At 41.6% G+C, this 57,671-nt stretch carries 58 protein-coding genes (1 of these 58 cut by a window edge); 30 read left to right on the forward strand and 28 right to left on the reverse strand.

All coding sequences use genetic code 11. The features are described 5' to 3' along the window. From ACFE90_RS01195 to ACFE90_RS01220, 6 genes are all read left to right on the forward strand, one after another. The coding region (locus tag ACFE90_RS01195) for a phosphopantetheine-binding protein (RefSeq protein WP_375496989.1) at window positions 1–1,394 on the forward strand (1,394 nt) is incomplete at its 5' end. A 164-nt stretch (window positions 1,395–1,558) separates the two neighbouring features. Then, window positions 1,559–3,286, forward strand: a complete 1,728-nt coding sequence (locus ACFE90_RS01200) for an SDR family NAD(P)-dependent oxidoreductase (protein WP_375496991.1) — start codon at window positions 1,559–1,561, stop codon at window positions 3,284–3,286. Window positions 3,287–3,421: 135 nt separating this feature from the next. Further along, window positions 3,422–8,185 carry a PfaB family protein gene (locus ACFE90_RS01205; protein ID WP_375496993.1) on the forward strand — a complete coding sequence of 1,588 codons (4,764 nt, stop codon included), beginning with the start codon at window positions 3,422–3,424 and terminating at the stop codon, window positions 8,183–8,185. Window positions 8,186–8,561: 376 nt separating this feature from the next. After that, window positions 8,562–10,238: a PfaD family polyunsaturated fatty acid/polyketide biosynthesis protein gene (locus ACFE90_RS01210; protein ID WP_375496995.1), complete on the forward strand. Its 1,677-nt coding sequence runs from the start codon at window positions 8,562–8,564 to the stop codon at window positions 10,236–10,238. Between the two features lie 2 nt (window positions 10,239–10,240). After that, entirely contained in the window at window positions 10,241–11,755 is a 1,515-nt protein-coding gene (locus ACFE90_RS01215) for a thioester reductase domain-containing protein (RefSeq protein ID WP_375496997.1), read from the forward strand. A 559-nt stretch (window positions 11,756–12,314) separates the two neighbouring features. Next, on the forward strand, window positions 12,315–13,118 hold the full coding sequence (locus ACFE90_RS01220) for an SDR family NAD(P)-dependent oxidoreductase (RefSeq protein ID WP_375496999.1): 804 nt from the start codon (window positions 12,315–12,317) through the stop codon (window positions 13,116–13,118). A gap of 69 nt (window positions 13,119–13,187) precedes the next feature. Here the strand turns inward: ACFE90_RS01220 and hetI are convergent, their stop codons facing one another. Then, window positions 13,188–13,907 (reverse strand): 4'-phosphopantetheinyl transferase HetI, encoded by a 720-nt coding sequence (hetI, locus tag ACFE90_RS01225; RefSeq protein WP_375497001.1) that lies wholly within the window; start codon window positions 13,905–13,907, stop codon window positions 13,188–13,190. 1,057 nt (window positions 13,908–14,964) lie between these two features. On the opposite strand from hetI, the gene ACFE90_RS01230 reads away from it, so the two are divergent. Continuing rightward, window positions 14,965–15,132, forward strand: coding sequence for a hypothetical protein (locus ACFE90_RS01230; RefSeq protein ID WP_375497003.1), 168 nt, complete (start codon window positions 14,965–14,967; stop codon window positions 15,130–15,132). Between the two features lie 94 nt (window positions 15,133–15,226). Here the strand turns inward: ACFE90_RS01230 and ACFE90_RS01235 are convergent, their stop codons facing one another. Then, window positions 15,227–16,291: a YheT family hydrolase gene (locus ACFE90_RS01235; protein WP_375497005.1), complete on the reverse strand. Its 1,065-nt coding sequence runs from the start codon at window positions 16,289–16,291 to the stop codon at window positions 15,227–15,229. Between the two features lie 156 nt (window positions 16,292–16,447). On the opposite strand from ACFE90_RS01235, the gene ACFE90_RS01240 reads away from it, so the two are divergent. After that, window positions 16,448–17,191: a response regulator transcription factor gene (locus ACFE90_RS01240; RefSeq protein WP_118170349.1), complete on the forward strand. Its 744-nt coding sequence runs from the start codon at window positions 16,448–16,450 to the stop codon at window positions 17,189–17,191. 342 nt (window positions 17,192–17,533) lie between these two features. On the opposite strand, the gene ACFE90_RS01245 is transcribed toward ACFE90_RS01240, so the two are convergent. Further along, complete coding sequence (locus ACFE90_RS01245; RefSeq protein ID WP_375497007.1) at window positions 17,534–18,325, reverse strand: S-adenosyl-l-methionine hydroxide adenosyltransferase family protein; 792 nt, start codon at window positions 18,323–18,325, stop codon at window positions 17,534–17,536. A 275-nt stretch (window positions 18,326–18,600) separates the two neighbouring features. Between ACFE90_RS01245 and ACFE90_RS01250 the strand changes: the two genes are divergently transcribed. The 5 genes from ACFE90_RS01250 (at window position 18,601) to ACFE90_RS01270 (ending at window position 23,611) form a co-directional block, all read left to right on the forward strand. After that, on the forward strand, window positions 18,601–19,506 hold the full coding sequence (locus ACFE90_RS01250) for a hypothetical protein (protein WP_375497009.1): 906 nt from the start codon (window positions 18,601–18,603) through the stop codon (window positions 19,504–19,506). 14 nt (window positions 19,507–19,520) lie between these two features. Next, on the forward strand, window positions 19,521–21,467 hold the full coding sequence (locus tag ACFE90_RS01255) for a hypothetical protein (RefSeq protein ID WP_375497011.1): 1,947 nt from the start codon (window positions 19,521–19,523) through the stop codon (window positions 21,465–21,467). A gap of 172 nt (window positions 21,468–21,639) precedes the next feature. Then, the gene (locus ACFE90_RS01260) at window positions 21,640–22,095 is read left to right on the forward strand and encodes a GNAT family N-acetyltransferase (protein WP_375497013.1); all 456 of its coding nucleotides are present in this window, start codon (window positions 21,640–21,642) and stop codon (window positions 22,093–22,095) included. A 237-nt stretch (window positions 22,096–22,332) separates the two neighbouring features. Next, window positions 22,333–23,157, forward strand: coding sequence for a zinc-dependent peptidase (locus tag ACFE90_RS01265; RefSeq protein WP_375497015.1), 825 nt, complete (start codon window positions 22,333–22,335; stop codon window positions 23,155–23,157). 250 nt (window positions 23,158–23,407) lie between these two features. Continuing rightward, window positions 23,408–23,611 (forward strand): hypothetical protein, encoded by a 204-nt coding sequence (locus ACFE90_RS01270; RefSeq protein ID WP_375497017.1) that lies wholly within the window; start codon window positions 23,408–23,410, stop codon window positions 23,609–23,611. Window positions 23,612–24,063: 452 nt separating this feature from the next. Here ACFE90_RS01270 and ACFE90_RS01275 read toward each other — a convergent pair whose 3' ends face one another. Next, window positions 24,064–24,519, reverse strand: a complete 456-nt coding sequence (locus tag ACFE90_RS01275; RefSeq protein ID WP_375497019.1) for an EVE domain-containing protein — start codon at window positions 24,517–24,519, stop codon at window positions 24,064–24,066. A 263-nt stretch (window positions 24,520–24,782) separates the two neighbouring features. Next, window positions 24,783–25,427 (reverse strand): class I SAM-dependent methyltransferase, encoded by a 645-nt coding sequence (locus ACFE90_RS01280; protein ID WP_375497021.1) that lies wholly within the window; start codon window positions 25,425–25,427, stop codon window positions 24,783–24,785. 137 nt (window positions 25,428–25,564) lie between these two features. Between ACFE90_RS01280 and ACFE90_RS01285 the strand changes: the two genes are divergently transcribed. The 7 genes from ACFE90_RS01285 to ACFE90_RS01315 all read left to right on the forward strand — a co-directional run bounded on the left by ACFE90_RS01285 (window position 25,565) and on the right by ACFE90_RS01315 (window position 33,884). Further along, the gene (locus tag ACFE90_RS01285; protein WP_375497023.1) at window positions 25,565–27,223 is read left to right on the forward strand and encodes an ArnT family glycosyltransferase; all 1,659 of its coding nucleotides are present in this window, start codon (window positions 25,565–25,567) and stop codon (window positions 27,221–27,223) included. 580 nt (window positions 27,224–27,803) lie between these two features. Then, the gene (locus tag ACFE90_RS01290) at window positions 27,804–28,271 is read left to right on the forward strand and encodes a MarR family winged helix-turn-helix transcriptional regulator (RefSeq protein WP_375497025.1); all 468 of its coding nucleotides are present in this window, start codon (window positions 27,804–27,806) and stop codon (window positions 28,269–28,271) included. A gap of 162 nt (window positions 28,272–28,433) precedes the next feature. After that, the gene (locus ACFE90_RS01295) at window positions 28,434–29,888 is read left to right on the forward strand and encodes an HlyD family secretion protein (RefSeq protein WP_375497027.1); all 1,455 of its coding nucleotides are present in this window, start codon (window positions 28,434–28,436) and stop codon (window positions 29,886–29,888) included. A 284-nt stretch (window positions 29,889–30,172) separates the two neighbouring features. Beyond that, entirely contained in the window at window positions 30,173–31,423 is a 1,251-nt protein-coding gene (locus ACFE90_RS01300; protein ID WP_375497029.1) for an MFS transporter, read from the forward strand. 101 nt (window positions 31,424–31,524) lie between these two features. Beyond that, window positions 31,525–33,105 (forward strand): DHA2 family efflux MFS transporter permease subunit, encoded by a 1,581-nt coding sequence (locus ACFE90_RS01305; protein ID WP_375497031.1) that lies wholly within the window; start codon window positions 31,525–31,527, stop codon window positions 33,103–33,105. Between the two features lie 399 nt (window positions 33,106–33,504). Further along, window positions 33,505–33,669, forward strand: a complete 165-nt coding sequence (locus ACFE90_RS01310) for a hypothetical protein (protein WP_375497033.1) — start codon at window positions 33,505–33,507, stop codon at window positions 33,667–33,669. 8 nt (window positions 33,670–33,677) lie between these two features. Next, the gene (locus ACFE90_RS01315; RefSeq protein WP_375497035.1) at window positions 33,678–33,884 is read left to right on the forward strand and encodes a hypothetical protein; all 207 of its coding nucleotides are present in this window, start codon (window positions 33,678–33,680) and stop codon (window positions 33,882–33,884) included. Between the two features lie 65 nt (window positions 33,885–33,949). Here ACFE90_RS01315 and ACFE90_RS01320 read toward each other — a convergent pair whose 3' ends face one another. The 19 genes from ACFE90_RS01320 to ACFE90_RS01410 form a co-directional block, all read right to left on the reverse strand. Beyond that, window positions 33,950–34,318, reverse strand: coding sequence for a hypothetical protein (locus ACFE90_RS01320; protein ID WP_375497037.1), 369 nt, complete (start codon window positions 34,316–34,318; stop codon window positions 33,950–33,952). 26 nt (window positions 34,319–34,344) lie between these two features. Further along, window positions 34,345–34,608, reverse strand: coding sequence for a hypothetical protein (locus ACFE90_RS01325; protein ID WP_375497039.1), 264 nt, complete (start codon window positions 34,606–34,608; stop codon window positions 34,345–34,347). After that, window positions 34,608–35,477: a hypothetical protein gene (locus ACFE90_RS01330; protein WP_375497041.1), complete on the reverse strand. Its 870-nt coding sequence runs from the start codon at window positions 35,475–35,477 to the stop codon at window positions 34,608–34,610. The genes ACFE90_RS01325 and ACFE90_RS01330 overlap by 1 nt, the downstream gene beginning before the upstream one ends. Continuing rightward, window positions 35,477–35,788, reverse strand: a complete 312-nt coding sequence (locus ACFE90_RS01335; RefSeq protein WP_375497043.1) for a hypothetical protein — start codon at window positions 35,786–35,788, stop codon at window positions 35,477–35,479. Before ACFE90_RS01335 ends, ACFE90_RS01330 begins: the two co-directional genes overlap by 1 nt. After that, the gene (locus ACFE90_RS01340; RefSeq protein WP_375497045.1) at window positions 35,788–36,105 is read right to left on the reverse strand and encodes a hypothetical protein; all 318 of its coding nucleotides are present in this window, start codon (window positions 36,103–36,105) and stop codon (window positions 35,788–35,790) included. The genes ACFE90_RS01335 and ACFE90_RS01340 overlap by 1 nt, the downstream gene beginning before the upstream one ends. A 25-nt stretch (window positions 36,106–36,130) precedes the next feature. Next, window positions 36,131–36,517, reverse strand: a complete 387-nt coding sequence (locus tag ACFE90_RS01345) for a hypothetical protein (protein ID WP_375497047.1) — start codon at window positions 36,515–36,517, stop codon at window positions 36,131–36,133. Beyond that, entirely contained in the window at window positions 36,517–36,894 is a 378-nt protein-coding gene (locus ACFE90_RS01350) for a hypothetical protein (RefSeq protein WP_375497049.1), read from the reverse strand. Before ACFE90_RS01350 ends, ACFE90_RS01345 begins: the two co-directional genes overlap by 1 nt. A gap of 51 nt (window positions 36,895–36,945) precedes the next feature. Beyond that, the gene (locus ACFE90_RS01355; RefSeq protein WP_375497051.1) at window positions 36,946–37,299 is read right to left on the reverse strand and encodes a hypothetical protein; all 354 of its coding nucleotides are present in this window, start codon (window positions 37,297–37,299) and stop codon (window positions 36,946–36,948) included. A 101-nt stretch (window positions 37,300–37,400) separates the two neighbouring features. Next, complete coding sequence (locus ACFE90_RS01360; protein ID WP_375497053.1) at window positions 37,401–38,195, reverse strand: hypothetical protein; 795 nt, start codon at window positions 38,193–38,195, stop codon at window positions 37,401–37,403. Next, window positions 38,195–41,044, reverse strand: coding sequence for a hypothetical protein (locus ACFE90_RS01365; RefSeq protein WP_375497055.1), 2,850 nt, complete (start codon window positions 41,042–41,044; stop codon window positions 38,195–38,197). The genes ACFE90_RS01360 and ACFE90_RS01365 overlap by 1 nt, the downstream gene beginning before the upstream one ends. Window positions 41,045–41,066: 22 nt before the next feature. Continuing rightward, window positions 41,067–41,372, reverse strand: coding sequence for a glucose-6-phosphate dehydrogenase (locus ACFE90_RS01370; RefSeq protein WP_375497057.1), 306 nt, complete (start codon window positions 41,370–41,372; stop codon window positions 41,067–41,069). Window positions 41,373–41,708: 336 nt separating this feature from the next. Continuing rightward, complete coding sequence (locus ACFE90_RS01375) at window positions 41,709–41,897, reverse strand: hypothetical protein (protein ID WP_375497059.1); 189 nt, start codon at window positions 41,895–41,897, stop codon at window positions 41,709–41,711. A gap of 173 nt (window positions 41,898–42,070) precedes the next feature. Continuing rightward, entirely contained in the window at window positions 42,071–44,707 is a 2,637-nt protein-coding gene (locus ACFE90_RS01380) for a VapE domain-containing protein (protein ID WP_375497061.1), read from the reverse strand. A 128-nt stretch (window positions 44,708–44,835) separates the two neighbouring features. Further along, the gene (locus ACFE90_RS01385) at window positions 44,836–45,174 is read right to left on the reverse strand and encodes a hypothetical protein (protein WP_375497063.1); all 339 of its coding nucleotides are present in this window, start codon (window positions 45,172–45,174) and stop codon (window positions 44,836–44,838) included. Further along, a complete protein-coding gene (locus tag ACFE90_RS01390) occupies window positions 45,171–45,452 on the reverse strand; it encodes a hypothetical protein (protein WP_375497065.1) in 282 nt (93 codons plus the stop codon). Before ACFE90_RS01390 ends, ACFE90_RS01385 begins: the two co-directional genes overlap by 4 nt. Beyond that, window positions 45,449–45,667, reverse strand: a complete 219-nt coding sequence (locus ACFE90_RS01395) for a hypothetical protein (protein ID WP_375497067.1) — start codon at window positions 45,665–45,667, stop codon at window positions 45,449–45,451. The genes ACFE90_RS01390 and ACFE90_RS01395 overlap by 4 nt, the downstream gene beginning before the upstream one ends. Continuing rightward, window positions 45,668–46,096, reverse strand: a complete 429-nt coding sequence (locus ACFE90_RS01400; RefSeq protein WP_375497069.1) for a hypothetical protein — start codon at window positions 46,094–46,096, stop codon at window positions 45,668–45,670. Window position 46,097: 1 nt separating this feature from the next. Further along, a complete protein-coding gene (locus tag ACFE90_RS01405; protein ID WP_375497071.1) occupies window positions 46,098–46,331 on the reverse strand; it encodes a hypothetical protein in 234 nt (77 codons plus the stop codon). 85 nt (window positions 46,332–46,416) lie between these two features. Continuing rightward, on the reverse strand, window positions 46,417–46,896 hold the full coding sequence (locus tag ACFE90_RS01410; RefSeq protein ID WP_375497073.1) for a hypothetical protein: 480 nt from the start codon (window positions 46,894–46,896) through the stop codon (window positions 46,417–46,419). Between the two features lie 314 nt (window positions 46,897–47,210). On the opposite strand from ACFE90_RS01410, the gene ACFE90_RS01415 reads away from it, so the two are divergent. The 9 genes from ACFE90_RS01415 to ACFE90_RS01455 all read left to right on the forward strand — a co-directional run bounded on the left by ACFE90_RS01415 (window position 47,211) and on the right by ACFE90_RS01455 (window position 52,942). Further along, window positions 47,211–47,465 (forward strand): helix-turn-helix domain-containing protein, encoded by a 255-nt coding sequence (locus ACFE90_RS01415; RefSeq protein WP_375497075.1) that lies wholly within the window; start codon window positions 47,211–47,213, stop codon window positions 47,463–47,465. Between the two features lie 443 nt (window positions 47,466–47,908). Further along, complete coding sequence (locus ACFE90_RS01420) at window positions 47,909–48,253, forward strand: hypothetical protein (protein WP_375497077.1); 345 nt, start codon at window positions 47,909–47,911, stop codon at window positions 48,251–48,253. A gap of 105 nt (window positions 48,254–48,358) precedes the next feature. Further along, complete coding sequence (locus ACFE90_RS01425) at window positions 48,359–48,727, forward strand: hypothetical protein (protein WP_375497079.1); 369 nt, start codon at window positions 48,359–48,361, stop codon at window positions 48,725–48,727. Window positions 48,728–48,737: 10 nt separating this feature from the next. After that, the gene (locus ACFE90_RS01430; protein WP_375497081.1) at window positions 48,738–48,911 is read left to right on the forward strand and encodes a hypothetical protein; all 174 of its coding nucleotides are present in this window, start codon (window positions 48,738–48,740) and stop codon (window positions 48,909–48,911) included. A gap of 397 nt (window positions 48,912–49,308) precedes the next feature. Then, complete coding sequence (locus ACFE90_RS01435) at window positions 49,309–49,671, forward strand: hypothetical protein (RefSeq protein WP_375497083.1); 363 nt, start codon at window positions 49,309–49,311, stop codon at window positions 49,669–49,671. Continuing rightward, window positions 49,668–49,892: a hypothetical protein gene (locus tag ACFE90_RS01440; RefSeq protein WP_375497085.1), complete on the forward strand. Its 225-nt coding sequence runs from the start codon at window positions 49,668–49,670 to the stop codon at window positions 49,890–49,892. Before ACFE90_RS01435 ends, ACFE90_RS01440 begins: the two co-directional genes overlap by 4 nt. 1 nt (window position 49,893) lies before the next feature. Beyond that, complete coding sequence (locus ACFE90_RS01445; RefSeq protein WP_375497087.1) at window positions 49,894–51,141, forward strand: hypothetical protein; 1,248 nt, start codon at window positions 49,894–49,896, stop codon at window positions 51,139–51,141. A gap of 254 nt (window positions 51,142–51,395) precedes the next feature. Next, window positions 51,396–51,749, forward strand: a complete 354-nt coding sequence (locus tag ACFE90_RS01450) for a hypothetical protein (RefSeq protein WP_375497089.1) — start codon at window positions 51,396–51,398, stop codon at window positions 51,747–51,749. Beyond that, window positions 51,746–52,942: a tyrosine-type recombinase/integrase gene (locus tag ACFE90_RS01455; RefSeq protein WP_375497091.1), complete on the forward strand. Its 1,197-nt coding sequence runs from the start codon at window positions 51,746–51,748 to the stop codon at window positions 52,940–52,942. The genes ACFE90_RS01450 and ACFE90_RS01455 overlap by 4 nt, the downstream gene beginning before the upstream one ends. A gap of 77 nt (window positions 52,943–53,019) precedes the next feature. On the opposite strand, the gene mnmE is transcribed toward ACFE90_RS01455, so the two are convergent. Then, a complete protein-coding gene (gene mnmE, locus ACFE90_RS01460) occupies window positions 53,020–54,414 on the reverse strand; it encodes a tRNA uridine-5-carboxymethylaminomethyl(34) synthesis GTPase MnmE (protein WP_375497093.1) in 1,395 nt (464 codons plus the stop codon). A 206-nt stretch (window positions 54,415–54,620) separates the two neighbouring features. On the opposite strand from mnmE, the gene ACFE90_RS01465 reads away from it, so the two are divergent. Beyond that, complete coding sequence (locus ACFE90_RS01465; RefSeq protein ID WP_375497095.1) at window positions 54,621–54,821, forward strand: hypothetical protein; 201 nt, start codon at window positions 54,621–54,623, stop codon at window positions 54,819–54,821. Between the two features lie 38 nt (window positions 54,822–54,859). Here ACFE90_RS01465 and ACFE90_RS01470 read toward each other — a convergent pair whose 3' ends face one another. The 3 genes in view from ACFE90_RS01470 to ACFE90_RS01480 are tightly spaced (at most 58 nt apart) and all read right to left on the reverse strand, a layout consistent with a single transcriptional unit that may run on beyond the window. After that, complete coding sequence (locus ACFE90_RS01470) at window positions 54,860–55,558, reverse strand: Uma2 family endonuclease (protein WP_375497097.1); 699 nt, start codon at window positions 55,556–55,558, stop codon at window positions 54,860–54,862. Between the two features lie 58 nt (window positions 55,559–55,616). Continuing rightward, complete coding sequence (locus tag ACFE90_RS01475) at window positions 55,617–56,183, reverse strand: GNAT family N-acetyltransferase (RefSeq protein WP_375497099.1); 567 nt, start codon at window positions 56,181–56,183, stop codon at window positions 55,617–55,619. Window positions 56,184–56,210: 27 nt separating this feature from the next. After that, on the reverse strand, window positions 56,211–57,671 hold the 3' portion of the coding sequence (locus ACFE90_RS01480) for a mucoidy inhibitor MuiA family protein (protein WP_375497101.1). The gene runs 168 nt beyond the window's last position; 1,461 of the gene's 1,629 nt are visible here — the last part of the coding sequence; its start codon lies beyond the right edge, outside the window; its stop codon occupies window positions 56,211–56,213.

The following is a 57,671-nucleotide window of genomic DNA, read 5'->3' on the forward strand; positions in this document are numbered from 1 at the left end:
TCTTAGCCATCACCAGCGACAAGACCGGCTACCCAGTCGAAATGCTGGAAATGGACATGGACATGGAGGCGGATTTAGGAATTGACTCCATCAAACGGGTGGAAATCTTGGGGGCACTACAAGAAATGTACCCCAACTTACCCAAGCCCAATTTAGAAGAACTATCAGAAAAACGCACCATCGGTCAAGTTGTAGAGTATCTGCAATCCCACGCTTCTAAAAGTATTACTGTAGAAATTGCAGTTCACGAAGTACAACAAACAACCGAGATTTCAGTAGAGGCTGCACCAGTAGTTGAGGTGGTAACTTCACCTGAACCAAGCGTAGTTATCGCATTCACTCCAGAACCAGAACCAGAACCCGCTACGAGTGATGAATTTGCAAACTTAGGTGAAACCCTATTAGCTATCACCAGCGATAAGACCGGCTATCCAGTAGAGATGCTGGAACTGGAAATGGACATGGAGGCGGATTTAGGAATTGACTCCATCAAACGGGTAGAAATTTTAGGGGCGATGCAAGAAATGTACCCCAACTTACCCAAACCGAATATCGAAGAACTCGGAGACCTCCGCACCATCGGTCAAATAGTCGATTACCTACAGCAGTTGGCTGGAGGTGAAAAAAAAAAGTCTGAACCTGAGTTTGTCCAACAGCAGCCACCGGAATTAGAGCATAATATCCAGCGCCATCCCGTCAAACTCAGAACCCTAGCACAACCCGATTATTTGGATTTCACGTTACCAGAGGGACACATCGGTTTAATCACCGATGATGGTTCCCTCACCACTTATAAATTAACTGAATCCCTAATCGAGAAAGGCTGGAAAGTAGTAGTTATCAGCTTCCCCCAATCGCTTATCGCCCAACAAGCGCCTTTACCCACAGGAGTAACCCGCGTTACCTTAGCAAACTTGAGTGAAGAACATCTCCAACAACAATTGCAAGCGATCGCATCTCACTGTGGAGCGATTGGGGCCTTCATCCATCTACATCCGATGTTTGTAGGAAATCACACGGGGAGCATTTCTTATAACGAACAAGAAAAGGCGATCGTTAAGCACGTATTTTTGATGGCGAAACACCTCAAACCCTCTCTAAACGAAGCCGCAAAGCATGGACGTAGTTGTTTCTGCACAGTAGCTCATCTCGATGGTGCTTTCGGCTTAGAGTACAAAGTCAACTTCGGTGCGATCGGCGCTGGTTTATTCGGATTAACCAAGACTCTGAGATGGGAATGGCCAAAAGTATTTACTCGTGCGATCGACCTAAGTCCGAGACTTGATGCTAAACAATCAGTACAAAACATTATCGCCGAACTTCACGACCCCAACCTTTATATCAGTGAAGTTGGCTACGGCTCACAAGGACGAGTCACTATTATCGCCGATTAACGCCGTGTGCAACTTTCTCTCGAACCTAACCCCCAACCCCTTCCCTACTAGCGTTGGGGAGTAAGAATCAAAGCCTCTCTCCCTGTGGGGGAGAGGTTTGGAAAGGGGTTTCAATAATCAGTTGCACATCAAAACCAAAATTATGCAGGTATTCACGAGGATTTATGACACAAACAGCCCAGCTTAGTCCATCATCTGTCTTTGTTGTGAGCGGCGGTGCAAAAGGGATTACGGCTGAGTGTACTATCAGATTAGCCCAACAGCAACCCTGCAAATTCATCCTCCTCGGTCGCTCTGAACTATTAGAAACCGAGCCAGATTATGCTCAAAATTCTGATGAATCCGCATTGAAAAAATGCATCATGGAAAATCTTCTTTCTCAAGGAGAGAAGCCCACACCCATAAATGTGCAAAAAATATATAACAAAATTACCTCCAGCCGCGAAATTAAAAAGACTCTTGCAGCAATTGAAAAAACAGGAGCTAAAGCACAATATATCAGCGTCGATGTTACAGATACGCAAGCTTTACAAGAAAAACTTGCCACTGCTGTGCAAAATATCGGGCCAATTACAGGAATCATCCACGGCGCTGGAAACTTAGCTGATAAGTTAATTGAAAAGAAAACAGAAGAGGATTTTGAAAAAGTTTACACCGCTAAAGTTAAAGGTTTAGAAAACCTGTTGGCTTGCATCAACCCTAATCAACTTCAACATTTAGTTTTGTTTTCTTCTGTAACAGGATTTCACGGGAATACCGGACAATCTGATTATGCGATCGCCAATGAAATTCTCAACAAATCAGCCCATATCTTCAAGCAACAATATCCCTCATGTCATGTAGTGGCAATCAATTGGGGCGCTTGGGATAGTGGGATGGTGACACCGGAATTAAAGAAAGTTTTTCAAGAGCGTGGAATTGAAATAATTCCGATTGCAGCTGGGGCACAAATGCTCGTTAAAGAAATGGGTAACGCTAATCATGCAACTACACAAGTTGTGATTGGTAGTACGTTGATTCCAGTTGCGACAGAACTAGATTCTCAACTGCGAACCCATCGTATTCGTCGCCAAATCACACTAGCAGATAATCCTTTTTTGCTAGATCATACTATCGCTGGTTCTCCAGTTTTACCAGCAACTTGTGCAATGACATGGATGATCAATACCTGTGAACAACTTTATCCTGGTTACAGATTATTCAATCACAAAGATTTTAAAATTTTGAAAGGGATTACTTTTAATGAATCTTTAGCAAAGGAACATATTTTAGACATAGAAGAAATTTCCAAAGTTAGCTTTGAAAACATTGAAGTTAAAGCGAAAATCTGGAGTAAAAACCTAGAAGGAAAAATTCACTACCATTTTAGCGCTCAACTCAATCTCCAGCGAGAAATCCCCATTGCACCCATTTATGAATCAATTAATCTTGAACAAGATAACATCATCACCGCTACAGGAAAAGCTTTTTATCAAAATGGAGGAACTACATTATTTCATGGCCCTGCTTTTCAGGAAGTCAAAAAAGTTTTAAATATCAGCCCTGAAAAAATCACTACAGAATGTCTTTGGGAAGAAATCAGCCATCAGCAACAAGGACAATTTCCAGTGCAATGGGTCAATCCTTATACGATTGACTTGAGTATGCACGGGTTATGGATTTGGACACAGCACTTTTATCAAGAAGCTTGTTTACCTGGTAAGGTGGAAATATATGAACAGTTTGCACCTACACCACATAACAAACCTTTTTACGTTTCTTGTGAAGTGAAAGCGAAAACAGCAACTAGTGCGATCGCTGACTTTATCATACATGACCGTCAAGGACAGATATATTCGCGTATGCTCGGTGCCCACGCAATTATTTGGTCAATGAAATTACTCCGAAGCTAGTAATCTTCAACTTCTTTTCTCTGCGCCTCTCTTACCTCGTGCGTGAGATTTGACTATTTTCAAGTTTGGGGAACAGCGTAAATCCTGCGTTTTAAATATCTCTTGCCTAATACTCAAACCTTGAGGATATAACTAGTGGAAAAAATAGCCATTATCGGATTATCATGTCTATTCCCTGATGCTAAAAACCCAGAAGAATTTTGGCAAAATCTTGTTACTCAAAAAGATTCGACATCCTCTGCAACTGTCGAGGAAATCGGAGTAGACCCAACAATCTTTTATAATCCAGCTAAAGGTACACCAGACAAAACCTATTCCCTCAAAGGCGGATACATCCGTAACTTTCAGTTTGACCCTAGTGAATACAATCTGCCATCAGAATTTGTTGCTAGTTTAGATAATACCTTCAAATGGTCATTGTATGCTGCTAAACAAGCAATTGTGCAAAGTGGTTATTGGGGTAATCAAACTGTTCTCTCCAAATGTGGCATCATTTTAGGTAATTTGTCGTTACCAACAAAATTATCTAATCAATTATTCTCTTCCATTTACCAAAAAGTTCTTAACCCTGCTGTCAGAGAACTTTTGCAGGATGAAGACTTTGATTTAGCTGCTCTACCAAGTGCAACTAAAGCGTCTTTGTACAATGTAATGATATCTAGCTTCCCAGCATCTATTGTTGCTCAAGCCCTCTCTCTATCCCAGATCAATTTATGTCTGGATGCTGCTTGTTCATCATCATTTTATGCTATTAAACTGGCATCTCATTACCTATGGTCACACAAAGCTGATGTCATGTTAGCTGGAGCCATCAGTTGTGCAGATTCACTATTCGTGCGGATGTTATTTTCTGGTGTTCAAGGATATGCAGAAAACGGTATCAGCCGCCCCTTAGATAAGTCCTCTAGAGGGCTAATCCCTGCCGATGGTGTTGGGATGATGATGCTGAAAAGATATTCTGATGCCATCAGAGATGGTGATAATATTCTTGCCACGATTTGCGGTAATGGACTTTCAAATGATGGCAAAGGTAAGCATCTACTCAGTCCTAATCCTAAAGGACAAATCCTAGCCTTTGAACGAGCTTACAATGAGGCAAAAATTAGTCCAAAAACCATCGATTATTTAGAATGCCACGCCACTGGCACATTACTAGGAGATACAACGGAATTTAACTCTATAGAAACATTCTTTGGTCAAAATCAAGCTGCGCCTCTGGTGGGTTCTACTAAAGCAAATACAGGTCACTTGCTAACTGCTGCTGGCATGGTTGGCTTAACTAAAGTGATTTTGAGTATGTCGCATGGTGTAATTCCAGCAACTATAAATGTTTCGGAACCTTTAGCGTCAGAAAATAGTACAATTTCCGCCGACAAATTTGTTAGAACAGCTACGGCATGGCCCAATAATAACGCATCAATTAAACGGGCGGCTATTAGCGCTTTTGGTTTTGGCGGCACCAACTCTCATTTAATTTTAGAACAAGGAAATACAACAACACAACCAGTTGAATCAACTGCACCTGTTCCACCTGCCAAAATTGCCATTGTCGGCATGGATGCCTTTTTCGGTAACTGCAATGGCTTAGATGCTTTTGAACGCAGCATTTATGATGGCACGCAGCATTTTACTTCTCTACCGCCTCAAAGATGGCATGGTATAGAAAACCAAGAAAATATCCTGAAAGAGTACGGTTTAGCAGATGGGAAAGCACCAGTAGGAGCATACATCAAAGATTTTGAAATCGATACTTTATCGTGCAAAATCCCACCGAATGAAATAGAAAAATTAAACCCACAACAATTATTACTCCTGAAGGTTAGCGATCGCGCCGTGAAAGATGCGAAACTACAGGAGGGTGGCAATGTGGCTGTGATTGTTGCCGCCGAGACAGAATTCTCTGTGCATCAGCTACAGCAAAGATGGAATCTATCTTGGCAAGTTAAGGATGGCTTACTCAACCAAGGAATTTCTTTGCCTGCCCAACAGCTTTCCCAACTAGAAACCATTGTTAAAGATAGCATTCACCAACCTGTAGAAATCGGCGAATATGTGAGTCACATCGCCAACATCATGGCGAGTCGGATTTCAGCTTTATGGAATTTCACTGGTCCTGCATTCACCATCAGTGCTGGCGAAAATTCTGCCCTCAAGGCGTTGGAAGCTGCACAAATGCTACTCGCTACAGGGGAAGTTGACGCGGTGGTTGTGGGTGCAGTAGATTTAGCCGGCGGTGTGGAAAATGTCTTATTCCGCAACCAATTTGCACCAATTAATACGGGTGTCAATACGTTGGGTTTTGACCAACAAGCCAATGGCTGGACGGTTGGCGAAGGTGCGGGTGCAGTTGTCCTCAAGCGCCACGAAGCTGCTAAGGAAGAAAATGAACGCATCTATGCAGTAATTGATGCTATAAGTTTTGCACAAGGTAATTCTACTTTGGGTAACGCTTTAGTAAAACCTGATGCTTCAGTTATCAACAATGTCTGTAAACAAGCCTTCCAGATGGCAGATATTCAACCCACAGAGGTTAACTATGTGGAAGTCTTCGGTAGTGGCGTTCCCCAGGAGGATGAAGCGGAAATCACAGGTTTGTTGCAAGCTTATCCGAAAGTAGGAAATGGTCTGCACTGTGCATTGGGCAGCATCAAAGCTAATATCGGTAACACCTATACAGCATCGGGAATCGCTAGCCTAATTAAAACCGCTCTTTGTCTTTATTACAGGTATATTCCCGCCACACCAAAATGGTCTGGTGTCAAAACACCGCAAGTATGGTCAGGTAGTCCATTCTATGTGGCAATAGAATCAAGACCTTGGTTTATCGATCAAGGCGCTACACGCAGAATAGCAGCAATTAATAGCATGGGTATAGATGGGAGTTATGCCCATTTAATCTTATCGGAAGAACCCAGCCAACAAGAACGGGACAACAGGTATTTGCAGCAAATGCCTTTTCATCTGTTCCCGATCGCAGTTAGCGATCGCTCCAACATACCAGATTTTCTGAACAATCTTCAACAAACCATCGAAGAAAGTTCCTCTTTATCGGCTACCGCCAGCCAAACATTCGCTAATTTTGAAGGACATTCTGATGCAAAATACGTCTTATCAATCACAGGACGTAACAAAAAAGAACTATTCAAAGAAATTGAATCTGCCCGCAAAGGTGTAAATAATGCTTTTGAGAACGGCACAGATTGGCAAACACCAATAGGAAGCTATTTCACAGCTAAACCATTGGGTAAAACTGGAGCATTAGCTTACGTTTATCCGGCAGCTGTCAATTCTTATGTGGGTATCGGTCAGAATCTCTTCCGCTTATTCCCAAAAGTCTACGATGACACAATATTCAATAGTCTTGCTAATCGTGCTATCGAAATTCATCAGCGACTTTATCCCCGAAGCTTGCATAAATTTTCCACCAGGCAACTAGAAACTCTTGAAAAAGAATTTCTAGATGATTCACTAGCGATGTTTGAAACAGAAATTGCTTATTCTCGACTCATTACTACAATTATTCGAGATGATTTCCAAGTCAAACCACAATGTGTTTTTGGCTATAGCCTGGGCGAAACTAGCATGATGTCTGCTCAAGGAGTTTGGAGCAATTTTTCTGGTGGAAGTAACAATTTAAACTCATCCCCTCTCTTTGGCGATAAGTTATCTGGCCCTAAAAATGCTGTGCGTGAATATTGGGGATTAACAGATTCACCAAATTTACAAAACAACAATTTTTGGAATACCTATGTTCTCATGGCTACTCCATCGCAAGTTAGAGAATGCCTGAAACATGAGAATCGCGTTTATCTAACTCAAATCAATACACCAGAAGAAGTATTAATTGCTGGTGATGATGCAGCCTGTAAGCGGGTGATTACAACTTTAGGTTGCAACGCTTTCCCTGCTCCCTTCGACCATGTAATACATTGTGAAGCGATGCGATCGCAGTACGAGGAAATCAAGAAGGTAAACACCTTACCATCCCAAAATCTCCCAGGTATTGTATTTTATTCTGCCGCCGATTATCAACCGATTGCCCTTGAAAGTGATACAATTGCTCACAACATTGCCAAAGGATTGTGTCAAGAACTTGATTTTCCGCAATTAGTTAATCGTGTCTACGGTGATGGTGTCAAAATATTTATAGAAGCAGGTGCCGGTAGTGTCTGTTCACGATGGATTGATAAAATTCTCGCCAACAAAGAACACATCACAGTTTCTCTGAATCGTAGAGGAATGGATGATCATGCTTCGATGGTCAAAGCATTAGCAAAACTACTCAGTCATCAGGTGAACTTGGATTTATCACCACTGTATAGCAAAGCCCAAGAAACCGCTAATTCAAATAAAGCAACATTGAGAACAGTTATCTTGGGTGGGAAAGCGATCGCAGCTACAATTTTGAGTGACGAAAATCGCCAGATTGTTAAAGATTTTGCTGGGGATCTTAGGAGCGCTCGCTTCAAAATACAGCATCCAAACATACCTAATCTCCAACAATCTGAAATCACAGATTATCTTAACACTTCCAACCACATAACTCAACAAGAAAGTCATTCCCCTAACATATTGCCTCAGCTAGAAGAAGTAAAACCGAAAAATATCATTGATAACGTTTTTGAAACGAGAGAACAATTACAATCTTCTGAGTCAAGCACAATTAGACAGCCAATTTATCTGTCTTCCCCGCCAGTCATAACTAGAAAAATTAGTAGCATCATCAGCATGTTCGATTTAAATAAGACTCAGTATCAAAAGCTCAATGCTAATAATTCAAAGATAACTAAAGCACATACTGCTTTTTTACAAGCTAGACAAGATTACAGTCAGCAAATGAGCGAAATCATTCAATTGCAACTAGCTTGCGCCCAAAATTTGCTTAACGACGAATCTTAATATCTCATACCAATTCTCTCTAAACTTTCTCTTCCTTCTCTTCTCTACGAGAGGCTGCGCCCTAAGCGAAGCTATGCCGCAGGCTTTACGAGACGCTGCGCGAACCCGCCCTTTGCGTCCTACCCTGCGGGAAGCCCTCCGGGTTCAGCAGTCGCTCATGGGGTAAACCCCCAAGACCGCGCTGCTTCACCGCTTTGCGTCTATGCGGTTCGTTTAATAAAGATTAAGTGCATCTTTTAGAGAATTGGTATTACTATGTTCCTCTGTGTTCTCTGCGCCTCTGCGGTTCGTAAAAAAAGAAAACTTAGACTCCTATAAAAAGTCTACACTCTTCAACTTTAATCATCCATTGCTTGTAATCCGAGGGATAACTGCCGTGACAACCGTAGATACGGTACTAAGTAAACACGATAATGGCCTTAATTTCTCTTCCTGGTCTTATAACAAAAACCAGGTTTGGAAAGGTTCTTTAGAAACTGTATCTTTTGAGAAACAAACCATCAAAGATAAATTGATGGTGTTAAATAAACCCTGCTACATCGTGAAAGTTGCCGGAAAAATCGGTGTCACTAATGAGGGTTATTTATCCCCTGGTGATAATGGCACAACAGCACAAGTAGAGTTGCTAACATTTGCAGCACCAATTCGCATTCAACAATTTGGAGATCCTAATTTCCTCTCCTCTCATGGAGTGAAATATGCCTACGTTACTGGCGCAATGGCTGGCGGAATTGCTTCTGAAGAAATGGTCATTGCACTTGGAAAAGAGCAAATTTTGAGTTCCTTTGGTGCAGGTGGTTTAATTCCAGAACGTTTGGAAGTAGCGATAAATCGCATTCAAGAAGCTTTACCTCAAGGCCCTTATGCATTTAATTTAATTCACAGTCCCAATGAACCTGCGATTGAACGCCGGGCTGTGGATTTATACCTCAAATATCAAGTGAGAACAGTAGAAGCCTCTGCATTTCTCGACTTGACTCCCAACATTGTTTATTACCGTCTTGCTGGATTGGGAGTAAATAACACCAATCAAATTGAAATCAAAAATAAAATCATTGCCAAAATTTCTCGCCGAGAAGTTGCTACTAAATTTCTGCAACCAGCACCGGCCAGAATAATCAAAGAACTGCTGGAACAAGGGTTAATTACTGAGTTACAAGCAACCCTTGCAGCCAAAGTTCCAATGGCTGATGATATTACCGTTGAGGCTGATTCTGGAGGTCATACAGATAATCGTCCCCTGGTTTGTGTGTTACCTTCTATTATTGCCTTACGGGATGAAATTCAAGCACAATATCATTACCAAACACCTATTAGAATTGGTGTTGCAGGGGGAATTGGTACACCACAATCAGCATTAGCAGCCTTTATGATGGGTGCTGCTTATATAATGACCGGCTCAATTAATCAGTCATGTGTTGAATCTGGGGCTTGTGAACATACCAAAAAGTTATTATCTCAAGCAGAAATGGCTGATATGATAATGGCCCCAGCAGCAGATATGTTTGAAATGGGAGTCAAACTGCAAGTTCTCAAACGGGGTACAATGTTCCCCATGCGAGCGCAGAAATTATTTGAACTCTATCGCGCTTATGATTCTATTGAAGAGATTCCTTTAGCAGAAAGAGAGAAATTAGAAAAACAAGTTTTTCGCAAAACTATTGCCGAAGTATGGGAAGGAACTGCGGCTTATTTGTCCCAAAAGAATCCTGAGAAACTTGGGAAAGCAGTTAATAATCCTAAACTGAAAATGGCGTTGATTTTCCGTTGGTATCTAGGATTATCTTCTCGCTGGTCTAGTTCTGGTGAAAAAGGTAGAGAAGTCGATTATCAAATTTGGTGTGGCCCGGCAATGGGCGGTTTCAATGACTGGGTACGTGGTTCTTATCTATCGGAACCAAATAATCGTCGGGTAGTTGATGTAGCTAATCAAATTATGACTGGTGCAGCCTTTTTGTATCGTGTCCAAAATTTGAAAATTCAAGGGCTACAAGCTTCCGATTATTACAGTCAGTATCACCCTGTTCGTTCTACATCATTGTTGGAGATTTAAAAATGACTATAAAACAGTCTTTCACAGCAGACGATATTCAAACATTTTTGGTATCTAACTTAGCTAAGTTGCTAGGAGTCGCAACTGATGAAATAGATGTAAAAGAACATTTAGAAAACTATGGCTTGGATTCAGCCCAAGCAATGGTTCTAGTAAGTAACTTGGAAAAGTTGCTCGGATTTCAACCCTCTCCATTGCTACTGTGGCATTACCCAAATATTGAAGCTCTTTCACAGCGTTTAGCTGAAGAAGTGCAAGAAGGTTCACCAATTCAAGATACAGGGGTGACATCCTCTAATGCCAATGCTGCACCCTCTGTTCTAGATTTAAGTGCCGAGGCTGTTCTTGACCCTACCATCAATCCCGGTGCTGCATCTAATGTAGCTGTGGGTGAACCCAAGAATATCTTTTTAACTGGAGGAACAGGCTTTTTAGGAGCTTTTGTCATCCGGGAATTGCTACAAGAAACCAATGCGGATATCTATTGCTTAGTGCGTACTGCTAATGCTGAAGAAGGCAAAAGCAAACTCCAAAAGAATCTGCAACAGTATGCAATTTGGCAGGAAGAATTTAACTCTAGAATTATTCCAATTGTCGGTGATTTATCTCAGCCATTGTTAGGTGTTGGCTCTGAACAGTTTCAATCTTTAGCTACCAATATTGATACTATCTATCATAGTGGTGCTTTGTTGAACTATGTTTTTCCCTACTCAGCATTGAAGGCAGCCAATGTTTTAGGAACACAAGAAGTTTTGAGGCTGGCATGTCAAATTAAAGTCAAACCTGTACATTACGTTTCTAGCGTTGCTGTTTTTGAATCCACTGCTTATGCTGGCAAGGTTGTTAAAGAACAGGATGAATTCAATCATTGGGAAGGTATTTATCTTGGTTACTCACAAACTAAATGGGTAGCTGAAAAGTTAGTTAAAATTGCTCGTGACCGTGGACTTCCTGTAACTATCCATAGACCACCACTGATTTCTGGTGATAGCAAAACAGGCATTTGTAACACACATGACTTTATCAATTTGATGACCAAGGGCTGTCTACAAATGGGAAGTTTCCCTGATGTAGATTATATGTTGGATATGTCTCCTGTGGATTATGTAAGTAAAGCGATCGTTTATCTATCACGGCAAAAAGAATCCATAGGTAAAGCTTTCAATTTACAACATCCCCAACCTGTTTCTTTGAAAATATTAGTTGAGTGGATTCGCTCTTTTGGTTATTCAGTTGATATGATTCCCTACGATAAATGGCAATCAGAGTTAATCAATAATGTGTCTTCTGTAGACAATCCTTTATATACTCTACGGCCATTTTTACTAGAACGCTGGTCTGATGAGCAACTGACTATTCCTGATTTGTACTTACAAGCTAGAAGACCCCATATTAGCTGCCAAGATACTCTTCATGCACTAGCAGGCAGTTGTATTGTTTGTCCTCCAATTGACTCTCAATTGTTTATGACTTATACTGCCTACTTGATTCAAAGCGGTTTCTTAAATATCGCTTAAGAATTTACAACTTTCGTAGGATGTGTTAACAACGTAATGCACCATCCCGGATACTTTCGGTGCGTTACGGGTTCTGTAACACACCCTACAAAATAATTTGATTTAGTCCATTTTTTAAAACTCAGTACTACTGAACAGTCAATATTTCAGATGCCAGCAACAACTTATATATTAACAATGGCAATATAATTGCCTTGTTTTTTTATGCTCAATAATGTAAATTTTTAGGATTCACCCCTTGACAGAAGCAATTGAGGATAGAATGGTTAGTGTCGGGCATAAAAGTTTGATTTTACCTGCTGGCTTTTGTGAGTAATCAAAAGCCAGCGCTAGTACTTTGAAATAACCGAACTTCTTTAATGCCCAATTTATTCGATGCATAAATCCTAAATTTCCGTTTGGACTGCTACATCTATCCAACGCATTACACAAGCAATTGAAAGGGTAATAGCTCCAGACATTTATCGCTGGTTCAGATATTACGCGTACTTAATTGTAGAACGAAAACCACTGTAAATGCAACGCAGCTTCATCAAGTTGAATTCACCAATATTTTTACATGAACACAACACATCAAACTCAGAGCAAAAAAACTGCTCTTATTACTGGAGCAGCCGGTGGTATTGGCTACGAATTAGCATGTATTTTTGCTGCTCATGATTACAATCTGGTCTTAGTAGACAGAAACGGGTTAAAGCTTGTAGAAATTGCAGCTAAATTCCAAGAAGAATTCGGAAATCTTGCCAAAACTATTGTTAAGGATTTATCTATATCAACAGCTCCTGAAGAAATTTTCACGGAGTTGCAACTCGCCGATATTAATGTTGACGTGCTGGTAAATAATGCCGGATTTGGTATCTATGGATTATTTCACCAAACAGACCTAGCTGCTGAATTGGAAATGCTACAGGTAAATTTGGTGTGCCTCACCCATTTAACCAAGCTATTTGTGAAGCACATGGTAAAGCAAGGTGAAGGTAAAATATTAAATGTTGCCTCGGCTGCTGCTTTTCAACCAGGGCCTTTGATGGCGGTTTATTTTGCTACTAAAGCTTATATCTTATCTTTTTCTGAAGCGATCGCTAATGAATTAGAAGGTACAGGTGTCACTGTGACAGTTCTTTGCCCAGGCTCAACCGCATCTGCTTTTCATGAAAGAACCGGAATGGCTGACTCTAAGTTGCTTAAGGGTAAGAGGATGATGGATGCACAAACAGTGGCCGAAATTGGTTTTCGCGCCTTAATGAAGGGCAAAACTATTGCGATTCCTGGGTTTATGAATAAACTACTTGCAAAAAGCGTCAGATTTGTACCTAGAAAACTGGTAACAAAAATTGTGCGAAATATGCAGGAAGATAAATAAGCAGGTTGTCATTTGTCATTTGTTCGCAAAATTTCTCTTGTTTCACCCAGGAGATGAGCTTAGTCAACATCAGTACTGCCAACACTTCAAATCCCAGCCTAAAGTCGCCACTGCAACAGCAGCAACATAATTGTTAGCAGGCACTAGTTCAAAAAGACTCCAGTCTTCAGTTATCCGTAACTTAGCTGGTTCTGTGGGAGTCAGCAATACTTCAATTTGCTCTAACTGAGCTAGTCCGTCTCCAGTTGCTTTTAAATAAGCTTCCTTACAAGTCCAGTAACGGAAAAATACCTCTTGCTGTTGGTTTGCAGATAGCGATCGCAACATTTCATATTCTCTTGGTAAAAAGAACCGTTTGGCAAGAGCTTCCAGATCAGACATCGGGCGAATATGTTCTAGGTCTACACCAATTTCTCTAGTACAATTCACCGCACACAAACCCAACCCTTGGGAATGAGACAAGTTAAACGCCAGTCCACTATCGGCAAATGTATTTGCTAATACTGGTTTGCCACGCTGTTGATAATTAAACTGCACTTGTAGGGGCTGCATATCCAAATAGCGACCTAATATAGTTCGGAGAATACCACGACCAGCAATGAAACGCTGCTGATGTTCCTGAAAATAGAACCGTTCAGCACGAGCTATTTCGTCACTGGAAAGAGTCGCTGCTAAATTTTGCAGCTGTACTTCTGGTTGGTCAAGTTCTATGCGCCAGACATGAATCTCATTCTGTAATAGAGTTAAATCTGTCGGTGCAGGTAGCCAAATATCATTAGGAGCGGTCATTGAGTCAAAAAGTCAAAGGAATTGTACTCTAGTACTTTGTTTAATTACGACGATTATTATCAGTGGATCTGGTTTGACGCTTTAGCGCTACTATACTATGCGCCAGACCAATGCGGTAAGCGTAGCCATGCCGCCAGGCTCATCGCTTCGTCGGTTCAACGCAGGGTTACAGCTTTCTTGGGCTATGATTTTGCAGCGTTGCAGTTAACGGCGCTCGACCATCACGCCCTTGCCATCTTAAATCTTTTCATCAAGCTTTAGTAAATTTGCAGAACAGGAACTATTCATATTTCAGCAAAATTTTCAATCCTCTTAAGGATATATTCGTACAAAGATGTGTTATAAACAGTTCGATTAAGGACAATCATCTCTCAACTTCTAGCCGCAATTAATAGTCAACAAATACTTAATTTAAAAAAATAAATATAAATCGCAATCCTTCACACGCCCAGGATGGGCGATTGCCCTCACTGTTTATACAACTGTGCCTGTTTTTCATAAAATCTGCCAAAAGAGTTGTTAGATGTTTATTCTGGCTGTCAACATAACTACTTAATACTGAGTTACAGTAGCTGCAATTGCTTTTTTTAACTAATATTGTGATTTATTGCTCTAGATGTACTATCTTTAATTCAAGGTTAAATCCCCTGAAAGAGAATGCATTAAAACCCTTGACAGAGAATAACAAATTTTCTTTTGGCTACAACATTAACTATTACAGTGTTACTGAAAGGAATTTTGAAGAATGTCTGCAAGTGTTTTACCAGTACCTAAGTTTTGTAAAGGTCAGATAGTAAGTTTTATGGGTGGGAAAGGCGTTATAAAAAACTACCGATTTGAGTCAGGCATCTGGGAATATTTGGTGAAAATGCCTATGGGGCCAAAGCCATAAATGGGTCGGGTTGGTTATGAAACCATGATTTGGCTATTTGAAGTAGAGATATCTTCAAAGGTAAATAATTTTTATCCTAAATTGTTAAATCTGAAACAAAAAACCCTTAGCAAAGCTTGTTAAAAACCTATTAGGATTACTTTTTTGTAGAGATAGCGAGGATGAATGATAAATAATTTTGAGTACCTTGCCTTCTTTGTGCTGCTACTGACAGCGCTTGTATTAGCAATTAAGGAAATGAGCGTTGCTTTGGATGAAGTAGATATTGAGCGCTTTACTCTCTGGACAGGTATTGCTTCTGTCATTGCTGGTTTACCAATAATATTGTGGTAACTTCTTAGTCAATGCCATTCTCTCTATTTTGGACTTCCAAACAATACGACTCCATCTTTCGAGTATCCTAGCAACTAGAATATTTTCTCGCCTATTACCCTATTCGCTTTTCCTCCAACCATTGTAAAACCCGATTCCATGCCCACCAAGGATCAGAATCGTTTACTTGACGCTGGCACTTTTTGCTGCTCAAATAACCAACATGGCCGCCGTACTGAGTCAGTAACAAATCTATTACGGGATTGCGATCGCAGGCTTCTTCTAATTCCGGTATGATAGCTGGGTCAAAAAGTGGGTCATCAGCAGCATATAAAATCAAAGTCGGTTTTGAGATTTGCGGCAATATTTGTAAAGCACTACTAGCTTGGTAATATGCCTCTACAGACGGAAAACCCAGTCGCTTAATTACCAATTCATTATCAAAACCCCAGATACTGTTCGCCCGTTCAATCGCCGCCGCATCAATGCTTCCGGGATGAGCATCATGTATCCGCCATGCCAGTTTTTTTAAATTCTGGGCAATCCCCGCTTCCAAATATCTGCCGAAGGGCTTTTTAACTAGATAAGATAGCGATCGCTCCGAATCCAAACTCGGACAAATCACCATACCACCGCCAATATCGCTATCTTCTAGTCCTAAATCTTCATGCTCGCTAATCACCTCACCAGCGACTTTCACCGCCCATAGCGCCAATTGCCCTCCTAAAGAATACCCTGTAAACCAAAATTTACCCGGATATCCCATTGCCTTAGCAGCAGCAGCGATGCAAACAAAATCTTCCCCCTCATACAAACCATCAGAAGTCAGAGTCGGGGACAATTCGGCAGTTTTGCCGTGGGCCCGCCAATCAAATAACACCACAGCATAGCCTTGAGCGTAGGCTTTACGCCCTAGCACTCTCAAATACCATTCCGTCTCTAACTCTCCAGTAATGCCATAAGTGCCAATAATCGTGCTATGAGCATTTTCAGGGATGGCAACCAAGCCAAAAATTGGCACACCTTGGCCACCAACAAAGATTTTCTCGTGATAAGACGGTTCTGGTAATAGAGCAGTACTTTCCCAGTAACGCTTTCCCCACAAAGCGGTGTATACAGTCATCATCACACCGTTTTGTAAAAACCAAGACGGATTGTAGGGCGGAGTATAACACATCATAGACTATAAGATTTCATATAGTTGAGTCTTGATTTCACAGTCATTTAATCTTAATATTTATGTAAGATTTAAAAACTTTTTTAGAATCGATTCAAAAATCTTTGTATCTATCAAAGGTTGTTAATTATCCTTAATAAGTAGTAATAATTTTTAAGAATGCCGAGGATTCTTGTCATAGACGATGACCCAGCGATTTCAGAACTAGTTGCCGTCAACTTGGAAATGGCTGGCTACGATGTTAGTCAAGCTGAAGACGGCATCAAAGGTCAAGCGCTGGCTCTCCAGCTGCAACCAGACTTGATCATGCTCGATTTAATGTTGCCCAGGGTAGATGGGTTTACCGTTTGTCAACGCCTACGCCGAGACGATCGCACCTCTGAGATTCCCGTGTTAATGTTGACGGCTTTGAGCCAAACTCAGGACAAGGTGGAAGGCTTTAATGCTGGCGCAGATGACTACCTCACCAAGCCTTTTGAAGTTGAAGAACTGCTAGCGCGGGTACGGGCACTTTTGCGGCGTACTGACCGCATTCCCCAAGCAGCAAAGCATAGTGAAATTCTAAACTATGGCTCATTAACCCTCGTTCCCGAAAGATTTGAGGCTATATGGTTCAATGAGACGGTGAAATTGACTCACTTGGAATTTGAGTTACTTCACTGCTTATTGCAACGCCACGGTCAAACGGTTTCTCCCAGCGAAATCCTCAGAGAAGTTTGGGGCTACGATCCTGATGATGACATAGAAACGATTCGAGTCCATATTCGCCACTTGAGAACCAAGCTAGAACCAGATCCCCGCCATCCCCGCTATATCAAGACAGTGTATGGTGCTGGATATTGTCTTGAATTACCCGGTGTACCTCCAGCAAATGAAGGGGCTTCGGTAACAGTCGTTGAATGAAATTACGCTAAATTCCCTTAAACTTTGCTATCACTTAGACAAGAACTCTCTGTAACTCTTATTCCTTACTGTTTAGTTAAGGTTATTAGTGGGATTTAGTAGTATGTAGAGATGTTACAATACAACGTCTCTACAAACGCCTGACTTTTCACGGCATCTGGAAAACCTCACTTCTATTTCTCTCTTTCTTTAAGGAGAGAGCTTTTGAATTTCCCCCCTTCCCGCGTCGGGAAGGGGGTTAGGTTTGTGGTGGACTTTTCCTCATAACGTGAAAAGTCAGTACAAGTCAAGATACTGTGAAAAGTCAGGTTTATCTGTAGGGTATGAGGGAGTGGATTTGATTTAGGCAATTCGAGTTACTTGCTGATTCACACGGGGACGGCCAAAGCGTTCCCAAGCACTCCCTCCTCGCAGAAATAGCTCTAAAAAGCGCAATGGTTCTCCTGAATCGCCTATTGACCAACCGGAACTACCAGGAGCAAAGGCTAAAGTCCCTTCAGACACCTTGAAGCTGCCATCAGAATACACTGCATCACTGACCACATCTCCAATTCGGATCACGATCTTGCTTTGAGGCTCTAAATTCAGTGTATGCGCCCCAATAGTTGTTTTGATGTTGCCGTAGCCATCAATCCAGGCAATTCGATCTGGTGGAACATCTGGGATTTGCTCACTCTTAAGGCTATCTCCTAGAAGGCTAAAATCTTCATTCATAATGGCCGCCGCCGCCGGAGGAAATACATCCCGTGAGCGAAACTGCGAACCACCACGAGCAACGTTGACCACTCGCAACTCCTTTGTATAGTCTTTGATAAAAGAGAGCGTGTAGCCTGCATTTACACCCACTACTTTTACACCATTAGATAAAAGAGCATAAGTTAGTCCTTCACCTTCATTATCCCGACGGGCTTCAGGATCATCCTGACGAGGCGCACAGTTATGATAAATTAGGCGATCGCTAGGGCCTGGGTTAAGTCCTAGTTGGGCAATCCAGAATCCCGTTGCCAATGTACTGAATGCTGGAACCGAAAGCAAATGAATTTGGGCATGGGGAAAAGCCATCAGCAGACGTTGTGTGACTTCTGTAAATGCCGGATCTCCTGTACCGTAGTCTGCAATGACGCAGATAAACATTCTGCTCCTCCTTCTAATGGGTGTAATTTGCAATCAATGGTTAGCAATGGTTGGCCTTCAAAGGCTCCAGTGAACCTGCCTCATCAGCAGTCTACGTGTGATCTCAACTATATGCAAGATTTCTAGATAACATTGAGCGCAATTTTCCAGCCAAAAATACTGGAACTACACAACTTAGATTAATTACATCAGTCATCATGTGATTACAGGTTTAAATAAGCAGTTGTCTGCTCATTTCACTCCTAATTAATAACGTTAAAGTCTTAGTCAACGCAATGAAAACAATTACTTCACTTTTTAGCGAAGAACGCAACCAACTTCAGACAGATATTGATAACACAACCAACATTGAGGAGATAGTTAAGTTGGTTCAGAATCGACTTGATAATCTCGAAAGAATTTACATTGAAAAACTTAATCTGGCTCAAATTCGTCTGGCTTCCTTTTTCCTAGATACCCTGCGGCAGTCCATCGCTACTCTTGCTGCGGCTAACTATTCTCAAATTGCTCCAACAGAGCAAAAGCAATTTACTAACCCAAGTACAAACCTTTTTTCCAGCAGATTAATCCTGAAACTGCTAAAAGGACTAATTTATATAGGCATCTTAAGTTCGTTGTTCTCTTTAACTAAAACTACTCCAGGTGCATGGATGGCTATCTTACTAACCTCTATACTTCTAGGGGTAGAAGTTGTGCTTCAACTTGAGTTAAAGAGCCAGCAAAATTCTATGTCTTCAGAGCTATTGGAATTACCTAAACCTATGCTTCAAGTTGATAGCAAAGTATTTTTAGATCATCTTGGCGATGCTCTCAACACTATCGACCTAGCAGTAGCTAGAGTAGAAGAATGGAATAAACATGAAGGCGACTTAGCAATAGAAGAACTGCCAGAGCTATTGAATTTTCTGCAAAGGCTGATGGGCGCATCAAAACTTGATAAACCCCAAATGGCTTATGAACTTGCAAAACTTCTGCCACAGATTTTAATGTCTCAGGGAATTAATACTCAAATTTACCGACCAAATGACCCGCACAGCGATCGCGAGTATTTTGACTTTGAGCCAAGTATCGACCCCGATACCAAAGATCATGTGACTCTAACTCCGGCTTTGTTGAAAGGCGATCGCTTGATTCGGCGCGGTAGGGTAATTGAGCCAGCATATTCCTCTGCTAGAGAATAATAGACAATAAGGGTATGGAAATTTTAGAAACAATCGGTTTTGATTTGGGACACGGTGAAACGGCTGTAGCTAAAGCTGTAGTGGAAAGCATCGACCCCCCCCAGATGCTAGAGATTAATAACAAGAAAAACCAAATTACAGCCCTTGGCTGGCATCCCAAACTCGGTTATCTTGTTGGCGAACAAGCATTAATTCAAGCTGGAGTTACCCAGCTGACAATTTCTTTCAAGCAAAAACCCAATAACGATCCCAAATATCGGGAAACAATCAGCACTTTTGTAGCAACCTACTACCGCCTTTTGAAAGAAAGCAAACAACTTGAAGGTGGGGAAAGTAGCTATTTTTACATAGGTTGCCCTTCAGGATGGTCAGTTAGCGATCGCACCGAATACCAAAAGCTACTTCAAGAAGCTGGCATTCCCCAACTAAATGTTGTACCCGAATCGCGGGCTGCTTTCATGCAAGCCAAGGAAGCCGGGAAACTGGAGTATGACAAACTTGTTGCATCGGTGCTAATTGTCGATATTGGTTCTTCAACTACAGATTTTACTCTGGTTAAGAGCTTAGAAGAGATACCTATAGATTTCGGGAGTAATACTTTAGGTGCATCTCTAATTGACAAAGCTATTTTTGCCCGGACTCTTGCCAACCACGAACAAAAAGCATTACTCGAAAAAGTATTTAAGGAATATCCGCATCACCAAGCTCGTTGTGAACTTGCTTGTCGCAAAGCTAAAGAAGATTACTTTTCTAATGAACAGCTATACAGCGATCCTGAATCCTTTGCGCGTGGCTTCGAGTCGATCAACGAACAGATTTATTTTATTCCCCAAGTCAATAAATTGATGATGGAGGAAATTTTAAACCAGCCCTTACCGGAACTGGGGCATCATAGTTGGGTGCGATCGTTTACCGAATCTTTAACCGAGGCGAAAGAAAAGCTAGAAAAACTTGGAATCGTGCCGAAACTTCTGCTGATGACTGGCGGTGCATCTCGCATGAAGTTTACGCACTTGCTTTGTCAGGAAATGTTTCCCGAACCAGAAACGCTGCTTCGCCCCGATCCGGAACCGGAACGGTGTATTGCACTGGGATTAGCACGAGTAGGACGATGGGATCTGCGTGCTGCTGCTTTTAAAGAAGAAGTCAACAAGCTATTTACCTCGAATACGCTTAAAGGTTTGATTGAAAGGCATATCCCGGAGTTAATCGAATCACTAACTAAGCCTTTGACAGATGGTTTGATTGTCAATGCAGTTAAACTAGGTTTAAAAGATTGGCAAAAAAACAAAATACGGACTTTAGCCGATTTGGAAACATCTTTAATTAGTCGGGCAGAACAGTGGCTCAAAAGCGATGCCTCCGGCAACGTCTCCGACGAACGCGCTGTGCAGATAATTAATCATCAATGCGCTTCTTGGTTTAGCAATAAAATCCAACCCGATTTAGCCGCACAAACCGATCCAATATGTCGAAAGTTTCAGATACCTAGAAGCAGCTTAAGGTTCCAGGATAGTATTGACCCAAATTTTGTTAACCCAGAGTTACGGATTGGAGATGCCATCCTGGCTGAGACAGTGGGCTTTATTGTCAATGTAGTAATTGGTGGAGGCACTGTAGCTAGCATCATCACTCTTATACTCACTGGACATTTAACCTGGCCTATTGCACTAGTATATGGGGCTTCGGTTATGGCGGCAGGAATGGAGCTAAATCGCAAGAGTGTTCAAGAAGTAATTAAGACAAATGTGGATGTACCTAGTTGGGTTCGTTCTAGTTTTTTGAGTGATAGAAAAATCGATGATATGTGTGAGCAAATAAAGCCTGAGTTAGAGAAAGTTCTTCAAGAACAATTGACAGCAGATCAAGAGGCTTTTGATAAACTGATTAGCAAAGTTGAGCAAGGGCTTCAAAAAACCCTTTCTACCAAAGTCCAATCTTGCATAATCCTGATCCAATAGCGGTAATATGTGCCAGTAAATATAGTTTTCGCATCTTCCCATTGCATTGACTAAGTATTTTAAAATGGTGACGCTACTTAGAATAATTCGCACCTAAACTATCCACTTAAACCAGTATAATTAAAGTATCTGCAAACATGAAAGTACTACTTTAAAAGTAACTTGCCATATCGTGGTAACGATTCGTCCCTATCAATTAAATGATTTAGAAGATATTGTCCGTTTGTGGTATCGAACTTGGCATGAAACATTTTCTCCTATTAAACACCCACAGCCATATTCTTTATGGAAAGCTCGATTTTGTGATGACCTGGCTGTACATGGGGATATTTGGCTGGCGGAAGTTGAAAATCAGATTGTGGGTTTTGTTGTAGTTCTCAAAGAGGAACAATGGTTAAGTCAGCTGTTTGTAGATGCGACCTATCAAAATCAGGGTATCGGTTCAGTCTTACTTGCCCAAGCTAAGGCAATTTGTCCGCAAGGACTGAAGCTTCACACATTACAAGCGAATATGCAAGCTTGTAAATTTTACGAACGACATGGTTTCAAGTTCAGTAAGCTATCAACTAACAAAATCAACGGTCAACCGAATGTTGAATATTACTGGTTACCTGAGTGCAATGTTTAACTAAACCCGTCATTTCATCCATTTTAAAAAATTTTAGCTTTAAAAAGTATTTGTTAGGATAGATTGTGTAAGTTGCTGCCATTTTTTTCTTTTCTTAATGGTTTTAGTAGCTGTAGAGTGTGTTACAGCGTTAGCGTAACGCATCATTTTAGGTTTTTGGTGCGTTATGCTAACGCTGTAAATAATTATTTGCACCTAATTAACAGTAACTTAAATATGTAACCTGCTCATAAGTCAATGATTCAAACAATAGTTGTCTTTATCATTATTGGGCTGATTCTCACCGGGATTTTAATCAATCCTGTTATAGTAAAAAGGCGAAGAAACCGTCTCAAGCACCGTCCTTTTCCCCCACTGTGGAATGCAATTATTGAGAATAATCTTCCTATTTATCTGTGTCTCTCTCCCAATGAAATCAGACGAATTCAGGGACATATTCAAGTATTCTTAACAGAAAAGCAATTTATTGGCTGTAGAGGATTACAGGTGACGGAGGAAATGAAACTGACCCTTGCTGCGATCGCCTGTTTACTCCTATTAAATGAACGTGGGCAATACTTCCCTAGACTTCGTTCAATTCTAGTCTATCCTAATGCTTATTTTGTTCAGGAAACGACTTCCATTGGAAATTATGTTGTTGAAGAAAGACGTGTGGCAAGACTGGGTGAATCGTGGACAAATGACCAAGTAGTACTGTCTTGGGAACAGGTGAAACAAGACATTAATAACTGGGAAGATGGACGTAACGTTGTGCTTCATGAATTCGCCCATCAGTTGGATCAAGAAGATGGTAAAGCTGAAGGAGTTCCTATACTGCAAAGCAACTCAGACTATACTATATGGGCGAAGGTGATGACACAAGAATATCAACAACTTTGTAATGATGTTCTACAAGGCGTAAAGACGGTAATGGATAGCTATGGTGCAACGAATCCCGCAGAATTTTTTGCCGTAGCGACTGAGACATTCTTTGAGAAACCGCACCAATTATTGTCCAAGCATTCAGGACTTTATGAGCAACTGCAACGTTACTATCAATTAGATCCTGTGCAATGGTCTTAAACTACAACCATGAACTACTAAATATAACCTCAGCTTCAGATTGCATGAATCGGAATAGTAATAAAAACATAAATCCTTGAATTATGCATAAAAAAGAAGTTTAAAAACCTTGAATTACTAGATTTAATTTCAGAATATTGAAGTGGAGTTAGGCAATATACTAATTTTGATCGCTGATACAAGAAGTCCTGCCGAGTGGTAAAGTTAGACAACGCCATTTCAACTATTTGATTCAGCCGCAAGGGATTGTATGACCTCAAAAACGGCGGGCGCTGCGTTTATGGAGCAGGGTAAAAATAAATTTAAGACAGGAGTTAAATGGTTAGCCAGATCAGGAGTTTTGGCTTCGGTTAGCGCCGGGGGCTGGCTAGTTTATGTCCATCAAAATCGATCAGCAGAGTCGGCACAGCAGCCTGTTGTCACCGTAGAACGCCAAAGGCAATCAGCCAATTAGTAAAGGCGAGGCAATTGTTTTACCCAGGAAAACCCGATCGCATCCAACAAACAGCGCAAAACCTACACTTGACGCTTCAAAAATGGAGAACACACTTGTAGCGGATTTGCAACTTCAGAACTAAAAAAACCAGCAGCTTCTTAACAACCAGATGCGATCGCTAGTAGCGCAATATCCTGACAGGCGATGGTCTTGAGGCAAGAAACGCAGAACTTAATGCAACTATTGAATATCTCAATGCTTTGACGAACCTAGATAAAACTGTAGGAACCACATTAAACACTTGGCAAATAACAATTGAGAGGAATCAAAATTAATTTTTCTGTAGTAAGGACTTTAATCCTAGATTTTTAAGCACGCTTTGTGCTTACTACAAACTCATCAAAATTAATGGGACAGACCACTAGTACTCTGTCATTGACTTTTGAATACGTGACTTCCGCCTTGCGCTACTAGGAGGTTTTCATCGCCAGAATCTTCAAAGCTATTGCTTCAGGGACGGGCATCACTGATAACCGATTTCCTTGTCTCACCAACATTAACTCTTCGGCGCTAAACTCTTCTTTGAGTATTGGTAGCAAGATAGGGTTAGAAAAAGCCTTAACAAATTCCACTACAACTGTTTGCCACCGAGGGAATTCAAAACTTGATTTCGGGTCGTAGTATTTACTTTCTGGCTCAAACTGTGTCGGGTCAGCAATATCTTTTTTCACTACACGCATTAACCCAGCAATATTAGGAGGATTAGCATTGGAGTGATAGAAAAAAGCTAAGTCTCCTTCATGCATTTGGCGCAAAAAGTTGCGAGCTTGATAATTGCGAACACCGTCCCAGATAGTCTTGTTCTGCTGTTGAAGGTCAGCAATGCTATAGGCTTCTGGTTTTGATTTCATTAGCCAATAATTCATTTACACAAATTATCTATATACAAATAACAAGGTTTTTTAACAAGGGGATTTACCCTTGTCTTTGAGATAATATAGCAATCCTAAATCATTCGTGAAAATCCCTCTTTATTCTCTCTGCGTTCTCTGCGCCTCTGCGGTAGTCTGCGGCTTGCCGCTTCTCTACGAGACGCTCTCGCGTTTGCGTCTACGTTATAAAAAATTATTTTTCACAAATTCAGATAGGATTACTATAGCTGGATTTACGCCATGCTGTACCAGTGAATTTAATTGCGGTAAGCTATGACAGCATAAAATGGATCTCCTCCAGCTGCACCCAACCACTGTAATAAACTCGGTAATGTTGACTTATGAACTATAACTTCTGCGGTTGTAAATCCTGGAACTGAGGCGAAATACTCTTTGACTAATTCTACTCGCTGCGCTTCTGAAGCCTCCCGCCAAGCTTGAATCGCCTTTTCAAAAAACATCCGGTTAGAAAAGCTAATAATTGCAACACCGCCGGGTTTCAAGATGCGGTAAATTTCAGAAAATACTGCTTCTGGATATTGCACATACTGCACAGATACGCAATTGAGAACAGCATCAAAATCTTCATCTGGTAAAGGTAGCTGCGGATTTTCGTTAAGATTTTGCACAAAATAATGATTTAAGCGGGAATTTCGTGCTAATTCCTCAGCGTTGAGTCCGTGTCCTTCCACATGGGCAAACTGCATCTCTTCTGGCAGATGAGACACCCAGCTGCTCATCATATCAAAAATGCGGGTGTTGGGTTTGAGGCGATCGCGATATAAATCCGTTAGCTGTTGAATAAATCCTTCATCGACATGGGTAACAAAGCGCGGATAGGCATAGAACAGCTTATCGTCTGTGTCGTCTAATTTTAGGCGCTGATTCGGTTTTAACTGCATAAATCTCTATTTTGGAGTACTTTTTCCGAAAATTACGGCAATTTCAGATATTTTTCAACAAACACTATGTAACATATTTTAATAACACCAGGACATATAAACGAGTCTAAATAGCAGCATTCAATTGTATCAATTCAATGTTATATAAACTACACTTCTTGCAACGTATTTGGCAACAAATTCGCCTAGTCGGATCATTACCCTATTTAAGTTTGTTAGTTTGGATACTGCCTTTATTATTATTTACTTCTGGGCACAATAGCCTGATGGCACATGATGAAGCACTTTACGCTTCGCGTGCCCGTCTGATGTTTGATTCTGGTAATTGGATAACTCCTTGGGAAAAAGCACATCATAAAACCCCTGGGCCTTATTGGATAATTGCCAGTTTCTACAAGCTGTTTGGTATGAGTGATACTAGTGCGCGTATTCCTAGTATGATTGCTAGCATTTTTAGCTTATGGCTGGTGTATGAAATCGGCAAAAGTATGCTGGGCAAAAAATTAGGTTGGCTAGCTGCTGCAATTTTAAGTGTGGAATTTTTATGGCTACAATACTCTCGCTTAAGTACACCTGATCTCCCGATGGTTCTATTAGTACTTTTAGCTATTTTGTCTTTAATAAAAACGGAATCATATCCTAAATATCGCTATTTTTGGAGTTTTATAGCTGGTTTAAGTTTAGGTTTAGGTTTCTTAGTCAGAAGCTTTATGATTTTTTTGCCAATCATAGCTTTATTCCCTTATTTAATTTGGGAACATCGCCGTCATCATCATCTTACTAACCCATTTTTGTATTTAGGCTTTTTTGTAGGTTTAATCCCTACCTGTGTTTGGCTGTGGTTAAGCTGGCTGCACTACGGAAATCAAAGTGTTGAAGAATTGCTCAAGTTTGTTGTGCAGCTAGGTTCTGAAAATAATTATAGAAATGATCGACTATTTTATTTATGGAATATTTTTTTAAAAGCATTTCCTTGGGCTTTTTTCGGACTTTTAGGTTTATTTTTGACTGTACGTCATCCTATTCCCCGTTATCAGTTAATATTAGTTGGCTTTCCACTTATCCTATTTTGTGAACTTAGTCTTTTTAGCACTCGTCTTGCTCACTATAGTCTTTGCCTTTATCCGTTTATAGCTTTGCTTGCAGCTGTAGGTTTAAACTGGTTAGGTAGTATTTACCAGACAGAAATTACTCCCCAATTACCTCTTGAAAAAGGTAAAATAAATATATTAAGCCTTTTTGCAAAAAAGAATCTTCCTCGAAATCTCAGTTATGGCTTTGGTGGGTTCGGTGTTTTACTTGTAATAGTGAGTATTGATGTTCTTAGTTGGGGTAGTTTTGACATCCGCAAGTATGCAACTATTGGCTTGGCTATGGGCTTGGGTTGGTTAATTTTACCTGTAGTGTGGATTAGTCGTTACCACTTTGGCAAGAAGTTTCTCACAACGCGTTATTGGATTGCAGGTTGGTTAATTCCTTGTTGGCTAGCTTTGGCGATGACGGGTAGCATAGGGCTTTTAAGTGACTATAACCCTGTTTTGAAATCTTTCTTACAACAAAGTGCGATCGCCTCGATTCTCCAATCTCATCCTACCTACTTTGTGCAAATAGACCAGAAAACCCAAGTATTACTTAATTTCTATCTTTCTATTCACCCCCAACAAGTAGGCTCCATATCCCAAATACCTGCTTTGAGCTATGCTTGGATATATGCTGACCAGTCCCATAAATTATCTCGACCTCACCGCATCCTCGGTACAGCTAAAGAGTATCAGTTAATTCAAATCCTTCCCTAGCTGGTATTAGCTTTGGGATATTTTCATGTTTAATTAGATCCTTTTCAAACGTCCTCTTAAAAATATTATTTAAAATAAAGTCTGGGACTGCCTAAACAGCCTGCTGAGGTAGTCTTTTCACCTTTACTTTATTCTCGTTATAAAATTATTTATACCTTGAATTTTGTATTCTAGAATACAAAATACGCCGAGTTATTTTTCTTTTTTCAAATAATTTTGCGCTTTTAGTAATATTCAATTTTGCAAGGCACTGGCGATTTTAAAATGGCATTTATTTAAGTTAACAACGCCTTGATTTGGGTAATCTGATTGACCATCGGCTTGCAAAAATTTTTGGTCTACTGAAGTTAGGTATTCTTTGGGCAAAAAGGGAGTAATATTATTTAAGGTTACTAAAACAGCCTTTTGGTAAAGACTTTTAATCTAAAATATCCGAAGTTCTGATCTTAAGAAAACCTGAGTTTCAGACTTCTGTCAAAATCTCAAATCCAAAATTGGTATAAGAGAGATGCAAAGCAACTGTTGCTAAAAAAGATTAATCTTGATAAAATAATAGTACGTACACTAAGTATTATTCTAAATGGTTTCTACATCTAATCACTCTCCACCTTTAGATTCGTGGCAGCAAAATCTGGCACCATACAATTTGGGTTACAGAATCAAATTAGTTTCACAACTGCTTGGACGCAAGTTTACAGAGAGGTTAGAACCCTTTGGACTTACGCCATTTCACTGGCTGGTGTTGTGCTGTTTGTGGCAAGAAGATGGTTTACCTACTTCTAGTATTGGGGACAAACTCAAACAAGTAGGAGGAACTTTAACAGGCGTACTAGATCGGATGGAAGAACGCGGCTTGGTGCGTCGAGAACGCGACGGTCACGATCGCCGCATCTGGCGAATCTGGCTAACAGATGCAGGTAAGGAACTGGAAGGGATTTTACCCCAAATCGCCGCAGCAGTGCGTGATGAAGCGATGGATGGTATTTCCTTTGCTGACCGAGAACTGTTTTCCCAAATATTAAACCGGGCGATCACTAACCTCTCCTAATGATGATCCCATAATCACCCGACCGGGGGAGGTGCTGTGAAGATTTGTTTTGAGATAATAATACGCATACTAAGGAAATAGAAATTTTTTTCAGGAAATACTACGCATTCTAAATAAAAGCCTATCAATCAAATTACTGAACGAATAAACAAGTTAACAATCATGAAAACTAATACTTTTAACGGACGCAACGGATACAAAACCCCAGTTATCGAAAAACAATTGATTCCTAATTCCGAGACTTTAGAAACTGTGACAGCAGAATCACCTGTTGTAACACCTGATATAGAGAAAGAAAAAGAAACTCCACCGAAGCGGAAAAGACCGAATGGTTTAATTTTGGCAGCATTAGGTGTGGGTGCGATCGCCGCAGGTGGTTTTGGTTATCACTATTGGCAATATGCCTCCACCCATCAGGAAACAGACAACGCCACCGTTGCTGGAAACATTCACCAAGTTAGTAGCCGCATTCCTGGAACTGTAAGTCAGGTGCTAGTGGATGATAACCAACTGGTGCAACCCGGACAATTGTTAGTGAAGCTAGATCCACGGGACTATGAAAGCAAGGTGCAACAAGCAGCAGCAGCCCTAGAAAATGCTCGTGGACAGGCGCAAGCCGCCCAAGCAAATATTGCTTTAACTTCACAAACTACCACTGGTAAAACAACTCAAGCCCAGGGTGATGTTAGCGGTGCGGTAGCAGCAATTTCTACAGCCCAAGCAGCAGTCCAAGAAGCTCAAGCTGGGATACCAGCAGCGCAAGCTGAAGTCAGACTAGCCGAAGCAGGGATTCCCGCCGCCCAAGCGCAGGTAGCGCAAACAAATGCGAATTTGGAAAATGCCCAAGCAGATTACAATCGCTACAACCAGTTGTATAAATCAGGTGCGATCGCTCGTCAGCAGCTAGATGCAGCCAGGGCCGCTTATAACGTGGCTACGGCACAAAGGAACGCTGCTCTTCAAGGAGTAGAACAAGCCCAAGCCAAGTTAGCATCTGCTAGAGTTGGTGTTGCTAAAGCCCAGTCTCAACTAGCACAGGCGCAAGAAAATGTCACCAACGCCCAAGCTAAATTGGCAGCATCTAGGGGAGGATTGCAACAAGCTACCGCAGGTGGACAAGATACAACAGTCAAACGTAGCCAATACGAAGCGGCAAAAGCTGCGATCGCGCAATCAGAAGCAGCGCTCAAAGACGCACAATTGCAACTATCTTACGCCAACGTTACCGCCCCCAGTGCTGGACGAGTTGGTAGGAAAAATGTGGAAGTTGGCAACCGAGTTCAATCGGGAACACCATTAATGGCGATCGTGGATAACAACTATTGGGTAATTGCGAACTTCAAAGAAACTCAATTAGAAAAGATGCGCCCAGGAGAACCAGTAGAAATTAAGCTCGATAGTTTCCCTCATCACACCTTTGTTGGTCATGTTGACAGTATTTCTCCAGCTTCCGGCGCTCAGTTTGCTTTATTACCACCGGATAACGCTACAGGTAACTTTACCAAAGTTGTCCAACGCATCCCAGTAAAAATAGTTTTCGACCAAAAGAGCATTCAAGGCTACGAATCACGGATTACTCCGGGGATGTCTGCGGAAATTGCTGTGGAAGTCAAGTAATACCATGTCTTCCAAATTACCCATAAAAGAACCCCACCTCCAACCCCTGGGGAACTCAAGGCCCCCTCTGGGGATTAGGGGCAGGGAGACAAAGCGTAGCTTTGGTGAGGTGGGGTTCTTGGGATTTAGTAAGTAATCAACCGCACATCATTAATACGAAATTGCCTGTAAACAGATGAAAAACCTCTTTCTGTCTATGACATTCTCATACATCTAAAGACAGGCGTATAGAGATGAGGTGAGATGATATTTATGAAAGCAGATTGGTATAAAGCAAGGCTGACATGAAAAAATCGCTACTACCTGCTTTAAGGTCAAGAAACTACCAACTGTTTTTTGCCGGACAAGGTATTTCCCTAATTGGGACGTGGATGACGCAACTTGCCACGATTTGGCTAGTTTATGACTTGACAAAATCCCCATTAATGTTAGGAGTTGTGGGCTTTTCGAGTCAAATTCCTAGCTTTTTTTTAGCTCCCTTTGGCGGAGTTTTTGTAGATCGTTTTTCTCGGTATCGTACCTTAATTAGTACGCAAGTCTTGGCGATGATTCAATCGTTAACATTAGCAGCACTGGCTCTGACTGGTGTGATTCAGGTATGGCAGATCATCGCCTTGAGTTTATTTCAAGGATTTATTAACGCCTTAGATGCGCCAGCCCGCCAAGCATTTGTGCCAGAATTGGTTGAACATAGAGAAGATTTAGGCAATGCGATCGCTATCAACTCCACAATGATCAACGGTGCTAGATTAATTGGCCCTGCGATCGGGGGTTTACTAATTGCCAGGGTTGGAACTGCTTATTGTTTTTTATTTGATGGTTTGAGCTACATTGCTGTAATCGCCGCTTTATTGGCAATGAAAGTTAAACCTTGGAAAAATGTAGTAACTGACGGTAATCCCTTAGAAAAAGTCAAAGAAGGATTTGTATATGCCTTTAGCTTTCCACCGATTCGAGCAATCTTATTACTATCAGCCTTAGTTAGCCTCATGGGGCTGCAAAACACTATTCTCGTACCAGTTATTGCAGAACAAGTTCTCAAAGGTGGTGCAGAAAGTTTGGGTTTTTTAATGGCGGCTTCTGGAGTTGGAGCTTTAACTGGTGGTATTTATCTAACTACGCGCCAAACAATCTTAGGAATTGGTAAATTGATTGCTTTAGCACCAGCAATTTTAGGAATTGGTCTAATTGCCTTTTCATTGTCTCGGTTTTTACCACTCTCTTTATTTACAATGTTGTTTGTTGGGTTAGGTACAATTCTCCAAATTGCTGCTAGCAATACCTTTTTACAAACAATTGTTGAAGATGACAAACGTGGGCGATTGATGAGCTTATACACAATGTCATTTTTGGGGATGATTCCCGTGGGTAATTTATTGGGAGGCTTTTTAGCCAGTCATATTGGCGCTCCCAACACTTTAATAATTGATGGTATAGTTTGCATTATAGGGTCGATCATTTTTAGCAGAGAGTTGCCTGCTTTAAGGAAAATGATGCTTCCAATTTATGAGCAAAAGGGTATTATCAAAGCTTAGAAACTTGAAGTGAAAATAATATTTTAATTTCGCTGCACAGAGAGAAAAATAAGATTTAATAAGAGATTTTTTACAACTTAAGTTTGAAACAGGAAAACATTATGGCTAATACAGGTGTAATTCGTCAGCAAGCACCACCAGAGACTGTACCGCTAAGAACCTGGATTGGTGTATTAGCCAGTATGCTTGGTGCATTTATGGCGGTATTAGATATTCAAATAACTAATGCTTCGCTGCAAGATATTCAAGCAAGTTTAGGAGCAACTTTAGAAGAAGGTTCTTGGATTTCTACAGCGTATCTTGTAGCAGAAATTGTGGTAATTCCTCTAACAGGATGGTTATCACGGGTGTTTTCTTTACGCCGTTATCTGTTAGTAAATACTGCACTCTTTATTTTCTTTTCTATATGCTGTGCTTGGTCGTGGAATCTCAATTCCATGATTTTCTTTCGCGCCTTACAAGGGTTGAGTGGAGGAGTATTAATCCCCACCGCTATGACAGTTGTATTAACAACTTTACCCCAATCTAAGCAATCAGTTGGACTGGCTGCATTTGGGTTTAGTGCAGTTTTTGCACCTTCAATTGGCCCAACATTAGGAGGTTGGTTAACAGAAAACTTTGGTTGGGAATACAACTTTTATATAAATGTAATTCCAGGGGCATTAATGCTAGCTGGTGTTTGGTATGGAATTAAGCAAGAAAAACCCCAAATTAATTTACTTAAGCAAGGTGACTGGTGGGGAATTATTGCGATGGCTATTGGGTTAGGTTCCCTGCAAGTTGTTTTAGAAGAAGGTAGCCGCAAAGATTGGTTTAGTTCAACGTTAATTATGCGCTTAAGTGTGATTGCGGTAATTTTTTTGGCGATATTTTTCTATATAGAATTAACTCGAAAGCAACCATTTATTAATCTACGGCTTTTGTCTAAACGTAACTTTGGTTTAGCCAGTATTGTCAATGTGTCGTTGGGGGTAGGGTTGTATGGTTCAATTTATATTTTACCGTTGTATCTTGCCCAAATCCAAAAATACAATGCGCTGCAAATTGGTGAAGTGTTGATTTGGGCTGGTATTCCCCAACTGTTTATTATTCCCCTCATCCCCAAATTGATGCAACGCATTGATGTGCGGTTGATAGTAGCTGTTGGTGTAGCTTTGTTTTCCATCAGTGCATTTATGAACTCTGGAATGACTAATGAAACAGGATTAGATCAGTTACGCTGGTCGCAATTTGTGCGTGCAATGGGTCAACCTCTAATTATGGTGCCGCTAACTTCTATTGCCACTGGTGGATTAAGTCCGAAAGAAGCAGGTTCGGCAAGTGGTTTATTTAATATGATGCGGAATATGGGCGGTTCTATCGGAATTGCTTCTTTAGCAACTTTATTAGCAAACAGAGAGCAATTTCACTCTAATAGATTGGGTGATGGAATATCTTTATATAACCCAGAAACTCAACAGCGAATTGACCAAATGACGCAGTATTTTGTCAGTAAGGGAGCAGATTTAAGTACAGCACAAAATCAGGCGCTCGCAGCCATATCTAACATAGTCCGCCGCGAAGCATTTGTAATGGCTTTTAACGATTGTTTCTATTTTATTGGCATTGCTTTGTTAGTCAGTGGACTTGCCGTTTTATTCTTCAAAAAGGTAAAACCAACTGGTGGTGCTGTCGCTCATTAAATTGGTTATAAACCTTGAAAGTCTTGTTGTAAAGTAGTCTATTATAATTAAATTACTTTCCAATACAAAACAGCAAGCCCTTGTATATTAAAGCTTTTTAAATTTCTGGCTTGAATGCTACTAATTTTCTACTTAAATGAGTTTTTTATACCCCGATTTTTAGCGATCACAACCAGCAATCACGCTACTCAAATGCTACTCATTTTTGACGATCACACTTTATAACAATTTGGTGTCTGCTGTGCCGAGTCGAACGGCTTACCACATTCCTGGTTTAGGCGAGAACAGCTACCCACTGATATCCTCCCACTGGACGCAGGGTGATCAATTATAATTCTAGCCATATATGGCAATAAAGGGCTTTCAGCCACCTATGTTATGACTCGGGAATTATGACAAATGATTGAAAATCATTCTAAGGTGGTTGAAAAAGAGGAAATAGACTTTGTTTACGAAAACGTCAAAGAAGATTTAGGATTTGAAAACTCTACAACAGTAGTAGATGTAAATTCTTTAGATGAAGAAGAATACGAAAACTACATTAAAGAACACGCCTATGATTAGGAAAATAAATGATGGGAAGAAGATACCTAAAATCCGGCGATCGCGTAACTTTTGAATCGCATGATGAACAGTGCAAACCATTTCAACAATCCGGCACTGTAAAGCAATATATTTATCCAGATTTCCACCCAGATGGATACATTGAGGTGGTGGATGAAGCTGGGGATATAATTCTTTATGGCAATGCGGGTAAAGAGATTCAGAAAACTAGGTGACAAAATGGAGATTTTGACTACTCTCCACTCCCCATAAATCGCTAAAGTGAATCCCCAGTGACTGGCTAAAATTTGTCGTCTCGGATCTGAAAGCCGGTTTTTTTGTGCAAAAAACCGGTTATCTGAGTTATCCAGTTAGCAAGGCGATTAAATTTATGCTCAATGGCCTTATCGTTGGCATTTAATCGGTAAATATAAATATATTCTTTGTCGCCCTTGTATTCGGTTATATGTATTTCAAGCCTGCTGTCAATCGTGTTTAATTTATCATTTAAGCTATCTTTCAGATTATCAACTACTAACAATAATTTCGTTTCGACGGTGGAAATTCTACTATTAATATTCGCCTCAATTTGAGCTAGTCTGTAGATTGAACCAATCAAAGCAAGTAAGCCGAGAGCAATAGTAAGAGCGTTGTTTATATCAATTTTCATGCTAACAAAGCATTAATTTTAGCTCATTATTCTTCAGCAATTGGCGACACTGATTGTATTTGTGAATAAACAGCGTTAGCAATATTTGAAAAATCAGAGAGTAATTCTGGTGTTGGAGTAAATTTAATCATTCCCCCTGCTTCATTATTAATTATCTTTCCTTCACTATTTACCCAATCAATCCGCCAAAATATCTCTAATACCAGTGTAGATAAATCGCCATTCTCTACATCACCTTGAATTCTCCAGATTCGAGGTACTTTTTGAATTTCAATTGTTTCAAATGTCATTACATTAACCAAGTAGAAAGAGCCGCACGTTGCCAAGTGTTTGTTGCAACGCATAAATAAACAAATCCATTCGCCCACCTTATCTCCCCTACTGTGCCAGTATCGTTAGCGCTTGCTGGAGGAGTATTGAGGGCAGATAATTTGTATTGAGAAGCTCGAATTGAGCCATTTACTTGTAGTTTATCTACAGCATTATCAGAAGTAGTGCCGATTAATAAATTGCCATTGCTACTCAAGCGCATTTTGCTAGATAAACTTTGCTGGGTAGTGCCGCTAGCAATAAGATTAGCTACTTGGAAATCAATATATGGTGGTACAGCCGAACCTGTTCCTGTACCTGTGGCTAATATTAAATTTGCAGCCGCCGTATCAGTAACACCAGAAATATTCGCAGCCCTAAGAGTACCGTTGTTAGCGACATTATCTTGCCCAACAATTACAGCAGGAGCTGCACCAGTGATGACTTGTAAACCAGCAGCATTGGAAGTGCCATCAGAAACAGTAAATCTAGCACTTACCATCCTGATACTGACGGTAGTCGAACTTCTTACAAAGTTGATTAAACTTCCTGTTCCCGTCGTATTTAAAGTTAAACTTTTATCATTGGCGGATACAATATTACCACCAATTTGCATGTCACCAGCATTCCCAAATCCCCCTGCATTTATTAATGAGCCTGTAGTTGGGGAAGTAGCAGCGGTTGTATTACTAATACTTTGTTTCCCCGAGAAAACATTGTCATTAACTAACTTTGCACTTTTTGTATAAACCTCATCTATTGCAGCCGCCGTATTAGTTGAGATTAATCCACCAGTAGAACTAAAGTTAATTTGATTAGCATAGGTGCTAGGGGGAATAGTTAGGGGCATTAGGTTAATTCTCTCACTAAAGCACTTCCATTAGCAGCATCCCAGATGCCACTAATTACGCCAGTATAGCGAAAAGGCAATTCATAGTATCCACTGGGTGAGATTCTGGCAAGAAAAGCTGAAGTACTAGCAGTTGCACCAAATTCTATATACAAATTAGCGGTGCTATAATTCCAAATAGTCATGCCGATTCTATTAGTATTAGGAGCTAAAATTGTATTACTAGTAGTTGCTGCTGGAACAGTAGTAGGAGTTGAGGTGGTGCTAGAAGGAGTAATAACAGTGACACTTGGTGGATTATATAATGCCATTATTCAATACACTCTACAAAAGATAATTTACAATTAGAGGCAGAAATAGCTGAAACTTTGCCAATGTAAAGATTGACAGAATTAATTTCATAGCTTCCTTTAGATTTTAAAACGATTCCTTTACCAATACCACCCTTAGATTTATCACCCAAAATCAGAGTAATATCAAAAAGAGAATTATTCATAAAGACAGCGTATTGCCGATTACTATTTGGCTCTAAAATGGTATCGCCAGCATTAGAATTTAGTTGTTTATCGCCATTGGTGCAATTGCTAAACTTATTGATTTCAATTAAATTGGCAGAGTTATTAAGCATAATTAATTGATGAGCAGACTTAAAGTCAATTTTCGCCGATATATGTCCAAATCTTCAGAGTAGCTTCTTGAATCCATTCAGGAGGTTGAAACGTCAAACTATAACTATTAGTAACAAGAGGGAATTGTAAAAGCATGATTTTATTTAAATCAATGCGATATTTAGGATGCAGATACGTATCTTGATTACTACCAGCTATTCCAGTTAGAATTTTTTGGCGGAAGTATCCTGCATACTTCCACGTTGGTTGATTTAAAGAAACTAAGATAGATACAATTGAGCTTTCAAATAAAAAAGGAATTGTCACTTCTCCAATAACATACATAAACCGGGATTTAGGAGCTTCTATATTTGCTCTGTGAAATTGATTATAGACAAGTTGCCAATTTTGATTATTTGAAAGCTGCAACATTAGTAAAAAGTAGCGCGTAAGGGAGTAACAAGCCCAGTAATTTTACTTCCAGAAAGTTTTGTATTATCAGTACTAATGATTTTGTCTTTTAGCGCATCTTCAACTGTTGCACGTTTAGCAACGGTACAAAGCATTTTACTAGTAAATTTTGTGGTTCCTTCTACAGAGCGCACTACAAGTCTTTGAACCAAACCAGATTGTAAAAGTTTTTCAATTTTCACCTCAATTACATCCATTTCATTGTCTGCTGCTTCCTTGATGCCAGTAGCAGTTGCAATTGAACCAACATAAAGACCTTTGGGAGCCTTAAATCGAAGTTTTTGGACATTAGGAGCAGTTCCGACTTCTACAATGGCTGAAATCAATTTAGCTGGCATATTTTTGTTTCTTTTTTATATAGTGTTGACCAAATGATAATTTTCTTTCAATTAGCCCAATCGACGCCGAGAAGAAAATCCAGCAGTCTTAATTTTGAAAGTGTTGTAAGTTTTTCCAATAACTGCCTTTGGTGCAGTTTTAACTTTATCGACTGAAACTATAACGTCTGAATATCTGCGCTTTGTACCTTCTTGGTAAGAAATGTACATTTTGATAAATGCGGCTGTTTTAACGCCTATGCGAACGGTGGTGCTGCTTGCTCCATCCGGGATATCGCCCGTAACTTTACGTACTCCTACTAAGTCAGCAATTGCTCCGTAAACATCCGGTAAGTCAACAACCACAGCATTTGCGCCAGTTCCGACAATATGTGCCTCTCTGTCTAAATTTTTGGTAGTCGCCATAATCTAGTCTTATTTAATACTTTGTCTACACTGGTTTAACACTTCAAAAAAACATTTCAAGCTTTCCGAAACCCTATAGGGTTTCTTGGTTATTGCACACCTTAAACATGGAAGATGGGATTTACTTGTAAACCAGATGCATCAACTAGTACACGCTTACTCTTGTCGTTCCATACGTTAGCGTATGCATGATCAAAGGTGACAAAGACATTTGGTCGCCACTGTGGCTCAGGTACTAATTCTCCTAAAACCCTAACTTGAGGCGGTGTCGGGTCAGTATTTCGCTCAGGAGTCGTAAATCTAAATTTGTCGTTGACATAGGTTTTTGTTGTCAATTCAATAACCTTTCTGATTACAGTTTTGGCAATTTCATCGCTGTAAGCATAAACTTGAAAATCAAAACCGTTAGGTTTATCTAAATACAAACCGATGATTTTACCTTTATGCCATCGATAAAGTGATGGCTGAGTAAATTCTGTTCTAATTTTATTAGCCCAGTTTTTTAGTTCTGCTTCAGTTAGAGTTTCTGATGTTTCATGCATTAATCTAAAGCTAATTCTGGCATCTTTTGCGGTCTTGCCTTTCGGGACAGACTGTTTATCTTGCAAAAAATACAGCACAATCTGAGGATGATATTTAACATCTGCATCATAAGAAGATTTAGGTTGACCGATAATAGTTGGCTTCAGATGTGTTTTTTGAATTATCTCTCTAAATGCTCTGATTTTTATTTGAGCAATTGGGATACTGTCTTTTGCCCCAATTAATAAATCATCTCTTAATGCCTTTCTAGTATCATTGCTATCAGCATCTCGAAACCATTCGTATACCTCACGATTAAAACTATCGCCGTTCCGAAGAACTTTTCTAAGTTGTGCCCAATCTCTAGCAGGCATTAGGTTAAATCCTCCCAAGAGTAATTTTTAGCTGGGAGTGCTTCTACTTCCTCTTCCCGCTTAGTTTTAGATTGATTAAATAGTTCTTTTAATCCATCATCAACCTCTTTAGCGTTTTCTTTAATTTGATTTGCTGAATCTACGGCACTTCTAATTTCGGAGGTAATAGATTCAATAGCTTCTAACCCTTCGGTAGCAATATTGATTCCATCTGCTAATTTACCAAACTTTGCAAACAGTCCACCTTTTAGCTTTAAACTCTCAGGTGAATAATCCCAATTAGCTTCTGATAATAAGCCTTCATCCTGCATAGCATTAAAGCCTTTACCAGTTAGCTGTGCAGTTTGTTCAACAGCACTAATAATATTTCCGCCAATGTTACGGACTTCATTAGCTCCATTAGCCGCCGCTTGATATATCCGATTAGCGGTTGCCCATCTAGTTTTTATTTCTGTCCATTCAGAAACACCAAAGATATTTTTGAAGAAATTATCAATAACTCCACCAAAAGCTTGTTTTGTATCAATAGTTTCGGCGTTAGGATCAACAATTAAGGCTGGAATTGCCAGCACATTATCTAGTATGCTAAAAAATGTAGTTACCGCTTGGTCTGACAACATGATGACGTTATGAATCGCGGCAGTCATGGTTATCAAATTGATTGCCCGATCAACCCATTGATTTTTAACAATCCGGTTCATAAAACCAGATATGCCACCAAGTACTTGCTCGCCAAGTTTATTATTTATAGTTTCTAACAGGGCTAACTGTGCTGCATTTGCACCCGCATTACCCGCTCCTAATGCAGCATTGAGTTCGTCAAGTTTATTACCGTTGTTTTTAGCTGCATCTTCTGCTTTTTTGATTGGCGCACCAAGACAACCAGTAGGTTGAGCAATTTCACATACAGCCGTTTGAGTGGTTTCTTTGTTTGCGGCTTGCACCGTAGGACTTTTTGCAATTGCATCTGGAATTCCTTTTATTGCTGGTGTAAGTGCCGCGATTGCAGTAGCAATCGCAGTTAATCGGGTAATTTGATTGTCAAAAGCTTTTTTTGTATCTTCACTATTTTGGGCTTGTTGACGTGCTGCTGTTTCAGTGGGGGTTTGTGTTTTTGGCGCACTATTGGCTTTAGGTATTGAGGATTGGGCATCTGGTACTGGTTCAGCACGAGATGTTACCGGATTACTGGATGAAAGAGCATTAGGCCGGATTGGATTTGCTTCTAATGGTGTTGCGGTAAATTCAAAAGGTTTATTGCCATTAATATCAGTTGGTAGCACATTTCCTTGCGAATCATAACGGACATTTGCAATTGGAAATGTGGGAGAATTTGGGAAACTTGCAATCGGAAATTGTTCACTATTTCCTGCTTGTTTGTTGCTTGTGCCGACGGGAGATGAAATTTCAAGGGATCTAGCTATTGGGATATCATCTGGTTCAGCAAATGGTAGTGGTTGCTTAATAGGTGAAATTGCAGGTAATAAACCACCAAGATTAGATGGTGTTTGTGTTGGATTCGGGGTATATGAAGGTGCTAGTCCACCATGTCCGGGAAAGAATGGCGCACCATTTGGCGTATTATTCGACGGCAGCGACGGAGCAACATTACGAGTTTTGCCGCGCTTACCGGGTGTAGTGGGTTTAGCTGGCGGCACTGTATTATTTTCTCCGATCGAAGAGGCATTGTACCTATAAGGTAAATTATCTGGAGGTGGTGCTGGCTGTATTGGATCGCCGGATACCGGGGCGTTTGGATAACGGTTGACCCACCTAACAAAACCTCCGAAGAATGGAACATCTCGCGTTTCGGTAGGCGTTACGATCCGGGTGATGTAGTAAGCATAAAAAACACCATTCCTTTCAATTTCATGTTGGGGGTTGATAGCGATAACCGTCATGCTTAAAATTGGCCCAGTGAAAGTTAATAGGCTATCCCCTTGACCTTTTTCAGTAAGATTATCAATTTGTGATTGTCTCATGCCTTTATCGATGGCATTGTACTGAATACCTACACCTTGCCCGCCTTGGAAAGGGGGATAGTTTAACGGTGTTTCTGGGACTTCCGCCGCCGACGGTGTACTTTGAAAAAATGCATCACTAATTGCACCTCCAACATATCCACCGATAGCAGCACCAATAACACCTCCAATCGGCCCAGCAATAGCCGTACCAGCGATACCACCGACGATGGAACCCGCAGTAGCAACGATTGCACCCGATGCCGCTTGAACTACCGACTGACCGACGATAACACGCGCACCAAAAGTTACCCCTGCTGTAACGCCAGGAACGACTAACCGTCCTGCGGCCTGTGGCAAGGCGCGAGGCAATGCTGATGCGGCATTAGCGACGGTATTGGATACTGCTTCTTTCAGCATCACCGGTGCTGGTGTTGCCGTTGGCTCGATTAAAGGATTTGCTCTTGCTGCTGTACCCTTTGCTGTTGGTGGTGGGGAACCCGTTGATGGTGGTGATTGTTGTGTATCGGAGCTAAAAGGAGCTTTGAATTTTTTTTCGTAATCCCTACTGGATACTATTGGTTGTTCTGGATTATTAGGCTGCAATCCAAGGGCTGCTTTATTTCTAGCAATCTCCCTTTCTCTTAATGCTAATTCTGCTGCTTTTTGCGTCTCTTGTTGTTCTTTGAAAAGTGATTGCCTGCGGATTTCCTCATCTCTACGATACGCTTGCTCTAAAGGTGATTGATTTTTTGAAGGTGTTTTATCAGCAAAATTTTCTAGTGGAATATTTAAGGGCGTTGCCGTTGGAGGACGTTGATTCAACCCTGAATACATATCAGCGTTACTGTAATCGAGTGAAGCAAATTGATTAGGGTTGATGTCCATATCAAAAACTTACCCGTGCTTACTAATTAGCCTTAAAAGATGCAGGTAGCGCTGTGTTGGAGAGAACTTGAACATACATCCACGGTTTCGCCGAGCCGCTCAGTTCATCTGCGGATACTTCTAAGGATGTGCGAGAAATCAACCTACTTTTAGCGTCCGCTGCTACCCAAAACTTGCCGCACTGTGCCGCCCGTTCTGTGTAGCCAACTCCCTCAATGACGGTCACTGTTGGATTAATGGCAAACAAAGCATAGGCAGTCCACGCATTTAGCTGTTCAAGGGTAGTAATTTGTGATGGAATGTCTGTGGCAATATTTATTGTTGTCATTGGAAGAGTTTGTAATTAGTTACTTTTCAGTTTTATTAGTTAATAAAAAATAAGTAAATGTTCTAGTTTTATGTAAATGCGGAAGTAATTTTACCGACCGGAAGTCTTGCTATACCAAAGATGCGGGAATAGTACTGTTGTAAGTATTGAGAAGGTATACCTGTTTAACCACGTCACCGGGTTAATCAAGAACCTTGATTCAGAAATCTCTTCACAGATAAACCGCATATATACTTAATTATTCAGTTATTAATTTTTATCAAGATTTCACAAACCAGGTGATTCTATGAGCCAAAAAGGCGATCGCACCACAGACAACCACCTTTTTGAAAATTGTTAGTGGCTATTGAGTAAGCTGATGCCTAGTGAAAATGCACTGGCTAGGTTGTCTAAAAGTTGTTGTATTTCTTGATCTGACTTGTCTACTGCTTGATTATCGTTGATTGATAGTTTTGGTTCAGGGTGATTTTTCGCTACATCAGCAAGACAGACATAATCAGGTAAAACCATATTTGAAGTAAGCATAATCTCGCTCTTGTTGGGGAATTTCACTATATTTCTAACTTTCTTAAAAAATGGCTACAGCAATATTACTGACAAAGCCTTGCTAGACGAATAAGCTGGACTTGGTTGATACCACCTGCTTTATTTCATTGGATAAGAGTGCGATCGCAGTACTTGGCGCGATCGCATTTCATTCACTGATTCTTCGGCTTACTTAGCTGGTTTGCTCGGACGTAATCGAAGCGCCCAGAAGAGAACTCAACCTGCCACTTCCCTTGCCAGCGTCCGACGATTTTTACCAGTTCCCCACCGTACATAGCATCTCTGTTTACTTGAGGCTGCCACGGCTTTTGTTTTTCAAGCCATTCTTTAGCTATTTTGTTAGCGCATTCTTCAAAAAGTCCTTGTTGAGTTAGCCCTACTCCGTTAATAGTGCCTTTTTCCCCAGTAGGAAAAATCCAAGTCATGGAGCATTCGTAACCAATAAGGGTCTTAGCTTTAGTCAAAATCCTTGCTTCTGGCTTGGCAGTGCATACTATGTCTCCAAGGTGGGTCTTGATATGGAGAGTAAGAACCGTGGGGTCTATTAGCCAGAAATTAAAATCTTTTTTGGAACTAATGGTATTAGGTTTTTCGGTTGCTTCATGTTGCACACTATTTTTTTCAGGAAAAGTTTGGAAAATAGGTGGATCACGTGGATCACGTGGATCAACCTTGCTATGACTGGGTTCTAGATGATCCACCTCCGTTGTGGTAGGTGGATCAAGTGGATCACTGAGTTGGTTAATAGTTGAAAAAGACACCTTATCTTTCTCTACGTGATCCACGTGATCCACCTCCGTTTCTGTACGTGGATCATACTCAAAGTCTTGCTCTGTCTGGCTTGATCCACTTGATCCACGTGATCCACCTATTTTCTCAACTTTCCTGATCCAAGTTTGTAATGCGTGACCATCTACCCACTTTCTCTGTTTGCACCAGCCATTTATCTTCATAATGGATGCGACCCTTTTCTGGGACATCATGTCTTGGCGACCTGTCTCTATACCCAATGCGGTAAATAAAATGTCATAGGTTGTTACCCAATCACGCGCCCGGACGAATGACACTACTTTTTCTTCCCACGGATCAGAGGTTTGGTAGTCCTTGTTGGCTTCGGCTTGCAGGGCAGACTCTGCACGAGTTAGCCACCACTGATGCCCCATTTGGTAAAGCTGGTTGGCCGCAGCCCAAATTAAATCTCGTTCGCGGATCAATTCCTCTATGGGGATTTCTTTAAGGACTGGGACGACAAAAAATCGGCGGCTGCCTGTGGGGTCATTGAGCAATTCTTGCTCGTTTGAGGTGGCGACTAACAGGCAAGCTCTAGGATGCTCTTTGATTTCTCTGTCGTAGGGAATCCGAAATGGATCAACGGTGTTGCTCAAAAATTTTTTGAAGGAGCTAACGTCTTTCTTCTTATATATGTGTTCGATTTCTGCCAGTTCAATTCCCCAGAAGTAGTGAAGCTTCATTAACTCATCCTTTTCGCTACTATCACTCAGTTCGTCTGTAAACCAGTCCGCGCCAAACAGTTCTTTCCAAAAGGTGCTTTTCCTTAGTCCCTGATCGCCAACTAAGACACAAATATCTTCAGCTTTCTCGCCTGGTCGTCTGGCTCTGGAAACTGCGGCGATGAGTGATTTTTTGATGTAAGTGTTGTGTAGAGGGTCGTTAGTGCCAAAGTATCTGAAGGCTAGGTTGTCCAAAATTGACAAGTCTGGACTAGGAAATCGGGCTTCAAGCTCATCGAGATATTCTACTACTGGGTTGTAAGCGCTTTTCTTAGCAATTGACATAACTATTGAGTGAGCATCGTCTTTTGAGATATCTATGTCGAATTCTAGTGCGATGTAGAGTTTTAATAGGTCTAAGTCCATTCGATAATTGTCTTGCTCAACATATTTTTTGAGGGTGTTTAATCGAATGGAATCACCCCATCCTTGGCTGATGATTTTGTGGGCGCGAGACATCCTAGATTTTCTCTCTTCATCGTCGAATTCGATTTCCTGAGCTTTTCGCTTTTCATCCAATTCTTTTTTCCACTCTTCGATAGTGGAGGCTTCATCGATTAGCTTTTTAAATTCATCACCACCCTTGGTAGCAATAAAGTCATCCATCCCTTTTAGCTCAATAGATGGCAGTGTGATAATCATCACTTTGGAACCAGTTGCAGATAAATCACGAGCTAACGATATCAGTGCATATTGAACTGGACGTTTATCGATGATGTCAGCATCAAATGCTAGGTAAAAAGTCCGACCAAATCCCGCGAATGCTTCCAACCAGTAATGTAATCTGCCATTTTTTCTACAGGTGGTAACACCAGGAAGACTGATAGTAGGAATACCCAGAGTTAGCCCCGCGCCTGCTTTTTTAGCACCTTCAGTGATAATAACTGGTTTACTTTTATCTTCTATGATTGTTTCCCAAAAGTTCTCAATACCTGTATTCAAAAATAATGGTGCTGTGTTGGCTCCTGTTGCACCTATGTATTTTTGAAGTTTACCTTTTTTATCGGATGGGGGTGCATCTGGTTTGACTTGAACGCCTTCTAGTGTGTTCTCTCCAGTCAATGGGTCAACTCCAGAAACACACCATGCAGGTACTAGGTGGTCAGAATGCTTACGACGGCTTTTTGTGTTTCGATTTAAAATTCTATCGAGTTCTCTAGAATCTTCGATTGTTCGGAAGTTAAGGTCAATTATTGTATCAGAAATAGCACTAGATTTGAACTCTTTCCAGTGGCGTTCTAGCACGCCGCTTACAACACTAAGGGTAGATAAAATCATTGTTCTATCCCCCAAATAATGTTAAGATGGTTGGCAGAAAGAGAAGATTCCCTAATCTTCCTTTGAAAGTATTTATTCATACATAAAATCCTTTTTGGCTCTAGTTAATAACTGGGGTCTTTTTCTTTTTAAAAAGGTTTGATCGCAATTTCAAGGCAGCTATTAACCCACTGGTTAATATCGCTGACGCTAGAAAGTGAGTTGGCTGATTCCCGCAGCCCTGCTAGCTCATCAGGGAATCCTCCGGTGGTATCCCAGCAAGGGGCGTTGATGTAATGCTGGCAGTATTCAGCCATAAGGCTGATTTCGTCGGGGGTAAGCTGCTGGGAATTAAAGTATTTGGAAATTGCACGGGGCAATTCTCCTGATGTCTCGTCTTGCCAGTTCAGAGGTAAGCCCAGAGGTGGGCGGTAAATATTAGGTATTCGCTTGTGCTGGTAAATAGTTACTCTGATTTCATCGGTCATTGGCGATGACTCCTCAGTACTTGACACTCGGCTTTTATCCCAGCAATCAGTTCTGAGTCTGTTTCAAGCAAGCTCGGCAGCCCGTCTAAGATTGCGGCTGTCATGGTGATCGCTTCATGCCGTTTTAATTCTGGGTCTAAGGTTTGGACGTAATCGACAAATTTATTTAGATTGCGGCAGGCAACCTCTGTGGCACCATTTATCGCTGGGTCAATGATCGCAATCAGATCGCCACAAGCCGCGATCGCAGCTTTTATCTGTTCTTCTGGTGTACTCATTGGTTATTAGATGTTGGGGAATCGGTCAGTTGCAGGTAAAGCAGAAAGTTATCTAGCTCATCCTCGGTCAGTAGAAGGCGCGATCGCACTCCGTAATATTTCATCAAATGCTCTCGACCCTGTTCTGTTGTCCAGCCCAATCGCTGCATTTCGGCATCTGTCTTATTCACGAGGTCAAGAAAGTTTGGGTATGGTTCGTATGGTTTGATATTCATTTAGAAGCCATCCACTATTTCTGCTTCGGAATGGGACTCTTCTTCAACCTTTACGGCTGCAAGTAGGTTGTTAAATTGCGGCATTGGTGGTGCGTCGGGCTTGATGCCCTGCGTCCTCAAGAATTCGGCTGTAGCGTTCCATTCGGTGTGAGCTTTTTCGAGCCTTTTCTCAACTGCCCAGCATTGCTCTTGTAGGTTCCTTCGGTGGGAGTAAAGTTCGTCAGCTTTTGCTCCAACAACTTTTATGGCTTGGTTTCTTAACTCAGAAACTACTGATTCAACTGTGTCTTCTTCTTCAAGCTCAACCGTGAAACCAATTCTTTCATTTGAGTAATCACCAATGGAAATTAGGAAGTGAGCGTGAATTTGTTTAATTTTCATTTGTTTATTGGGTATTGGGTATTGGTCATTGGGTAATTGCGATCGCACTTCAAATTACAGGGCAGAGGGTGAAGTCAACGTAATACTCTCGCCCTAAGATGAATTTCTCCGTTGCCTGTGGGTTGGTGATTTCGAGCGTTATATTACCGGCTGGTGTTGCTTGCCAGAAAGTTAGGTTTTCTTCACTGGGTGGGTTGCTGGTTACTGGGGTGAGGATAACTGTTGCTGTCTGGGTTTCGTGGTTGAGAGTATTTTGCTGACAGGTGAATTTAGCTCTGATCATTGGTTTTATTTCTTGGTGGTCAATAAAAAAGGCGGCTGTCCTTGGTGCTGATCAGCCGCCGCTAAACTTCAAAGAAGAGAGTTAGCTAACGCCGATCGCGTTCCAAGTCGTAAATTACTTTTTCTAGATACCAACCGTATTGTTTACCTGGGCAAGTCTCTATTTGTTGCATTAATAGACGATGGGCTGCGGTGTCATCTCCTTGCAGCATTCCCCGAAGTCGTGAATACATTTCGGAATCTCTGATTTTGATTTTGTCAATGGTCTGCTCCAAGTTGTAAATTACTTTTTCTAAATACCAGTTATCGTGTTTGCCGGGAAATACTCGTCTCTGTTCCAGAAGTAATTTCTTGGCGGTAGAAACATCGCCTTGCAACATTTGCAAGAGTTGAGCTTGTAGTTCGCGATTCCTGGGGTCGGTGAGATAAGTATTGGAGTATTTTTGTTGTTTTTGGAGAGAGGATTGAGCTTTACGGTCTTGATCTTCTTTGGCGCAACGATAATAATAAAGCGCCATCAACAAGCTACATAGTGCTTGGACAATGTAATAGGCTAAAGTTTCCATAGTGAATTGAGTTGGTTCTCAGTCCACCATGCGGGTATTCTCCAGTTGAAAGCATCGGAGGATACCCGTATTTTTGTTTATTTTTGCTTGTTTGTCCGGTCATAACATTTTTTACTCGTTTTACTAATTGGTGCGGTTAAATACGCCAATCGTCAATGTATAAGCAGCTTACTGAACTGTGATATCGCCGTCTTTAGTTGGTTGTGAGATCCTAAATAATGAGCGGTGATGTTGACCGCTCATGTTGTTTATGGAGTTGCGCTTTTATCAATAGGTTTTTAAAACCGCTTGATTTAAGCTCTTGTTATGATAATATGACTGTAGACCAGAAAAGGCAACATCTGCCACCTAAATCAGTGTTAAAAGCGCTTAGAGAAAATGCAGGTTTGTCACAGGAACAGCTTGCTGTCTACCTTGGCATCGCCGTTTCCACTCTCAGACGATGGGAGAACGAGGGGATGGAACCTTCAATGACTAAAAAACAATGGCAAACTTTCTGCCAACTCATTGGCGTACCGTTTGATGCTCTGCCTCAGAGTTTAGCTACTCCTGCTGAAGCTACTGCCTAAGTAAAAGTAAGAAAGTTAACGGTAGACCAAAGACTAATCAGGGCGTAAGCCCTGAAATATTGTCATGAAAATATTCCACCCCAAACCAGGCAGAGATAGCAGCCTGCCAGCACTGAGCAAATACCAAAGACCTGCTAGGCGGAATAGACAACGGACAACTGACAACTGCATTCACCCATAAGTCGTAGCGTCGCGGGGTTAGCAGTACTTAGATTCCATCCATGCTAAATGTATCAATTGACAACTGTATTCACCCATAAGTCGTAGCGATCGCGGGGTTAGCAGTTCCAAGTAAAAAGGCGATGCCCTCTACAAAGCGATCGCCAGGATCAAATTTCAATTAAGGAGATTTTAGCAATATCAACAGCAATTAAAAATCCAGAGCAAGATGCCCTGGATATCCTAAATCGATCGGCAAATAAATAACTTTGAAAGAGTACAGCATGAATGTAACAGAAATTAATCGTCTAGACATCATCAGCCACATTGAGCAGAACTTTAACCGCACTCAAGCCACTGGACTAAACTGCTTAATCTTCCTAGCACTGCGAGAACAGTCTACCATCGCTTACCAGAAGAAAGAATGGGGTTTTGAGGACATACCCGAACAAATCATTGTTTGGTGCGATTCTCTTGATGAAGGTGAACGCTTTGAACTCGGAGCCGATATTGCAGCCTTTTTACTGGACGAAATTATCACGGCTGCGGTCGAGCCAACAAACGCTCAAATTACTGCTATGCAAGCCATTGAGGCAAAAGTCAACACCCCACTGTTGAGCGACTATTAACCCACGATCAAGGCACATGTCACCCACTTATGAGGCACACATCACCCACATGTCACCCACTTATAAGGCACACATCACCCACTATCGAGGCACACGTCACCCACTATGACCGACCAACAGACCACAGATCGAGCCACTACTAACGGCAAATCAGCCACATACACTGAACCTAAAGCCAGGAAGCCGAGAGAGTGGAAAGAAATGTCAACAGATCCACTCTCCGAGGGTTTTGAAGTTCATCAAGCTGAGTACGTAGTTGGAAAAACTCAAGTAGGCTTCGATACTTTAGCTCCCGGACAACTGTTTTCTCGATCCAAAAGCGGTAAAAGCCTTTATGTGAAACTCAACGACGGACGCGCGGTTTGTCTTGATACCCGTCAGCCCATAGAAGTCAGTCCGCAAAAGCGAAAAACTTGGCAGATATGGCTAGTAACTAATTTCAATTCAACCACTGCATCAAAAGTTGATTACTAGGAAGAAAGACATGATTAACGAACCAGATTATTCAGATCCCACTTACTGGGAATCACTGGGGATTAAGCCGATCGTCATCGACCCCGAATCCGAAGAAAGCGTTAGCGCAGGTTTTGAAGAAATTACGCAACGCATTCGAGAAGCAGTTTCTGAGATCCAGGAAACAGATGATGCCGATTTTTAAAAGCGATCGCCATCCGCACAGGTACGCGATCGCCCATGAGATTAGTCTGCGCCGCTACGAAAACTAAACATCACCCAGTATTATGACAGAAGACATCAACAAATCCTACGTCCAGCGTCAAGTTAGCCGAGCAAACACTACAAAGAGTGAAGCCGAGAGAAAGAACTGTCTCTACCGTGCCGGGACGCAGATGGAAGTCATTCCCTGCTCAGGCAACGACAATCTCACGCCTGAGCAACAACAAAAAGTATTGGATGCAGCCAACAGGCTGCTAGGGGGGTAAAGGTGAGTCAAATAAGCATTCTTATTTGCATCATTGGCGCTCTAGTAATTGCAATCGTCGCACTATGCAAACAGGAGAGTAACCGTCCCTTTTACCTCAAAATCGAGGTGCAGTATGGCAGATGAGCAAAAAATTGTCGTTGAGGTTCCGAGCGATCAGGGTCATTACTCGCCACTCCCCACTCCCCAATTATCCAAGTTGGAGGAATTCAGGAAAGGATGGGTGAGTGCGATCGCGCTGCCAGACAATCTGCCAGATTTGGCTTACACCCTTGCTTCTACAGTAGCGATTCCCGCTTTGTTGAGTAGCTGTTGGGTAAATCTCCCCATGCCTGGTTTTATCCGCTTGGGAGTATTGGGAATTTTAGCGCTCGCTGGAATTTTCACACTTTACTTACGGCAAGCCGTGCCAGAGGTTAGGGATATTTTGCTGCTACGCGTGGGGTTAGTTGCAGTAGGAGTCTTGTTAGGAATATGACAACCTACAAAATCAAATATTGGGATAACGAGGGACAGGGGACTACCTTAATTGATTCGCCTATTGAGTTGGACGCAGACGAAGCAGCCAATTTAATACAGGAGCAATTACTAGAAAACGGAATTAAGACTAGTACAGTGCAAGTGGAAGAATTTAGAGAAGTCAAAAATCCTTTGGATCTCCTGGTAGCAAACATCCAAAGATTGGGATTCGGGGGTTAAGATGAGCAGTGATTTACACCCATCACAGTTACACCAACACTTGCAGATGTACGCCTGCGCTAAGTGGTCATTCTGGGGTAGTCTAACTGTCAGCTGTGGCTTATTATTCCTAGGTGCGACTCAAAAACCAGAGTCTAAACCGTGGATACTGGGCGCGTCTGTTGGCGTTCTTGAAGTCGGTCGCAGACATCGCCAAATAGCCAAATTGCTCGAAGAATCGCTAGGGGACATAGACCGAGCGTCGCGGGTCAACTTCCAAGCGTGGTCCCGTGCCAATACCCAACCCACAGCACAGTTGGCTGTCACCGTTGGCGCTCTTGATGCCAACTGGAAACCAGAGAACTTAATCACTGATCCAGTTGAGTACATCCAGAAAAAACAAAAACACGTTGCTTTGGTCGGTGGCACGGGCGACGGGAAGTCAACCTTTACCCAGTATCTATCCTCTAAGGTTGGCGGGCGAGTTGTTGTCTATGATTCCGATGCCAAGCCCGACGATTGGGCATGGCTGGATCAAGCTGATGTCATTGGTAGAAAAGGAAATTTTAAAGCCATTGACACCGCAATGGGTAAAGATTTAGAAATCCTTGAAGACCTAGTTCAGCTTAGGGGTGAAGGGGGAGATAACGCGATTGCCGGTCGTGAGAGATTCCTAATTGCTGAGGAATTCCCAATTTTAGTAGATGAGTGTGATAATTCTACCCCCTGGATAAAACGCCATGCCAAACGGGGCAGGCGATATAAACAGTTCATTTGTGCCTTGGCCCAAAATGACACAGCTGAGAATTTTGGCTTGCAAGGTGACAAAGACACCCTCTACAGCTGCTTTTGTCTGGTGCGTTTGGGACAGTTCGGGCGTGATTACGCCAGGACTAAACTCAAAGATCCTCAACTAGAGCAATGGCTTAAAGCTGGTGGTAAAAGGCGATTCATGGTCGATGACTGCCCTTGTGAGCTTGACCTGAGCAACTGGGGAACTGGAGCGACGGTGCAGGCGGAAAACTCCGGCGGGGGAGACAAGGTGCAATCGCAACCTACAGCCATGAACGAGTACGAGCAATTTATCCTTGACTGGGGTCAACAGCACCCAGGCGAGATTTTGAAGGCCGCTGCACTCAGTCGGGCCACGCGGCTATTCGATGGTATGCAGCCGGATGAGGTGCGGATCATCTTCGCTTCTATGGCTGATAGGGGATTGGGGGAAGTCGAAGGAAATGGCGATCGATTGGGCTGGAGGTGGTACTCGTAATGTCTACAGTTTGCCTACAGTCCGTCTACAGGCTGTAGGCAACGCTTTAGGGGTAAATTACAGCTTGAATAGGTAGTAGTTGAATGGAAGTGCGATCGCTCAATTCATAGCCGTTAACTATTCATAAGTGCGTCTACACCGTCTACAATTTTTTAGCCCCAAAAATTCGGCTGTAGACGCTAAAAACAGTCCCCAGAGCGGGTTTTAGCGACTGTAGACAAAAGTTTTTGGGGTTAAAAAATTTCAAAAAAGATATGAAAAAGACTGCTAAGTACTCAAAAGCCTGTCAAATATTAACCTTTCCCCACCAGCAGCAAGAAGAACTTTACTCTGAACTAAACCGATTGGGCTGGTACTGGCAAGCTGGGAAGAAAAAATGGGAAAGGGATGATACCCCAGCCAAAGAAGCAACTAAATTAATCAGAATTCGGGTATGGGCTGCTAAAGAGATGGTGGAGGATGCAGCAGAATTATTTGTAGAAAATGCCGAAAGCAATGGGCTGAGACTACTAGAGAAATCTGCACCTTACCCTTGCCGACCACCTAACCAACTAGAAAGCAGAGTCTATCTAACCTTTGAAGATATTCATAAAACTGAAGAATCGTGACTGAAGATAAGTGGATCAACTCTGATGCTCGAACAAAAAATTTAGTTATTCGCTTCTGCGTAAAAGGATTTACCAAACAATTTTTTCTCAGCACTGGGTTAAAGGATACTAAACGCAACCGGGAGATTGTCAGATCCAAAAGGGACGCGATCGCAAATGATATCGCGCTTGAACGGTTTGATTGGACACTGGAAAGGTATCGTTTTAGAGCGTCTGGAGAAATTCCGAAGGTAGCGGCGGCAATCGCTCCTCAACCAACATACAAATACAACATATTAGAGCTTTGGAATAAGTTCACCGACTACCAAGAAACGCAGATTGAGCAAACGACCATCCTAAATCGCTATGTTCGTGTACTTCACTATACAAAGCAACTTCCCACCCATTCACTAGAAGATGCGGTGAAGGTTAGAGATTGGCTGTTAAAGAACACCACGCGAAAAATGGCTTGGATACTGATCAACCATTACAGTCAATGTTGCGAATGGGCTGTCAACTCAAGACTGATAACTGATAATCCTTTTGAGCAATTAAAAACTAAAGAACCTAAAAAAAAATCTGTCGGTGAAGACCGTCGAGCGTTCACCCTAGATCAGAGGGATTTAATTATCAAAGCATTTGAGAATCACTCCAAATATTCTCATTATTCATCATTGATCAAATTTATGTTTTGGGCAGGGTGTCGCCCAGGTGAGGCTTTTGCTCTCACCTGGGCAGACATCTCAGATGATTGTTGCAAAATTAGCATTAATAAATCACGTAATTTGTACCGGATATTAAAAAGTACGAAAAACGGAGTTAAGAGAATATTTCCAACTACTCCAGGGTCTAAACTTCAAAAATTACTACTTGAGATAAGACCGTCTCAATGTGATCTCAACACTTTAATTTTCACGGATGAGTCAGGCAGTCCGTTATCTTCTGCTGTGCTGCACAAAGCCTGGAAAGGGGTGAGATATAAATCCGGTGGACGCGAATACATCTATCAGGGAGTTGTCAGTGAATTGGTAGAAAACGGAAGCTTACCTTTTTACCTAAAATTCTATGCCACGCGCCACACCTTTGCTACGTGGGCAATTACTCAAGGCGTTTCTCCCGATAAAGTCGCCAAGTGGATCGGGGACAGGGTAGAAACCGTACTGCGCTATTACTGCCATCCCCAGGTCGTAGAGGCAGACTGCCCAGACTTTTAGTTGCTACCGAAATGCTACTAGAAAAATTGTTATGAATCCTTGGAGTATTGGCTGTGATATGGCTTAATCTAGATAGATTACTTTCCAATACAAAATTTGCTAAAAATCCTATCTAAAACTGATTCTGTAACCTCTTCTCCGGTAATTTCTCCTAGTGCTTGAATCGCACCCCGTAAGTCAATTGTCCAGAAATCAAGAGGTAACTGCTGGGCAATTGTTACTTGTACTTGTTCCAAAGAAATTTTCGCTTGAGTTAAGGCTGCTGCTTGCCTTTGGTTGATGGCTAAATCCATATCAGCAGCTTGGACTTTTCCCGATTTAACTATCTCTAAAATTGCTGTTTCTAAAGCATCAATGCCTTGATTTTGGGCTGCTGCTGTGACAATTTTAGATTTTAGATTTGGAATTTGAGATTGAATATTTTTGCTTTTACTTTCTTCTATTAAATCGATTTTGTTAATAACTAGAATTAATGGACGGTGTTGCACCTGCTCATAAATTTCTTGATCGCCTTCCGTCCAACCTGCTGAAGCGTCAATGGTAAGCAAGACTAAATCAGCTGCATTTGCAGCCCGACGCGATCGCTCGACACCAATTTTTTCCACTTGGTCTGTTGTTTCCCGAATCCCTGCTGTATCTAGCACTTGTACAGGAATTCCCCCGACAACTAACTGTGATTCCACCACATCGCGGGTTGTACCGGGTAAGTCAGTCACAATGGCGCGATCGCTCTGGCTCCAAGCGTTCAATAAGCTCGACTTACCCACATTCGGACGCCCTACAATTGCCACTTTTAAACCTGTGCGTAGCAACTCACCTTTATCTTTGGTTGCCAATAACCTGGTAATTTCTGCGGCAATTTTCTCAATTTCTGATATTATGACTTTATCATCCAACGGAGGAAGGTCTTCCTCAAAATCAATTCGAGCTTCGATTTCTGCCAAGATATCTAAACAGTTGGCGCGTAACTGCCGGATCGGATTAGCTAATTTTCCCTGCAAACCAGCTAAGGCAGTTTGGGCAGCTTGAGGCGATCGCGCTCCCACTAAATCAGCAATACCTTCGGCTTGAGTTAGATCCAATCGTCCATTCAAAAAGGCGCGGAGAGTAAATTCTCCAGGTTGCGCTAGTCTTGCACCGTTTTCTAAACACAGTTGTAATACCTGTTGCACTGCCATAATTCCCCCGTGGCAATGGAATTCTACTACATCTTCACGGGTGTAAGAACGGGGTGCTTTCATAATCAGCAACAGGGCTTCATCTACCAGTTGTTGCGTCTGGGGATGGCGAATGTAACCGTAGAGAATCTGGTGACTTTGCCAAACTTGCCGCCCTGGTGCGTGAAAGAGAGTTTGGGCTAGAGCCATTGCTTGGGAACCGGACACCCGCACAATACCAACACTACCCTGCTGGGGGACAACAGCAGTGGCGATCGCAGCGATAGTTCCAGTAGTAGCAAAAACTTCTGACATGAGCGCCCTTGATAAGAGTGAGAAGTTAGGAGTCAAAATCATAACTCATAACTGATAACTTTCTAAATGGTAGGTATTTAGACTAATGGGATGGTAACTGGCAAGGTAAAATTTACCTGGAGGGTAATGCCTGATAGTAAAGAGTTAGGAGTGAAAATTATAACTCACAACTTATAACTCATAACTTTTAAAGAGAGGAATTTACTGTGGAGCAAAAGATTAATTGCGCTGTAGCCTGTGTTAACGGGTGTGTTTTAGGGGATAACTGCCCCAATATCGAGTTTAGAGAGGCCGCTGCAAAATTTATTGAAGAGACTCCCTTAGACCAAATGTTGGAGTTGGCACAAGAACGTCTGCGGAAAAAAATGACGGAACCACCAAAATGGGTTTTTCCTGAAGATCCATAGCATTCGTGCCAACAGGCACAAGCAAGATAGCGCAAAGGTTAAATAGTATCTGGATCTATATTTAATTCTCGCAGTTTTGCTGCCAAGCGATCGCTACGTTGCTTCTCTTGGTCAGCGCGTTGCTTTTCTTGTTCAGCCTGTTGTGCAACTTCTTCCGGTGTCGGAACTAGTTCTCCTTCAGGCGTGAAAAAGCGTAACTTTTCTTGAGAAACCCCTAAATATAAACCTAGCTGTTGACTCCACAACCAGCCTTGGGGATTGGGTTCCAGTGGTTGATATTCACCATCAAGCAAATGAAACCCTGTAAATTCTAAGGTTTCTGGGTCAAACCAGAAGTAATCTGGTGTGCGAAAGATATCTTGGTAAATTTGTTTTTTTAGGCCCTTGTCAGTATCGCCTGTGCTATCTGAGAGAATTTCTATAATTAGATTGGGATATTTGCCATCTTCTTCCCAAACAACCCAGCTTTTACGGGGTTTGCGTTCAGTCCCTAGTACTACAAAAAAATCTGGCCCTCGGAAGTTTTCTGATTTGCGCTGGCGTGGACTGTAGTAGATGGTGAGATTACCCGATGCATAAAAGTCATTACGATTTTGCCACAGCCACTCTAAGCATTGAATCAGCAGTGTCATTTGTAGCCGATGTAAGTCAGTTTCCAAAGACGGTTCGTCACTATATAAATCCCCTGGCGGAAATATAACATCTTTTGGGGTTGCTAAATCTTGGGCGACAGACATGGCGGCAAGTGTCTCAGTGCTATAAGTTTAGCGTAGCAGTGAGGAGTGTAGACGCTATCTATAAAAACCGTTCGATGATGATCTCGTCCACATACGTTCCTCTGATTTTAGCCTGTCTTTGCGCCGTCCCAATTATGTGAAAACCACGTTGGAGATAGCTAGCTAACGCCCCTGCGTTATCGGCGCGAACGTAGGTTAATATTTTTTCGTATCCCTTGCTGCGAGCTGTTTCAAAGGTAGCCTCGAATAGACTCTTACCAATACCTTGTCGTTGGTACAAAAGATCCACGTATGTTCCGATGATTCCCACATGGTCAAACGCATGTGTAAAGGACGCAAATGGTTCCATACTTTGAAACCCAACGAGCATTTGCTCTGGAAAGCGCACAGCAACATGGAACACCCCACGCTGGGGAAAATTCAATATATACTCCCGTTCGGCATCAACTGTGAGCGGTGTATCAAACGCAGTGTACACACCAGCTTCGATAATGGGGTTTAGAATGTTAACAATCGCCGCAGCATCATTCGGTTGTGCTTCTCGAACCAACAGCTTCATTTCCTGTTTTATCCAAATGTGATTGGTTTTGCTGGCATTTACACCCAATTTAGGAGATTTTGACAAAATTGACGCATAATACTAACTTCATTTTTAAATATCTAACCCAACAACCATTAACTCAGGCGGATGTTCAACAATGAACTGGTAATATACCTCTCGTCGCTCCTGGGGTGGAAGAGTTAACTGCCATTCTAAAATCCCCATTTCACCAAGTTGAATTTGTGGGTTGCTGCGATTGAGACGCACTTTAATTTGCTCGTTCCGACTAACGGGCAATTGTTCAGTTAGTTTTAGATTTACTTCTTTGTCTAATAAGTTAGTAATGAACAATCGATAACTATAAATAATCCGGCGCTGGTTGCTAATCAATCTTTTGTCTACCAGACGTTCAACTAAATCGCGCTCAATTTTAAAACCTTCATCAATCCCTAAGTTCAGTTTAAACTCTTGCCCAGGTGCTATATTTTCTAACTGAGTTGTCCCAATAAAAACATTGTCGCGGAAAATATTTGCTTTGCCTGGTAACAGAGTCGCACCGTTGGGATTATTTTTTACATTAGCTTGCAGATAAGCAAAACTTACTAAGCGTGGCATTGCCACATAATCGAAGCTACAAAGATAATCATCATTGAAAATTGTAGTTTTATGAGGTGCGCCGTCACTAGGAATGTTACCGCCACTATTTAATTTAAAGGTAACTACACTCCCTTCTTTGGATACTTCTGCTGTAACGGTTTCTGCTGGGATAAGACTATCCTCTATAACTTCGTCTTGTTCTTGCCAATCTGCTCTGGCAGCAGAAGCAGGCGGCTCTGCTATAGGAGGTAGCAGTGGTGGCTGGGCAGAAAATCGTCGTTGTCGTAACAGTTGTGGACGTGGAGCATCAATATACCAGGGTTCAAGTTTGGGTGGGAGTGTACCTAATCCCGGTTTAGCGGTAGAAAGGGTGAGATTTGCACCAATCCAATCTTCGCCGGTGCTTTGAGTGATTTCTGCAAGGTAACTCAAATGGACAATATCGCTGGTGGTGCTAAAGCGCAAGTCGTATAGCGGAGTCCAACTGGCACGATTCACCAAATATGATATTTCTAGCTCAAACTTGCCTTCACCTGCAACTTCAACTCCTACAACTAAGCTAAAACTCTCTTTAGGATGGGGTGTTTGGATTATGTGCAATGAGGTGTGGAGTGCTTGCAGTTGTTTGTCTAATTCCTGCTGTTGAGTTTTGCACTCTCCAGAAGCGATCGCATACTCACTATACTGGCTTCCGAGAAAGTTCAAAAAATCCAAAGTTTCGCTAAGGCTGAGATTTTTTCGAGACAAACTCTGTGCAAAGGGTTCCTCTGTTTTTTCACGCAACCCGTTGATAAAACTAGACTGCAATGCTAAAGCATCGATTTGGGCTTGCAGGTGGCGTTTTTCTGTTTCTAGTTGCTGAATTTGCCTTGTTAAATGTGCGACTCGCTCCGCTACAGGTTCAGTGGTGTAGATGCGATCGCTACTTACTCCCACTAAACGCACACCTACCGTACCTGTACCACTAACCCTGAC

The organism is uncultured Nostoc sp., assembly GCF_964245445.1.
Classification (GTDB): Bacteria; Cyanobacteriota; Cyanobacteriia; order Cyanobacteriales; family Nostocaceae; genus Nostoc.

What these genes read in the sequence shown, in the direction of transcription:
- ACFE90_RS01300 (WP_375497029.1), top strand. Translation starts at nt 30,173, where the DNA reads ATGAAAAAATCGCTACTACCTGCTTTAAGGTCAAGAAACTACCAACTG.
- ACFE90_RS01385 (WP_375497063.1), bottom strand. Translation starts at nt 45,174, where the DNA reads ATGACCGATGAAATCAGAGTAACTATTTACCAGCACAAGCGAATACCT.
- ACFE90_RS01405 (WP_375497071.1), bottom strand. Translation starts at nt 46,331, where the DNA reads ATGATCAGAGCTAAATTCACCTGTCAGCAAAATACTCTCAACCACGAA.
- ACFE90_RS01435 (WP_375497083.1), top strand. Translation starts at nt 49,309, where the DNA reads ATGGCAGATGAGCAAAAAATTGTCGTTGAGGTTCCGAGCGATCAGGGT.
- ACFE90_RS01305 (WP_375497031.1), top strand. Translation starts at nt 31,525, where the DNA reads ATGGCTAATACAGGTGTAATTCGTCAGCAAGCACCACCAGAGACTGTA.
- ACFE90_RS01335 (WP_375497043.1), bottom strand. Translation starts at nt 35,788, where the DNA reads ATGGCATTATATAATCCACCAAGTGTCACTGTTATTACTCCTTCTAGC.
- ACFE90_RS01390 (WP_375497065.1), bottom strand. Translation starts at nt 45,452, where the DNA reads ATGAGTACACCAGAAGAACAGATAAAAGCTGCGATCGCGGCTTGTGGC.
- ACFE90_RS01350 (WP_375497049.1), bottom strand. Translation starts at nt 36,894, where the DNA reads ATGCCAGCTAAATTGATTTCAGCCATTGTAGAAGTCGGAACTGCTCCT.
- hetI (WP_375497001.1), bottom strand. Translation starts at nt 13,907, where the DNA reads ATGACCGCTCCTAATGATATTTGGCTACCTGCACCGACAGATTTAACT.
- ACFE90_RS01290 (WP_375497025.1), top strand. Translation starts at nt 27,804, where the DNA reads ATGGTTTCTACATCTAATCACTCTCCACCTTTAGATTCGTGGCAGCAA.
- ACFE90_RS01265 (WP_375497015.1), top strand. Translation starts at nt 22,333, where the DNA reads ATGATTCAAACAATAGTTGTCTTTATCATTATTGGGCTGATTCTCACC.
- ACFE90_RS01325 (WP_375497039.1), bottom strand. Translation starts at nt 34,608, where the DNA reads ATGACATTTGAAACAATTGAAATTCAAAAAGTACCTCGAATCTGGAGA.
- ACFE90_RS01240 (WP_118170349.1), top strand. Translation starts at nt 16,448, where the DNA reads ATGCCGAGGATTCTTGTCATAGACGATGACCCAGCGATTTCAGAACTA.
- ACFE90_RS01370 (WP_375497057.1), bottom strand. Translation starts at nt 41,372, where the DNA reads ATGACAACAATAAATATTGCCACAGACATTCCATCACAAATTACTACC.
- ACFE90_RS01375 (WP_375497059.1), bottom strand. Translation starts at nt 41,897, where the DNA reads ATGCTTACTTCAAATATGGTTTTACCTGATTATGTCTGTCTTGCTGAT.
- ACFE90_RS01395 (WP_375497067.1), bottom strand. Translation starts at nt 45,667, where the DNA reads ATGAATATCAAACCATACGAACCATACCCAAACTTTCTTGACCTCGTG.
- ACFE90_RS01470 (WP_375497097.1), bottom strand. Translation starts at nt 55,558, where the DNA reads ATGTCTGTCGCCCAAGATTTAGCAACCCCAAAAGATGTTATATTTCCG.
- ACFE90_RS01445 (WP_375497087.1), top strand. Translation starts at nt 49,894, where the DNA reads ATGAGCAGTGATTTACACCCATCACAGTTACACCAACACTTGCAGATG.
- ACFE90_RS01235 (WP_375497005.1), bottom strand. Translation starts at nt 16,291, where the DNA reads ATGATGTGTTATACTCCGCCCTACAATCCGTCTTGGTTTTTACAAAAC.
- ACFE90_RS01250 (WP_375497009.1), top strand. Translation starts at nt 18,601, where the DNA reads ATGAAAACAATTACTTCACTTTTTAGCGAAGAACGCAACCAACTTCAG.
- ACFE90_RS01310 (WP_375497033.1), top strand. Translation starts at nt 33,505, where the DNA reads ATGATTGAAAATCATTCTAAGGTGGTTGAAAAAGAGGAAATAGACTTT.
- ACFE90_RS01440 (WP_375497085.1), top strand. Translation starts at nt 49,668, where the DNA reads ATGACAACCTACAAAATCAAATATTGGGATAACGAGGGACAGGGGACT.
- ACFE90_RS01255 (WP_375497011.1), top strand. Translation starts at nt 19,521, where the DNA reads ATGGAAATTTTAGAAACAATCGGTTTTGATTTGGGACACGGTGAAACG.
- ACFE90_RS01450 (WP_375497089.1), top strand. Translation starts at nt 51,396, where the DNA reads ATGAAAAAGACTGCTAAGTACTCAAAAGCCTGTCAAATATTAACCTTT.
- ACFE90_RS01330 (WP_375497041.1), bottom strand. Translation starts at nt 35,477, where the DNA reads ATGCCCCTAACTATTCCCCCTAGCACCTATGCTAATCAAATTAACTTT.
- ACFE90_RS01320 (WP_375497037.1), bottom strand. Translation starts at nt 34,318, where the DNA reads ATGAAAATTGATATAAACAACGCTCTTACTATTGCTCTCGGCTTACTT.
- ACFE90_RS01215 (WP_375496997.1), top strand. Translation starts at nt 10,241, where the DNA reads ATGACTATAAAACAGTCTTTCACAGCAGACGATATTCAAACATTTTTG.
- ACFE90_RS01230 (WP_375497003.1), top strand. Translation starts at nt 14,965, where the DNA reads ATGATAAATAATTTTGAGTACCTTGCCTTCTTTGTGCTGCTACTGACA.
- ACFE90_RS01410 (WP_375497073.1), bottom strand. Translation starts at nt 46,896, where the DNA reads ATGGAAACTTTAGCCTATTACATTGTCCAAGCACTATGTAGCTTGTTG.
- ACFE90_RS01360 (WP_375497053.1), bottom strand. Translation starts at nt 38,195, where the DNA reads ATGCCTGCTAGAGATTGGGCACAACTTAGAAAAGTTCTTCGGAACGGC.
- ACFE90_RS01245 (WP_375497007.1), bottom strand. Translation starts at nt 18,325, where the DNA reads ATGTTTATCTGCGTCATTGCAGACTACGGTACAGGAGATCCGGCATTT.
- ACFE90_RS01315 (WP_375497035.1), top strand. Translation starts at nt 33,678, where the DNA reads ATGATGGGAAGAAGATACCTAAAATCCGGCGATCGCGTAACTTTTGAA.
- ACFE90_RS01340 (WP_375497045.1), bottom strand. Translation starts at nt 36,105, where the DNA reads ATGCTTAATAACTCTGCCAATTTAATTGAAATCAATAAGTTTAGCAAT.
- ACFE90_RS01345 (WP_375497047.1), bottom strand. Translation starts at nt 36,517, where the DNA reads ATGTTGCAGCTTTCAAATAATCAAAATTGGCAACTTGTCTATAATCAA.
- ACFE90_RS01420 (WP_375497077.1), top strand. Translation starts at nt 47,909, where the DNA reads ATGAATGTAACAGAAATTAATCGTCTAGACATCATCAGCCACATTGAG.
- ACFE90_RS01415 (WP_375497075.1), top strand. Translation starts at nt 47,211, where the DNA reads ATGACTGTAGACCAGAAAAGGCAACATCTGCCACCTAAATCAGTGTTA.
- ACFE90_RS01380 (WP_375497061.1), bottom strand. Translation starts at nt 44,707, where the DNA reads ATGATTTTATCTACCCTTAGTGTTGTAAGCGGCGTGCTAGAACGCCAC.
- ACFE90_RS01365 (WP_375497055.1), bottom strand. Translation starts at nt 41,044, where the DNA reads ATGGACATCAACCCTAATCAATTTGCTTCACTCGATTACAGTAACGCT.
- ACFE90_RS01220 (WP_375496999.1), top strand. Translation starts at nt 12,315, where the DNA reads ATGAACACAACACATCAAACTCAGAGCAAAAAAACTGCTCTTATTACT.
- ACFE90_RS01285 (WP_375497023.1), top strand. Translation starts at nt 25,565, where the DNA reads ATGTTATATAAACTACACTTCTTGCAACGTATTTGGCAACAAATTCGC.
- ACFE90_RS01425 (WP_375497079.1), top strand. Translation starts at nt 48,359, where the DNA reads ATGACCGACCAACAGACCACAGATCGAGCCACTACTAACGGCAAATCA.
- ACFE90_RS01270 (WP_375497017.1), top strand. Translation starts at nt 23,408, where the DNA reads ATGACCTCAAAAACGGCGGGCGCTGCGTTTATGGAGCAGGGTAAAAAT.
- mnmE (WP_375497093.1), bottom strand. Translation starts at nt 54,414, where the DNA reads ATGTCAGAAGTTTTTGCTACTACTGGAACTATCGCTGCGATCGCCACT.
- ACFE90_RS01295 (WP_375497027.1), top strand. Translation starts at nt 28,434, where the DNA reads ATGAAAACTAATACTTTTAACGGACGCAACGGATACAAAACCCCAGTT.
- ACFE90_RS01355 (WP_375497051.1), bottom strand. Translation starts at nt 37,299, where the DNA reads ATGGCGACTACCAAAAATTTAGACAGAGAGGCACATATTGTCGGAACT.
- ACFE90_RS01200 (WP_375496991.1), top strand. Translation starts at nt 1,559, where the DNA reads ATGACACAAACAGCCCAGCTTAGTCCATCATCTGTCTTTGTTGTGAGC.
- ACFE90_RS01280 (WP_375497021.1), bottom strand. Translation starts at nt 25,427, where the DNA reads ATGCAGTTAAAACCGAATCAGCGCCTAAAATTAGACGACACAGACGAT.
- ACFE90_RS01430 (WP_375497081.1), top strand. Translation starts at nt 48,738, where the DNA reads ATGATTAACGAACCAGATTATTCAGATCCCACTTACTGGGAATCACTG.
- ACFE90_RS01275 (WP_375497019.1), bottom strand. Translation starts at nt 24,519, where the DNA reads ATGAATTATTGGCTAATGAAATCAAAACCAGAAGCCTATAGCATTGCT.